Below are 57,671 nucleotides of genomic sequence, written 5' to 3' on the forward strand. Positions count from 1 at the left end.
CCACCGTCATGGACCTCATCCAGGCCAAACTCCCCACCCCGCCCACCGAGGACTGAGCCCGCAGGCGCACGCAAAAGGGGCACCCGGCACCCACCGTGCCGAGTGCCCCTTTTGCGTATAACGTGACGATCACCGGCCCCGGGCCCACACGTTAGGTAAAGTAAGCAAAGAGACAGCGAGTCAAGGTGCGCCGGGAAGTCTGGTCGGCATGAGTTCTGTGCTGCCCACTCACCGGAGGTCCCACCGTGACCGCGCCCCGCACGAGCAACACCGGCAACCGCAAGGTGTTCGGACGCCTCTCCCTGCCGGAGCGCACCTTCGTCGCCGACGCGCTGCGCACCGAGACCGTCGGCGGCGTGCTGCTCCTCGCCGCCGCGATCGCCGCGCTGGTCTGGGCGAACGTCCCCGCGCTGCGGGACAGCTACAAGACCGTCACCGACTTCCACATCGGCCCCGAGGCCCTCGGCCTGAACCTCTCCCTGGCCCACTGGGCCGCCGACGGACTCCTGGCGATCTTCTTCTTCGTCGCCGGCATCGAGCTCAAGCGCGAGCTGACCGCGGGAGACCTGCGCGACCCCAAGGCCGCCGTACTGCCCGTCGTGGCCGCGCTCTGCGGCATGGCGGTCCCCGCGCTGGTCTACGCCCTCACCAACGTGGTCGGGGGCGGCTCGATGGACGGCTGGGCGGTACCCACCGCGACCGACATCGCCTTCGCGCTCGCGGTCCTCGCCGTGATCGGCACGTCCCTGCCGAGCGCACTGCGCGCCTTCCTGCTCACCCTCGCCGTGGTCGACGACCTCTTCGCGATCCTCATCATCGCGGTCTTCTTCACCTCCAGCATCGACCTCCTCGCCCTCGGCGGCGCCGTGGTCGGCCTCGCCGTCTTCTGGCTGCTGCTGCGCAAGGAGGTACGCGGCTGGTACATCTACGTGCCGCTCGCCCTGGTGATCTGGGCACTGATGTACAACAGCGGCGTCCACGCCACCATCGCCGGCGTCGCGATGGGCCTGATGCTGCGCTGCACCCCCCGCGAGGGCGAGGAACACTCCCCCGGCGAGCACATCGAGCACCTGGTCCGCCCCGTGTCGGCGGGCCTCGCAGTGCCGCTGTTCGCGCTGTTCAGCGCCGGGGTCGCCGTCGACCACCACGCGCTGCTGGACGTGTTCACCAAACCGGAGACGCTCGGCGTGGTCCTCGGTCTCGTGGTCGGCAAGACGGTCGGCATCTTCGGCGGAACCTGGCTGACGGCACGCTTCACCCGGGCGTCCCTCAGCGAGGAGCTGGCCTGGGCGGACGTCTTCGCGGTGGCCGCGCTCGCCGGGATCGGGTTCACCGTGTCCCTGCTCATCGGCGAACTCGCCTTCGAGGGGAACGCGGTCCTGACGGACGAGGTGAAGGCCGCCGTCCTCGCCGGCTCAATGATCGCCGCCGTGCTCGCCTCGATCCTGCTGAAGATACGCAACGCCCAGTACCGCAGGCTCTGCGAGGCCGAGGACCGGGACGAGGACCACGACGGCATCCCGGACATCTACGAGGAGGGCCGTCCGGAGTACCACCTGAGGATGGCCGACATCCTGGAGCGCAAGGCGGCCGACCACCGCCGGATCGCCGCGGAGATGGCCGCCACGCGCCACGCACCCGCCGAAGTGGTGGGCGGGACGGGCGAGGACGACGACCGTCCGGCATGATCTGACGGGACGGTACAAAAGGACGGCATCCCGTGCGGCCACGCCGCGCGGACCCGAACGCAGGAGAGGGAGACCGCGATGAGCGCACCCGACGGCAGCCCGGTCGGCGCCGAACGCAGCATCGGCCAGCTGTTCGCCTCGGCGACGACCGAATTGTCCGCGCTGGTGCACGACGAGATCGCACTGGCCAAGGCCCAGCTCAAGCAGGACGTCAAGCGCGGCGCGTTCAGCGGCGGAGCGTTCACCGTGGCCGGCGCGGTGCTGGTGTTCTCACTGCCGATGCTGAACTTCGCGCTGGCGTACGGCATCCGCACCTGGAGCCACTGGAACCTCGCGGTCTGCTTCCTGCTGTCCTTCGCGGCCAACGTCCTCGTCGCCGCCCTTCTCATCGTGATCGGCGTGGCCTTCGCCAAGAAGGCGCAGAAGAGCAAGGGCCCGCAGAAGGTCGCCGCCTCGGTGAAGGAGACCGCGGGCGTCCTGCAGAAGGCCAAGCCACACCCCCGGCCGGAGCAGCCGGCGCTGGAGGAAGTCGCGCCCGCGGCCGTCGAGGCTGTGGCACGCTCGTCGTCATGACAGACCCGGCCCCCTCCCCGGCGCACCCGGGCACGCCCGTGCGCATCGACGGCCCGTGGACCCACCGCGACGTCGCCGCCAACGGCGCCCGCTTCCACATCGCGGAGCTCGGCGACGGGCCGCTGGTGATGCTGGTGCACGGCTTCCCGCAGTTCTGGTGGACCTGGCGGCACCAGCTGACCGCCCTGGCCGACGCCGGCTACCGGGCCGTCGCGATGGATCTGCGGGGCGTGGGCGGATCCGACCGCACCCCGCGCGGCTACGACCCCGCCAACCTCGCCCTCGACATCACCGGCGTGATCCGCTCGCTCGGCGAGCCGGACGCCGCGCTCGTCGGGCACGACCTGGGCGGCTATCTGGCCTGGACCGCGGCGGTGATGCGGCCCAAGCTGGTGCGCCGCCTCGCCGTCGCCTCCATGCCGCATCCCCGGCGCTGGCGCTCGGCGATGCTCGCCGACGTCAAGCAGACCCGCGCCGGGTCCCACATCTGGGGCTTCCAGCGGCCGTGGATCCCGGAACGGCAGCTGACCGCCGACGACGGAGCACTCGTCGGCCGCCTGATCCGGGACTGGTCGGGCCCGCGCCTGCCGGACGAGGCCGCGGTGGAGACGTACCGCAGGGCGATGTGCATCCCGTCAACCGCGCACTGCGCCGTCGAGCCGTACCGCTGGCTCGTGCGCTCGCTCGCGCGCCCCGACGGCCTCCAGTTCTACCGGCGGATGAAACGGCCCGTGCGCGTGCCCACCCTGCACCTGCACGGCTCCCTCGACCCGGTGCTGCGGACCCGCAGCGCCGCCGGGTCCGGTGAGTACGTCGAAGCGCCGTACCGCTGGCGGCTGTTCGACGGGCTCGGCCACTTCCCGCATGAGGAGGACCCGGTGGCGTTCTCCGCCGAGCTCGTCAACTGGCTGAAGGACCCCGAGCCGGACCGGTGATCGTGGGGGCCGCGATCCGGACCGGCGACCGCCGGCCCGCGATCCGGCCCCGCTCGGTGACCGTGCCTGCGCGCCCGGTATCCGAACGTGAACAACAGTTCAGTGAACGGCCACTTGCCCGGCGCATAGGCCGATTGGGGACCTTGGGAACGGTTATCGACCTTGGGGCAGGGGCACACGTCGGGGTATGGGCTGGACGCACGACTACAGTGACGCAGCACGCGACCGCCGCTCGGGGAACACCCTGAGCTCCCACCAGCGTGGCACACCTCAGCTGCCGGGCAGCGATCCGCGGGTGGGGATCCCGCGCATCCTGCGCCGCCGGGCCCGCTGGGTCTCGGTGCGCCTGCGCCATCCGCGCGGCTGACGCCTCAGGGGCGGCTCACAGCGCGCAACTGTCGCTGTCCACCTGCTCGTTCGCCGTCCGCCCCCGGTCGATGTCGTCCTGGATCTCGTCCTTGCTGAGGGCGTACCCGGTGTCGGCGTCGTCGCGGGACTTCGCGAACACCACGCCGTAGACCTTGCCGTCGGGCGTGAGCAGCGGGCCGCCGGAGTTGCCCTGGCGGACGGTCGCGTACAGCGAGTAGACGTCGCGGCGGATGGTGCCGCGGTGGTAGATGTCCGGGCCGTTGGCCGTGATCCGGCCCCGCACCCGGGCGGCGAGCACGTCGTACGCGCCGTTCTGCGGGAAGCCGGCCACGATCGCGTCGTCACCGCTCGCCGCGTCCTTCTCCGCGAAGTGCAGGGCGGGCGCCCTGAGGTCGGGCACGTCGAGTACGGCGATGTCGCGCCGCCAGTCGTACAGGACGACGGTCGCGTCGTACCGGCGGCCCACGCCGCCTATCTGGACGGTGGGTTCGTCGACGCCGCCGACGACGTGCGCGTTGGTCATCACACGCCGGTCGGCGAAGACGAAGCCGGTACCCTCCAGGACCTTGCCGCAGCCCGGCGCGGTCCCCATGACCTTGACGATGGAGCGCTGGGCGCGGGCGGCGACGGGACTGCCGGCGAGCGCCGGGTCGGGCCTGCGCACGTCGGTGATCGGCTCGTTCGCGAACGGGCTGAAGACCTGCGGGTAGCCGTTCTGCGCGAGGACGGAGGAGAAGTCGGCGAACCAGGTGTCGGCCTGCGCCGGCAGCGCCCGCGACACACCGAGCAGCACCTTGGAGCCGCGGACCTGCTTGCCGAGCGTCGGCAGTGTCGTGCCGGCGAGGGCCGAGCCGATCAGCCAGGCCACCAGCAGCATCGCCACGACGTTGACCAGGGCGCCTCCCGTCGCGTCCAGGGCGCGGGCGGGGGACCAGGTGATGTACCGGCGCAGCTTGTTGCCCAGATGGGTGGTCAGGGCCTGGCCGACGGAGGCGCAGACGATGACGATGATCACCGCGACGACCGCGGCGGTCGTGCTGACCTCGGACTTGTCCGTGAGGACGTCCCAGAGCACGGGCAGCAGGTACACGGCGACCAGGCCACCGCCCAGGAAGCCGATCACCGACAGGATCCCGACGACGAAACCCTGGCGGTAGCCGACGACCGCGAACCACACGGCCGCGATCAGCAACAGGATGTCCAGCACGTTCACCGCTTCACGCCTCGCCTCGTCACGTCGCGATCCCACCAGGTCGGCCGGTGGTCCGGCCCGCCGCTCAGCGGCACACGGACACGGCCCCCGGAGAACCACGATCCGGGGGCCACCCTGTCATGACCGCCAGTCCAGGGTGACCTTCCGGTCACGGTCCCAGGGGCGCTCCCAACCCGCGTAGTGCAGCAGGCGGTCGATGACCCCGGCCGTGAACCCCCACACGAGGGCCGATTCGACCAGAAATGCCGGACCCTGGAAGCCGCTGGGGTGGACGGTCGTCGCACGGTTGACCGGGTCCGTGAGATCCGCCACGGGGACGGTGAAGACGCGCGCGGTCTCGTTCGGGTCGACGACGCCGACCGGGCTGGGCTCGCGCCACCAGCCGAGCACGGGTGTGACGACGAAGCTGCTGACCGGGATGTACAGCTTGGGCAGCACGCCGAAGAGCTGCACCCCGGCCGGGTCGAGGCCGGTCTCCTCCTCCGCCTCGCGCAGCGCGGCCCGCAGGGGCCCCTCGGCCAGCGGATCGCCGTCCTCCGCGTCGAGCGCGCCGCCCGGGAACGAGGGCTGCCCGGCATGTGATCTCAGGGAGCCGGACCGCTCCATCAGCAGCAGCTCCGGCCCGAACCCACCGTCGCCGAAGAGGATGAGGACGGCGGACTGGCGGCCCGCGCCGTCAGCGGGCGGCAGGAAGCGGCTCAGCTGGAGCGGCTCGACCGTCTCGGCGGCGTGCACCACCGGGCCGAGCCAGTCGGGCAGGCCTTCCTTGGACAACGCCACCGAACCGCCCTGTGTGTCGCTCGCGCGCGTCATCTGCACCCCCGTTCCGCTGTGTCCAACGCCCGAGCCCCCGCAGATCGTTCCGTCATCCGGCCCCCAGCGGCGGCGCCGCTCTGCCGCCCGCGTCGAGGTAGGCCTGCGGCGGCTTCAGGCGCTGGCCGGGGAAGCCGCCCTTCTCGTACTTCAGGAGCTTCGCTGCCTTGTCCGGGTCGGTCTCGCCCTCGCCGTACGCCGGGCAGAGCGCGGCGATGGGGCAGGCGCCGCAGGCCGGTTTGCGGGCGTGGCAGATACGGCGGCCGTGCCAGATCACGTGGTGCGACAGGTCGGTCCAGTCGCTCCTGGGGAAGAGGGCGCCGATGGCGGCCTCGATCTTGTCCGGGTCGGTCTCCTCGGTCCACTGCCAGCGCCGCACGAGCCGCTGGAAGTGCGTGTCCACGGTGATGCCGGGACGGCCGAAGGCGTTGCCGAGGACGACGAAGGCGGTCTTGCGGCCGACGCCGGGCAGCTTGACGAGGTCCTCGAGCCGACCGGGCACCTCTCCGCCGAAGTCCTCCACCAGAGCCTTCGACAGCCCTATCACCGACCTGGTCTTGTTCCGGAAGAAGCCGCAGGGGCGGAGGATCTCCTCGACCTCTTCCGGGTTGGCGGCGGCCAGGTCCTCGGGGGTGGGGTACTGCGCGAACAGGGCCGGGGTCGTCTGGTTGACGCGCAGGTCGGTGGTCTGCGCGGACAGGACCGTGGCGACGATCAGCTGGAAGGGGTTCTCGAAGTCGAGTTCGGGGTGGGCGTACGGATAGACCTCGGCGAGCTCCCGGTTGATCCGGCGGGCTCGGCGGACGAGGGCGGTGCGGGACTCCTGCCTGCGGGCCCCCGAGGCGGTGGCGGTGGCGGTGGCCTTCCCGGAGGCGGCGGCCTTCTTCGCGGGGGAGGACCTGGCGGTGGACGGCGCCCTCTTCGCCGGGGTGGCCGACTCGGCCCGGGCAGCCCTCCCGGCCGGGGCGGCCCTCTTCGCGGGCGTGCTCCTCCCGGCCGTCCCGCCGGGGGGCGCTCCCTCCCCGGACGCGGCCTTCCTCCCCGATGCGTTCTCCGTTGCCTTCTTCGCGGCTTTCGCCCCCTTCTTACCCCCGTCGGAGCCCTGTTCGCCCACAGCGGAATCGCGACGTACCACCACCAGCCCAGTCCCCTTGTCCTGCGCTCTCACCGGCCTTTTGGACACCCGGCCAGCCTAGAGCCCGGCACCGACATCCGCCCCGGACCCCGAAGATCGGCGTCCAATTGGCCCCCTGCCTCGTACGTCGCCACGCGTGTACGGCATCCTTGTGACAGATCACACTGTTTGGACCGTCCGCCAGAATGGGCACCACGGTCCCCTGATAGACGGGGGAGCAAGATCCCCTGAGCAGGTCGACAAGGAGAGAACTCGTGGACGACGTTCTGCGGCGCAACCCGCTCTTCGCGGCACTCGACGACGAGCAGGCCGCGGAGCTTCGCGCCTCCATGAGCGAGGTGACCCTGGCACGCGGCGACTCGCTGTTCCACGAGGGTGACCCGGGAGACCGGCTGTACGTGGTGACGGAGGGCAAGGTCAAGCTCCACCGCACCTCCCCCGACGGCCGGGAGAACATGCTGGCCGTCGTCGGCCCCGGCGAGCTGATCGGCGAGCTGTCGCTGTTCGACCCGGGCCCCCGGACGGCGACCGCGACCGCGCTGACCGAGGTCAAGCTGCTGGGCCTGGGCCACGGCGACCTCCAGCCCTGGCTGAACGCCCGGCCCGAGGTGGCCACCGCGCTGCTGCGTGCCGTCGCCCGCCGTCTGCGCAAGACCAACGACGCCATGTCGGACCTGGTCTTCTCCGACGTGCCCGGTCGTGTGGCACGGGCCCTGCTGGACCTCTCCCGCCGCTTCGGCGTGCAGTCCGAGGAGGGCATCCACGTCGTGCACGACCTCACCCAGGAGGAGCTGGCCCAGCTGGTCGGCGCCTCCCGCGAGACGGTCAACAAGGCGCTCGCCGACTTCGCCCAGCGCGGATGGCTCCGCCTGGAGGCGCGGGCCGTGATCCTGCTGGACGTCGAACGCCTCGCGAAGCGCTCGCGCTGACCCGCTGGAAGCTCCGCCCCGGACCGCCCACCACGCCGGAGACGATCAGCCCCAAGGGGCTCGACGCCCGCGGATTCCTCGTGCGCGAGGGCTCCCTCGCCCACGTGGCGCCCCTCTTCGCCCCCGTGGTCGCCGGGATCCGGCGCCGGCTTCCCGGCGAGCCCGTCGGCGACGCGTCCGTCCCGCGGCCGTACGCCGACGGCCCCGGGCCCCGGCTCGCCGAGGAGTACGCGCGCGTGGCGGCGTCGAAGCACCGCGGCCCGACGGCGGCTGAACCGGCAGGTCCGTTGGCCCGCCCCGCACGCCCTCGGGACGGCGGGAGTGCGTGCCGGGCGTCACGACGGGGCGAACGTCGCCTGTGGCGGCACTAGATCAGCCCGTGCTCCTCCAGGTAGTCCAGCTGGGCCCGTACCGACAGCTCCGCCGCCGGCCAGAGCGAGCGGTCCACGTCCGCGTAGACATGGGCGACGACCTCGGGGGCGGCGCGGAAACCGTTCTCGACGGCCGTCTCGATCTGGGCGAGCCGGTGCGCGCGGTGGGCGAGGTAGTACTCGACGGCCCCCTGGGCGTCCTCCAGAACCGGTCCGTGGCCCGGCAGGACCGTGTGGACGCCGTCGTCGACGGTCAGGCACCTCAGTCGGCGCAGCGAGTCCAGGTAGTCGCCGAGACGGCCGTCGGGGTGCGCCACCATGGTGGTGCCGCGGCCGAGGACGGTGTCGCCGGTCAGAACCGCCCGGTCGGCCGGGAGGTGGAAGCACAGCGAGTCCGCGGTGTGTCCCGGTGTGGGCACGACCCGCAACTCCAGGCCGCCCACCCCGATCACGTCCCCGGCGGCCAGACCCTCGTCACCGAGCCGCAGCCCCGGGTCGAGGGCACGTACGCGCGTGCCGGTCAGCTCGGCGAACCTCGCGGCGCCCTCGGCGTGGTCGGCATGGCCGTGGGTGAGCAGGGTGAGGGCCACGCGCCGGCCGGCCTTCTCGGCCGTGTCGACGACGGTGCGCAGATGCCCCTCGTCCAGCGGGCCCGGATCGATCACCACGGCCAGGTCGGAGTCGGGCTCGGCGACGATCCAGGTGTTCGTGCCGTCCAGGGTCATGGGGGAGGCGTTCGGCGCGAGGACGTTCACGGCGCGCTCGGTGGCCGGACCGGCCAGGACCCCGCCCCGGGGCTGGCCGGGAAGGGCGGAGGCGTCGGTCATGCGGAGGCTCCCCCCGTCGGAACGTGTTTGGTGAACTCGTCGTGTCCCGGCCAGGAGAGCACGACCACGCCGTCCTCCAGCCGGGCCCGCGCCAGTACGGGTGTCAGGTCCCGGTCCGGTGCCGCGGCCAGCGTCTCGGCCACGGTGGAGTACGGCACCAGCTGCCGCAGGGTGGCGATGGTGGGCGGCATCATCAGCAGCTCGCCCCGGTCGTAGGCGTCCCCTGCGTCCTGCGGACGGACCCACACCGTCCGGTCTGCCTCGCCGGAGACGTCGCGGGTGCGCTGCCCGGCGGGGAGTGCGGCCACGAAGAACCAGGTGTCGTAGCGGCGGGGCTCGAACTCGGGCGTGATCCAGCGAGTCCAGGCGCCCAGCAGGTCCGATCGCAGTACCAGGCCGCGGCGGTCCAGGAACTCCGCGAACGACGTCTCACGGGCCACCAGCGCCACGCGGTCGGCTTCCCAGTCCGCGCCGGTGGTGTCGCCGACCACCGAGTCCGGCGTCGGACCCGCCAGCAGGACGCCCGCCTCCTCGTACGTCTCGCGGACGGCCGCGCAGACGATCGCCTGGGCCGCCGTCTCGCCGTCGACGCCCAGCCGCGCGGCCCACCACGCGCGCGTGGGGCCCGCCCAGCGCACCAGGTGGTCGTCGTCGCGGGGGTCGACACCGCCGCCGGGGTAGGCGTACGCGCCCGCGGCGAAAGCCATCGAGGCGCGTCGGCGCAGCATGTGGACTGCGGGGCCGGTACCGGCACCGGAGTCTCTCAGGAGCATCACCGTCGCCGCGCGCTTCGCCGCGACCGGCGCGAGGGTGCCGGCCGCCAGCGCGCGGATCCGGTCCGGCCACTCGGGTGGATACCACTGCCCATTCGCCATGGGCGGAGGCTATCCCGTGGCGACCGAATGTTCGAGAGGTGCCCCGAGGCGACCACAGAAGTAACGAAGGGGACATATGCCCCGAACACCCCTGCCCGTTCGCGCCACGCACCGTGACGGGGCGGTGACAGGTACGGCGCGGGCGGGTCCGCACACCGGCGCCGCGGGCGGCAGCGAGTGCGCCAGGGTACGGCGACGGGTACGGCCCGGGAGGCGGCGGCACCGCGCCGGTCGGCTCCACCCATCCGCGGCGGGCACGGGCGCGTGCCGGGGGCGACGGCCACCCGAACCGGAGCCGGCGCCCCCGGGGAAGCGGCACCGGCCGCGGCGGCAGCGGTAGCCGCCGGGCGCCGGGTCGGCCGGGGTGAGCCCGCCGGGGACGGCGGAGGAACCGCCCTCGGCACCCGTTCGGACCGGCGGGCGCCCTGCCGGGCGGCGCGCACCGGTGGTCCCTTCCGGTCACGGCACCCCTAGGCCAGCTCCACCTGGATCTCGACCTCCACCGGCGCGTCCAGGGGCAGCACCGCCACGCCGACCGCGCTGCGCGCGTGCACGCCCTTGTCGCCGAGGACCTCGCCGAGCAGTTCGCTCGCGCCGTTGAGCACGCCGGGCTGACCGGTGAAGTCGGAAGCGGAGGCGACGTAGCCGACGACCTTCACCACGCGCGCGACGCGGTCCAGGTCGCCCGCGACGGACTTCACGGCGGCCAGCGCGTTCAGCGCGCAGGTGCGGGCCAGGCCCTTGGCCTCCTCCGGGGTGACCTCGGCGCCCACCTTGCCGGTGACGGGCAGCTTGCCCTCGACCATCGGAAGCTGGCCGGCCGTGTACACGTAGGGGCCCGACCGGACCGCCGGCTGGTAGGTCGCCAGCGGCGGCACGACCTCCGGCAGGGTCAGACCGAGTTCGGCGAGCCGCGCCTCGACCGTGCTCACGCCGCCTTCTCCCGCTTCAGGTAGGCCACCAGCTGCTCGGGGTTGTTCGGCCCGGGCACGACCTGGACGAGCTCCCAGCCGTCCTCGCCCCAGGTGTCCAGAATCTGCTTCGTCGCGTGCACGAGCAGCGGCACGGTCGCGTATTCCCACTTCTTGGTCATGGGCCGACTGTAGCCGCTGTGACAGGTGGGACAGCCGGCCGGCCGCGGCGTCCGCGGGCCGCCGCGAGCACCGTTATCCACAGCCTCCCGCTTGAGCGACGCCGGGACTGGTTACGCTCGAAGACGTGAGCAGGCTCCAGGTCGTCAGCGGCAAGGGCGGGACCGGAAAGACGACGGTCGCCGCAGCCCTCGCGCTGGCCCTCGCGACGGAGGGGAAGCGGACGCTTCTCGTCGAGGTCGAGGGCCGGCAGGGCATCGCACAGCTCTTCGAGACGGAGGCGCTGCCCTACGAGGAGCGCAAGATCGCCGTCGCGCCGGGAGGAGGTGAGGTCTTCGCCCTCGCCATCGATCCCGAACTGGCCCTTCTGGACTACCTCCAGATGTTCTACAAACTGGGCGGGGCGGGCCGGGCACTGAAGAAGATCGGCGCCATCGACTTCGCCACCACCATCGCCCCCGGCCTGAGGGACGTCCTCCTCACCGGCAAGGCGTGCGAGGCGGTGCGCAGGAAGGAGAAGTCGGGGCGGTTCGTCTACGACTACGTCGTCATGGACGCGCCGCCCACAGGCCGGGTCACCCGCTTCCTCAACGTGAACGACGAGGTGGCGGGACTGGCGAAGATCGGCCCGATACACAATCAGGCCCAGGCTGTGATGCGGGTGCTGAAGTCGCCGGAGACGGCCGTGCACCTGGTGACGCTGCTGGAGGAGATGCCGGTCCAGGAGACCGCCGACGGCATCGCCGAGCTGCGCTCCGCGCGGCTGCCGGTGGGCCGGGTCATCGTGAACATGGTGCGGCCCGAGGTGCTGGACGCGGCCATGCTGGAGCAGGTCCGCGGCACCCCCCGTGCGGCCCTCGCCCGCTCGCTGTCATCGGCCGGGCTGGGCGGGGCGCGGCGCGGCGGGCACGCGGAGCGGCTGGTGGATCCGCTGCTGCGGCAGGCCGAGGAGTACGCCGAGCGGTACGCCCTGGAACACGAGCAGCGCGCCGCCCTGGGCGACCTGGGCCTGCCGCTGCACGAACTGCCGCTGCTCGCCGAGGGCATGGACCTGGCGGGCCTGTACGAACTCGCCACCGAGCTGCGGAAGCAGGGGATGTCATGAGTCCGGATGCCGCGCAGGATTCCCCGCGCCGCCTCTCCCCCGTGCCCGTGCTCGACCCGGACCCGCTGCTGGACGACCCGGAGACCCGGATCGTGGTGTGCTGCGGCTCGGGCGGCGTCGGCAAGACGACCACCGCGGCGGCCCTCGGTCTCAGGGCCGCCGAGCGCGGCAGGAAGGTCGTCGTCCTCACCATCGACCCGGCCCGGCGGCTCGCCCAGTCGATGGGCATCGACTCGCTCGACAACATCCCGCGCCGGGTGAAGGGCATCGAGGACTCCGCAGGCGGCGAGCTGCACGCGATGATGCTCGACATGAAGCGCACCTTCGACGAGATCGTCGAGGCGCACGCGGATCCCGAGCGGGCGGCGGCGATCCTGAGCAACCCCTTCTACCAGTCGCTCTCGGCGGGCTTCGCGGGCACGCAGGAGTACATGGCGATGGAGAAGCTCGGGCAGTTGCGGGCCCGGGACGAGTGGGACCTCATCGTCGTCGACACCCCGCCCTCCCGCTCCGCGCTGGACTTCCTGGACGCGCCCAAGCGGCTCGGCTCCTTCCTGGACGGGCGGCTGATCCGACTGCTGACGGCACCGGCGAAGCTGGGCGGCCGGGCCGGGATGAAGTTCCTGAACGTCGGGATGTCGATGATGACCGGCACGCTCGGCAAGCTCCTCGGCGGACAGCTGCTGAAGGACGTTCAGACGTTCGTGACCGCGATGGACACCACCTTCGGGGGCTTCCGCACCCGCGCGGACGCCACGTACAAGCTGCTCCAGGCTCCCGGTACGGCCTTCCTCGTGGTGGCGGCCCCGGAGCGGGACGCACTGCGGGAGGCCGCCTACTTCGTGGAACGCCTGGCGGCGGAGGACATGCCGCTGGCCGGCCTGGTCCTCAACCGGGTCCACGGCAGCGGTGCCGCCCAGCTGTCGGCCGAGCGGGCACTCGCCGCCGCGGAAAATCTTGAAGAGACCCGCATTGTCGATCAGGAGGGCGGGAAAGCTGGACTTCGTAACTCTCCCGACACGTACGGCAGTTCAGGCTCCGCGGACTCTCCCGCATCCGAGTCGGCCTCCGGCCCAGGCTCCCCCGCCCCGGAGGCGGCCACGGACAGCGCGGACCACCCCGCGGCGGACATCCCTGCGGGCGCGGCCGACGGCGACCGCGCTGCGGGAGACCGCCTCCCGGGCGAACGTCCCGCGGACGACCGCGCCGCGGACGAGGTCGCCGCGGGGCTGCTGAGGCTGCACGCCGAGCGCATGCAGCTGCTCTCCCGCGAGCAGCGCACGCGCGACCGGTTCACCGCGCTGCACCCCGAGGTGGCGGTGGCCGAAGTGGCCGCGCTCCCCGGCGATGTACACGACCTCGTGGGGTTGCGGGACATCGGTGACCGCCTCGCGGCCAACCGCCCGGAACTCCCCGACAGCGCCGGGAAGACGGTCGACACGGAGCTGTGAGCCGTCGCGTCCGGCCACGGCGTGCCGACCCGGGGCCGGCGTCCGTCGTACGGGCGTGCGCGACCGAGAGGTTCGTCACATGCCGACCGCCGCGGCGAAAGCCGTGCCGGCACCCGTGGGAGGTGCCGCATCGACGCCCGTCGCCCGGTGCCGTGTCGCCGGGTGCCGTACGGTGCCGACGCCCGCGGCAGGAGGCGTACGCATCGCCGCGCCCGTGCCCCGCCCTCACGGCTGCACCCGCGGGGCCACCTTCGTGACCGCGCCCGTGGGGCCGTACTCACGGCCGTATCCGTGGTGACGGCCGGAATCGTGCCGGTGCCCGTCGCGGTCGCCCGAATATCTCCTCAGCTCACCGCCGCATAGTTCTCGTACACCTCGTCGTCGAGCGGCACGATGCCCGCGCCGCGCTCGTACTCCGTGCGCGCGGTCTCCAGGAGCCGGCGCCACGAGGTGACCGTCGGCCGCCGGCGCAACAGCGCGCGGCGCTCCCGCTCCGTCATGCCTCCCCACACGCCGAACTCGACGCGGTTGTCCAGCGCGTCCGCCAGGCATTCCGTGCGCACCGGGCATCCTGTGCACACCGCCTTGGCCCTGTTCTGCGCTGCTCCCTGCACGAACAGTTCATCCGGATCGGTAGTGCGACAGGCAGCCTGCGCACTCCAGTCGGTAACCCAGCCCATACCGGCGCCGTCCTCTCCCGAATCGAGGCTCCCCCACGGCGGCAGCGGCATATTCACCGCCGCCAGTTGAGGACGTTACGGAAGGTGGGGACAGTGCAACACCCCCAGCGGGCCCAATCTTGAATGGCCCGAACGGACTATGAGGAAGCGGCAGATCACCCGGGGGAGTGAGCTGGCGACATACGTGATCATCCCGGCGAAACGGGACAGTATTGTCGCGCCACAAAGGACGCCGAATGACACACGAGGCGGATTCGGACACGCCCCATCAGAAAATCGGGGTACCTCCGGAACGATTCGGGGTCGCCGGACGTATTGATACGTGACCGCACTGCTGTGACAGTTGAGAGCAGCTTAGGCCAAGGCCTGTACGCATGTCCGGCGAATGGGAACGCCGGTCCTCTCGTGTCGCCGTGCCGTCGCGCGCGAGCGGGACGGCCGGGCCGGCAGAAGCACGCAGGCGCCGCCCCGCAAGGACGCGGAGCCGCCGGGGGGCGACCGCTCCTTCGGAACGCTCAGGAGTACGGATTAGGCTGCCCCCATGCCAAAGAAGCGCTCGGGCGGTGGTCTGTCGCCAACGCAGCAGGCCGCCAAGTTCCTCGGTGTCAGTGTGCTCGCGGGAGCCGTGCTGGCCGGCATCGCCCTGCCCGCGGTCGGCGCGCTCGGCCTGGCCGCCAAGGGTTCGGTGGAGAGCTTCGACGAGCTCCCCGCCAACCTGAAGACGCCACCGCTGAGCCAGCGCACCACGATCCTCGACGCCGAGGGCGGCCAGATCGCCACGGTCTACTCCCGCGACCGCACGGTGGTGCAGCTGAAGAGCATCTCGCCGTACATGCAGAAGGCGATCGTCGCGATCGAGGACTCGCGCTTCTACGAGCACGGCGCGGTCGACCTCAAGGGCGTCCTGCGCGCGCTCAACAAGAACGCGCAGAGCGGCGGCGTCGCCCAGGGCGCGTCCACGCTGACCCAGCAGTACGTGAAGAACGTGTTCATCGAGGAGGCCGGGGACGACCCGACGAAGGTCGCCCAGGCCACCCAGCAGACCATCGGCCGCAAGATCCGCGAGCTGAAGTTCGCGATTCAGGTCGAGGAGGAGCTGGGCAAGAAGAAGATCCTCGAGAACTACCTGAACATCACCTTCTTCGGCGAGCAGGCCTACGGCGTCGAGGCCGCCGCCCAGCGCTACTTCTCCAAGCACGCCAAGGACCTCACCCTGCCCGAGTCGGCCCTGCTGGCCGGAATCGTCCAGTCCCCGAGCCGCTACGACCCGGTCAACGACGAGGCTGAGGCCACCAAGCGGCGCAACGTCGTGCTGCAGCGCATGGCCGAGGTCGGCGACATCTCCCAGGCGGAGGCCGACCAGGCCAAGGAGAAGCCGCTCGGCCTGAAGGTCAGCAAGCCCAAGAACGGCTGCATCACGGCCGTCAAGGGTGCGGGCTTCTTCTGCGACTACGTCCGCCAGGTCTTCCTCACCGACCCGGTCTTCGGCAAGACCCGGGAGGACCGGGCGAAGGTCTGGAACCAGGGCGGTCTGACCATCCGCACCACCCTCGACCCGCAGGCCCAGAACTCGCTGCAGGAGTCGGTCAAGGACCACGTCAACAAGGACGACGACGTGGCCACCGCCGCCAGCATCGTCGAGCCCGGCACCGGCAAGATCCTCGCCATGGGCCAGTCCCGGCCCTACGGCTTCCGCAAGAACGAGACGACGATCAACCTCTCGGTCGACCGGAACATGGGCGGCGGCGCCGGCTACCAGCCCGGTTCGACGTTCAAGCCGATCGTGGCCGCCGCCGCGCTCGAGGGGGGTACCCCCGCGACGCAGATGTTCTCCTCCCCGTACCGCATGGAGTACCCGCACCCGATCTCCGCCTGCGACGGCAGGATCTGGAACGAGAAGGGTGTCTGGCTCACCAACGAGACCTCGGCCGAGGTCGGCCCGTACTCCATGAAGGAAGCGACCGCCAAGTCGGTCAACACCTACTACGTGCAGCTCATCGCCGACGTCGGCATCTGCCCGGTGACCGAGATGGCCCAGCGGATGGGCGTCGAGCGCGCGGACGGCGGCAAGCTCCAGCAGGCCCCGTCCATCGCCCTCGGCACCCAGGAGATGTCCCCGCTGACCATGGCGAACGCGTACGCGACCTTCGCCTCGCGCGGCATGTACTGCACGCCGATCGCCATCGAGTCGATCAGCCAGCGCATCGGCGAGCAGACGAAGTCGATCGAGGTGCCGAAGTCGACCTGCTCGCGGGCGATGTCCGAGAACACCGCCGACACGATCAACACGCTGCTGCGGGGAGTCGTCGAGGACGGCACGGGCCGGCAGGCGGGCCTCGCCAACCGCCCCAGCGCGGGCAAGACCGGTACCACGGACGAGCGGTACGCCGCGTGGTTCGTCGGCTACACGCCCAACATGGCCGGCGCCGTGTGGGTCGGTGACCCGGCGCACAAGCGGAAGATGCAGCAGATCTCGATCGGCGGCGTCTGGTACGGCAAGGTGTACGGCGGTCAGGTGCCCGCCCCGATCTGGAAGGACATGATGGCCGGGGCGCTGGACGGCAGGGACGCCCCCGACTTCCACCTCGTCGACATCCCCGACCCCGTCAAGCAGAAGCCGGACGACGGCAACGACGACGGCAACGGCAACGGCGGCGACAACCGCAACAAACCAGGCAACGGCGGCAAACGCGGCGGAGCCTCCCCGGAGCCCACCTTCTCCTTCCCCGGCGGCCTGTTCCAGGGCAACGACATCGGAGGCGGGACGGGCAACGGCCGCGGCGGCGGCAACTGGCCGTAAGGTCCCCGGGTCCGCCTCACCCGCCCCACACGACGACGCCGGGGGCGTCCTCCCCGAGCCGGGAGGACGCCCCCGGCGTCGTCGTTGTCCGCCGTCCGCCGTCCGCCGCCTGCGGTGCGATGCGGTGCGATGCGATGCGGTGCGGACGGTCGCCGTCAGCCGGCCAGCAGCTTCTTCACCGCGGCGGCGACCCGGCCACCCTCGGCCTGCCCGGCCACCTTCGGGTTCACGATCTTCATGACGGCACCCATGGCCCTCGGCCCCTCGGCGCCGGCCGCCCGCGCCTCCTCCACGGCCTGGGCGACGATCGCGTCCAACTGCTCGTCGGACAGCTGCTTCGGCAGGTAGTCGGCGAGCACCTCGCCCTCCGCCCTCTCCCGCTCGGCCTGCTCGGGGCGGCCGCCCTGCGCGAAGGCGTCGGCGGCCTCACGGCGCTTCTTGGCCTCACGGGTGATCACCTTGAGGACCTCGTCGTCGGAGAGCTCACGCTTCTCCTTGCCCGCGACCTCCTCCTTGGTGATCGCGGCGAGCGTCAGCCGGAGCGTCGAGGAGCGGAGCTCGTCGCGCTCCTTGATCGCGGCGTTGAGGTCTTCCTGCAGCTTCGACTTGAGCGTGGTCATGGCTCCGATTGTCGCAGGTCCACGGCACCGGCCGCCCCCGAATTCACGGCGCGCCACACCTGCCGGCCGGGAGGAGCGGACCGGCGGGCGCCGGGGACGGGGCACACGGGTGCGGAACGCACCGGCGCGGGGCGCGGGGCGCGGGAGTCCGTGGGCACATGGGCGAGGCTCGGCGGGGCGGGGCGCCGCGGGGACCGCGATGGACGGGCTGCCGTGAGCCCCGACGCCCGGTCCGGCACCACCAGCGGGTCTGACACCATGGGTGCATGCGCGCGCGATACGGAGTTCCCCTGGGAATCGCGGCGGTTGGTGCCGCCGGACTGCTCTACTCCGCGGGTTTCGAGACCCGCTCCTTCCGCCTCCGACGGATCACCGTTCCCATCCTGCCCTCCGGCATGCGCCCCCTGCGCGTTCTCCAGGTCTCCGACATCCACATGGTCAGCGGCCAGCGCAAGAAGCAGCGCTGGCTGCGCTCGCTGGCCGGCCTGCGCCCCGACTTCGTGATCAACACAGGCGACAACCTCTCCGACCCCGAGGGCGTACCGGAGGTACTGGACTCGCTGGGCCCGCTGATGGAGTTCCCGGGGGCGTACGTCTTCGGCTCGAACGACTACTACGGCCCGACGCTGCGCAACCCCGGCCGCTACCTGCTGGAGAAGGCGTCCGGCCGCCACGGCCTGAACGGCAACCCGCCGGTGGTCGGCGCGGTCCACAACCCGTGGGAGGGCCTGCGCGACGGCTTCGACGCCGCGGGATGGCTGAACCTGACCAACACGCGGGGCGTGCTGAAGATCGACAGCGGCGTGTCGGTCGAGCTGACCGGCCTGGACGACCCGCACATCCGGCGCGACCGGTACGCCCGGGTGGCCGGCGGGCCGTCGGGCTCGGCCGATGTGTCGATGGGCGTGGTACACGCCCCGTACCTGCGCACGCTGGACGCGTTCGCCGCGGACGACTACCCCCTGATCCTGGCCGGCCACACCCACGGCGGCCAGGTGTGCATCCCCTTCTACGGCGCCCTGGTCACCAACTGCGACCTGGACACGGGCCGCGTGAAGGGCCTGTCCACCCACACGGCGGAAGGCCGCACGGCGTACCTCCACGTCTCCGCGGGCTGCGGCACCAGCCGCTACACGCCCGTGCGCTTCGCCTGCCCGCCGGAGGCGACGCTGCTGACCCTGGTCGAACGGGACTGACACCGGCACGGGACGGGACGGACGGCCGGGAGGGCATGGCACCGGCACGGACGTGAGATGGGGTCCGAACGGCACGGACGGGACGAGCACGGGCGACACGAGCAGGACCGGGCAAGGACGGTACCGGCGGCGGGCGGGCACGGACCGAGCAGGCACCGTACCGGCGGCGGACGGGGCCGGGCGGACAGCGGCCGGAGCCGTGGGGCGACGGCCGGAGATCACCCGAACAGCCCGCCCGCATCGCCCCCGATGTCCGGTTTTCCTAGCGTGAGGGCATGACCGCCCCGATACCGAGGGACATCCCGGACCTGCCCGCGGTCCCGGGAACGCCCGCTCCCCTGCGCTCCCCCGTCCCCGCCGCCGCGGTGGTGGCCCCCGTACGTCATCCCCTGACCGCCGCCTACCGCCTGCTCGTCGCCGCCCTCGCGACCGGCGGCGTGGTCCTGGCCGTGATGCTCGGCAGCCCGGCCCGGGTCCTGAGCTACTTCACCGTCCAGAGCAGCATCCTGCTGGCCCTGGTGTGCCTCTTCTCGGCCCGCCGCGCCTGGACGGCCCGCCGCCCGCTCCCGTCGGCCGTGACCGGTGCCGCGCTCCTCTACGTCGTCATCGCGGCCCTGGTCTACCACCTGATCCTGACCGACGCGGCACCCGCGTTCACCATGACGGACACGACCCCCTCGACGGGATGGCACACCCTCGCCCACCATCTCCTGCACACCGTCGTCCCCACGGCAGCCGTCCTCGACTGGCTGCTCATGACCGCCCCCGCCGCCCTCCACCTGCGCCAGGCCGCGACGTGGATGCTCTACCCCGCCGCCTACCTGGTCTTCTCCCTGGCCCGCGGCGAGCTTCTCCTCCCCGGAACGCCGGGCCGCTACCTGTACCCCTTCCTCGACGTCGACCAGCACGGCTACAAGAGCATCCTCGCCAACGCCCTGCTCCTCGGCCTCTCCTTCTACGCCCTGGCCGTCCTGCTCGTGGCCCTGGACCACGTCCGCCCCAACCTCGTCCGCCACCGCGCCCACCACCACGCGAAAACCGGATTTCGTCTCCGGCCGCCGGTGGGCTAAAGTAAACGACGTCGCCGCGACAAGCAGCGACGCCGGGGTGTAGCGCAGCTTGGCAGCGCGCTTCGTTCGGGACGAAGAGGTCGTGGGTTCAAATCCCGCCACCCCGACAGCCGTAAGACCAGGTCAGGGGCCTGATCCGCGAGAGCGGGTCGGGCCCCTGATTCGTTTCCGGGGTCTCTTGGGAGCCGTTTGGGAGCCAAGGAATGGAATCCGGCTCCCAGGCTGCTCACGTTCCGCTCTCGCGGAGACGGCACGCGACACATCGCGGAAGCCGTCGAGCCGTACAGCCTCAGGTCGACGTCGGAGGGCTTGACGGTGATTTGCCGGGTCTAGGCATCAAGTGCATCTCGCGAGCCACCGTATAAGTCGTCAGAGCTGAACCCGCAGGCAGGAGCCGATGTGGCTGAATCCCATGGAAAGTTGGGGGGTCGCTGTGGCGCCGACCAGATGGTCAACTTCTCGCGTCCGCCAGTCTCGTCCCTTTGGCTCGGGCGGGCTGTGTCCTGCGGCCGGCCGATACGGGGACACTTACCCAGGAGGAATCGTGAACGCTGCTGACCAGCTGCTCGAGGGTTACACGGCCTACACGACGGCCGAGGAGTTCGGAGTGGCGGCCGAGAGCGATGCTCCGGCCATCACCACCACCGTCACTTCGTCGGAGATCTGCGTCTCTCTGGTTTCCGCGTCGGTGACGGCGACGTGGGACCACGGCTGCTGAGAACCGTCTGCTTCGGCGCCGATCTCAGCGCCGAGTCCGCGACAGCCGCGCGAATGCCTCGGTGAGGGCATCCGTGCGGCTGTCGTTCAGCGTTCCGGGGGCCGGGTATCCAGATGCTGCTCCAGTGACCGAAGCATCTCCACGGCGGATTGGGCCTCTTGCAGTAGCCGTTGCAGCTCCGCTGCCTGCTTCTCCAGATGTGCCAGGCTCTTCGCGCCTCGCCGGGACCGCCTTTGGAGCCGGCGGTAGCCGCCTGTGGTGAAGACACCGCGTGCGTTCTGCAGGGCGTCCACGGTCAGTCCTGCCCGTGTTGCGCATTCGGCGGCAGTCGCCTTTCCTGCCAGCAGGTCCAGCAGTAGCGTCACGAGCTGGTCGCGGTCCGTGCCCGCGAAAGGTGATACGGAATGGGTGGGTTCTCCTCGGTCCGGCACCGGTCACGCCAACCCGAAGCCGGGCAGGGTGGGCGAAGAGAGGTTGCGAGCGGGAAACAGCGGGTCGACGCCCGCGTCGATGAGACTTTCGGCGACGCATACTTCACGAGTCCGAGAGGTAACGGACAGCGTTTGCGCCACCAGGGCCTCGGCCAGGACCTGGGAACGATGCTCGCCGAAGCTGAGTCCCCTCTTCCCTGGGCGATGATCCCTCGGCTCCCATGCAGCGCCGATCCCCGGGGCGAGCCGGTGGACGAACGGCGACGTGATGTCTCCCAGCCCTTTCACGCCGCGCACCGCGTCGGCGACGTGAGCGATGTGGTCCCACGCATCGGGCCCGAGGTAGATGACGAGACCATCGCGACGGGGCAGAAGATTCCCGTTCGACGTCACCTTGCTTCGGTATCGCAGGCCCAGTGCTTCGAGCCTTTCCAGTACGACTCCCCAGACCTGAGGAGCTGTCTCCCGGTCGGTGAGGTGAATGTACATCCGCAGTGTGGCGGCACCCGTCCGAAGGCCGCGCGAGCTGTCGGTAAGGAAGAAGCCGGGGGAGCGTCCCGGGCGCTGAGCGGGCAGGCGGAGGAGGGCCGGACCGGACGCGCGCTGAGGCCACTTCACCACGCAGCTGCCCGGGACCCGGGTGCGCACGCCCTCCACCACTGCGGTGATCACGCGTTGGTCGTTCCGGCCGTCCAGGACAGTGGCGGGAACGAGCGTCGTGGAGTGGGGCATGGCCGCCGTGTACCGCGCGTCCAGGTCGTTGTCGCGCAGGCTGCGCGCCCGCGGACTGTCCTGCTTGTCCATTCCTGCGTGCAACCTTCGGTAGAGGCTGGTCCGCAGCTGGCTCACCAGCCCACTCGGGCTCTCAGCGGTCAGTTCCTCATCGAGGGCGGTGGCTTCCGTGGCCCCTTCGGCGACCTGGACCGAGTCGAGGGCTCTGAGCAGGTCGCCCGATACCCGTGGCGCCGTAGTGGTCATCGCGTCTTCTCCAGACCCAGCGTCGGTACGTGTGCGTGTGGGTCAAGCAGTAGGACGCGGCCGATGCCAGCGGCTGCGCGGTCGGCTGCGCCGATTCTGGGAACATACTGGGAGTTCGCGAGGAGCCGGTCGATCATGTGCCAACCCGCGAACGCCGCAGTCCGAACGGGCAGGTCGGCATCGACTGCTTGCCCTGCCAACTTGCCGGCCGTCGTCCATTCCCGTGAATAGCCTTCCCAGAAGGCGTGCATGCGGGGGTGAAGCCGTTCAATCTCCCGGGCCCCGTAGGTCAGGATCTCCCGGTGGGTCGCCTCCTGGTCGAAGGGCCGGTCCACGTCGTGTCTGAGAGTCTTGGGGATGTCACGCACTGCCCGATAGAGCCACTCGCCGACGAACCCGCCGGTGTCCCGCGCGGGGTCCCCGAGCCGGAGTTCCTCCCAGTCTGTCAGGTGCAGTGTGTCACCGTGCAGCAGGTATTGGTCGAGGCGCAGGTCTCCGTGCGTGGGCACTTTCAGGGTCGAGGCTTCGTGCTCACGCAGGGTGCGCAGCGCTGAGACCAGTTGCCGGTCGGCCTGGAGAAAGCTCCAGGCTTCCATCTCGGCGAAACCGGCGTCGACGAACCTCGGCAGTGAGAGGGCTTCGAAGTTCTCCATCGGCGGAAGGGGATGCGGTGTCTCGTCCAGTTCCCCCGCTTCCACGGCCGAGGAATGAAGGGCGCCCAGCATCCTGCCCGCTTCATGGCACAGGTCTTCGTCGAAGTCGCCGTCGGCGGCGAGTTCTGACCCTGACCTGGCGTCCTCCAAGCCTTCGAACAGCAAAAGCAGGTGCTGCTCATCTGCTCCAAGGAGTCGCGGGCTTGCCAATGGCATCTCGGCGAGTTCCGCCGCCAGCTTTTCGAAGGTGATGATCCGGCGATATCGGCGTGCGGCCTCGGATCTGTCACCCCCGAGCCGTTTCACGAACACCGGCTGTCCAACGGTTGTCTTTCCTGCCCAGTTGTCGTTACGGCCTACGTGCGCCACGACGGTATCGGTGTGGAAGCTACCGAGGCCGCTTCGAGTCAGTAATGCGTTCACTTCGGGAGCCGTGCTCAGATCAACCGGTGCGAAGCGTGCCTGTGCCGATTCTCGCAGCACCTTCTGGCTAGCAATCATGTCTGGCGACCGTAGGGGTGCCACGCTTCGAGGACAAGGGATGGCTCACCCTTAAACCGGCTTACATTGGGTGGGGTTGGCGGCTCCTGCTGGGCAGCAGCAGCCACGCACGCCGCCGACCAAACATACGACTCGCTTGTGGCGTTTTGAAACTTACCCGACTCGTCTAGGGTGCGTCACATGCCCGTTCCACGCCTCCAGCGGCATATGCTGCCAAATGGCCTGCGTGTAGTCATACAGCCGCTCACGAGTGGACCGACCGTGGGAGTCAGTGTCCACTACGGCGTCGGTTTCCGTTCCGAAAGCCCGAGCCGATCCGGCTTCGCTCATCTCTTCGAGCACCTCATGTTTCAGGGCAGTGCCCGCATACCACGCGGAGACCATTTCCGGCTGATCCAGTCCGCAGGTGGCGCGATCGACGGTTCCACGCACCAGGATTACACGGTGTTCCACCAGGTGTTCCCATCGAATGCACTCGAACGCGTTCTATTCATGGAAGCCGACCGCATGCGAGAGCCCGTCTTCACGGTGGAAAGCCTCCGCACACAGGTGGATGTCGTGAAGGAGGAGATCCGGCTCAACTTGATGAACAAGCCGTACGGGGGATTCCCGTGGACCGTCCTCCCGTCAGTGTTGTTCAGCGAGTTCCACAATACGCACAACGGATACGGCGACTTCAGCGCTCTCGAGAAGGTGTCCGTTGCAGACTGCGAGGAATTCTTTGAGACCTACTACGCACCCGGCAACGCAGTGTTGACCGTGGCCGGTGACGTGCAGCCGTGCCAGGTGATGGAACTTGTGTGGCGGCATTTCGCGGACATTCCCGCACGGACCGTTCCAGCGGTTTCCGAGTCCGACGAGCCGGCACCGAGGGGCATGCGGACAGGCGTGCATCACGACCGACGCGCCCCGCTGCCCGCTACAGCGATCGGATACCGGCTACCCGACCCGCGGACTGCGCCGCTCCGATATCTGGCGCATATGGTCCTGTGCTCCCTTCTCTCCACCGGCGACTCCTCCCGCCTGCGGCGAAGACTAATAGGACGCACAGGTGTGGCGACCGACGTGAGCATGGGATGCGGACTGTTCGGAGCTCTTGACGCGCGCCACCCGGACCTTCTGCTGGGTGTGGTCGTGCACTCCCCTGGCACATCAACCGATGCGGTGATCGCGGCCTTGGACGAGGAGTTGCACAGCCTGGCGGCCGAGGGGCCCACGCCGCGCGAGGTCGACCGAGCGGTGGCGATGACAGCGGCTGCGAGGCACCGCAAGTTCGACTCCCTCGCTCTCCGCACCCCGGCGCTGGGCACGCTTGAGCTGCTGTTCGGCCGCGCCGAGCTGCTCGACAAGCTACCCGGCGCGCTGTCCTCGGTCGACGCCGTGGACTTGGCCACAGCCGCACAGGGGCTGATTCCCGATGCGCGTGCCGTGGTCCAGTTGGTACCGGGGACGCCGGGGGGTAATGAATGAACGAGTGGAACCCGGCGCGCTTCGGGTCAGGTCCGATCCCTGCCGTGGCGTCCGGGCTGCCGCACGTGGGCTTCACCCCTGTCCTGAGCATGCCCCCGGTCGTGGACTCCGTCCTGGCCAACGGAGTGCGAGTGGTGGCAGCGCATCGACCGTCGAGCCCCATGGTCGAGGTGCGTGGCGCTGTTCCGATACCGTCTCTGGCCACCGACGAGGCTGCCGCCTTGATGGTGCTGTGCGAGACGCTCCTGCGCGGGTCAGCCATCCTGGCACACGACGAGATGGAGGCACGGCTGTCCGACCACGGGGCGACCTTGGTCGTGCAGCGCTCTGCACGTTGGCTCACCTTCTCGGGCTCGACCCCGGCAAGCGCTCTTGGCGACCTCATGTCCGTTGTCACCGAGATGTTGGTGCGCGCCGAGCACGCAGAGACGGAAGTGGCCCAGGCTCGGCTGCGTCTCGCGCGGCAGTTGTCTCTCGCCCGCGCACAGCCTCATGTGGTGGCGGAGCAGAGTCTGATCACCCACTGTTTCGGCCCTGCTGCGGCGATGCGCGACATGCCCTCAGGCGCCGACTTGACTTCCGTGACGGCCGATCAGGTACGAGCACTGCATGCACGCTGCCTGCGACCTGAAGGTGCTGTTCTCGTACTGGTCGGCGATCATGATCCGGAACGAACGGTTCGCTTCCTGGACAGCGCTCTCGGTGAGTGGCGCGGTGCTTCCGTACCCGCCACATTGCCGGCGCTGCCTTCGACGGTTCCCGGAGTGCGGTTGCAGCACCGCCCCGATTCCGTGCAGTCGCAGATCAGGCTTCTGCGCTGCACAGTGCCGCGCTCCGATGCCGCGTTCCCCGCCCTATGCCTGGCCGAAGCGGTTTTCGGCGGCTATTTCTCCTCACGTCTGGTCACCGTGCTGCGTGAGCGCGAGGGGCTGGCCTATCGAGTCAGTTCTCGGCTGCGTGACACCGCAGACCGGTTGTCTCTGCTCGTTGAAGCCGACAGCGCAACGGAGGCGACAGCTCGATCGTACGGGATTATCCTGTCGGAATTGCACCGTCTATCCGATGATCCGCCATCCATGGAGGAAATCGGCGCCGCATGCCAATATACCGCCGGCGTGATGACGATGTCGCTTTCGTCCCAGTCTGGGATGGCATCCGCCCTTCTTACCGCCTTACTCCTAAACTTGCCCATCGACCATGCATGCACTTTCCCGCGCAGACTCTCGGATGTTTCGCAGGCGGAGGTCCGCGAGGCGGTTAACACGTTCTTCTCCCCCGATAGCTTCAGCGGGATCGTCATCGGCGATGCGCAGGTGCTGTCCGCCCCTCTAGCAGACTTGGGCGTGCAATTCGACAGTAATGCGGCGATGTAGCGGCGCTGCCATCAACCCCGAGCCGACTACAGAAATATTTCGGCCATTGCTTGACGGACATTCCGGCCAAACTATCAAGTGACGAGTCAAAAAAGGTTGCCCCCTCCAAGCTTGCGACGTACTGTCGAGGCGCGGGTGACGGAAGTGCGAGGAAGCGACAAAGTTCGCATGACCATTTCGAGCACGCCGCACCTGGCTCGGAAACGATGCAGCCGTAACAACTGTACGGGGGATTCAAAGTATGCCGCGCCCTCCTGCAATATCTGCCGACGAAAAGCTCAAGCTGGTGCTGAGAGTCCTGTCGGGTGAGATATCACTGGCGCAAGCTTCACGCCAGGCCAAGGTTTCCCAGCAGTCGGTCGCCAACTGGCGGAACAAGTTCATCGACGGTGGGAGAGAGGCCCTCGAGGGCGTCCTCTCTAAGAGCACAAGGCGAGAACGTGAGCTGCAGGCGGAAATCACCGAGCTCAAAACCGCGCTCGGTGAAGCGTACATTCAGTTGCGTGTCAGGAGGCGCGCCGGGGAGTACCGATCGGTCCCTTTCTCGAACTCGAAAAGATCCGACGGGAGTCCGGAATCAGCATCTCGCTCTTCTGTGACATCCTCGACATCCCACGACGCACGTATACACGGTGGAAGGCCGTTCACGCGCCTTCGGCAGTCCGTCTGAAATAGCACGACCACCGGTGGGGCCACGCCGTTCTCCGTATTGACGGTCCCGGGGTCGGCCACCGGACATCACGGGTTCTGCAGCAGGCCCGAAGAGGCGAGCAGCGTCCCCGCGCACGTCTCATCGACCAAGCGGGACAGTGATCTGGCGTACTGCGCCAACTCTGGATGCCAACCACGGTAGGCGGCGAAGTCGTGTGCGTGCGTGAGGACGCGCAGCACGGCCGCCCGGCTGACCGCCGTTGTGTCGGGCAGCGTGCCGTAACCGCCCAGCAGCGCCCGGCCCACGTGCCGGGCTGCTGCCCGTTTGGCGGTGTTCTCGGGCGCACTCGCCGTCATATCCCATTCGAGGATCTCGCCCACCAGCCAGCCCACGTCGTATCCGGCAGGGCCACGAGACACCTCTTCGCCGGTCAGCAGGCAGTCCGCTGCCCCCTCGGAGCCCAGGATCACTGATCCCAGGCTGGGCGCCCCGTGGAGAAGAACGGTGTCGGCATGTCCAGGTTCGGCGAACTCCTGACACCAGCGCAGTACCCGACGCCACCGTGCGGGACCGAGGTGTGTGTGCAGGACTCCATGGAATGCTGCAGCCCCTCGAGGCCCCTGCTCCGTGGACATCCAGCGGATCACGCGTGAGGGGGCCGGCGGACTCGATTCGGCCGCAGTGGCCAGCACGTCGGCGTGCAACCCTGCGAGGCTGCGGCCCACCGCGTGTGCCGCAGACACCAACCGCTCAAGTCCGTCTGCGCCGCCCTGCCAGCCGAAGGCCACCCGCGCGGCCGTCTCACAGCCCTGAACCCGGTAGACGAGAGACTCGTCGACCTTCTCCGCCAGCCGCAGAGCCATGCCGCGGGGAGTGTGGGCTGTGAGCGCCGCACGCTGCTCGGGGCCGGGTTCCACCATGCCGCCCAGCCGGTCCGGGCCGGGGCTGCGCACCCACAGGTAGCCGCTGTCCGTCCGGTAGACCGCAGTCCGCTGGTAGCCGGTCTCGAACTCTTCCACGAGCCGTCGCATCCTGGAATCAGCGCTCCTCACGTCCGGACTGCGCGAGCATCCTCAGGCGTAGTTGCTCAGTGCGCGCCAGTACCTCCGATAGCGGAGCCGCCACGGATGCCTCCATTCGGCCCGTCGTCACACTGCGCCCGGTCGTCGGAGGTATGACGATGACATTGGGGCGCTCCGCGAGGGCTTCGATGTGCCGCCGGTAGGCAGGTGAGTCGAGCCCGCCCGGCGGCACGGCAGGAGCGACGGCGACGGCGGCCTGTGTGCACTGCAGAGCGAGAAGGACGGGAGTGTCCGCCATCCCCAAGGCCAGCCTGCTCACGAAATGAAAGCTCGCAGGGTGTATCACCACGGTGTCAGGCCACTGCGCGAGTTCGACGTGCAGGGCCTTCGGACGCGGCTCGTCAGGCCATACATCCACCAGGATCTCGCTGCCGCTGAAAACGGTGAGGGCCGTGCGGGTGACGAACTGCTCCGCCGAACGTGTGACGACCGTGCGCACCTCCAGCTGCGGATAGCTTGTGCGCAGCCACTGCGACCACATCGGCATGAACATCACGCCCAGTGATCCGGTCCCGACGTAGAGCAGTTGGCGGGCGCCGAAGGCGGGCGCGGGCGCAGCACTGCCGGGTGACTCAGCCATGAAGCCGATCCAACGCGGCGAAGATCTCTTCGAGATCCGTCATGGCGGCGCCGAGCCCCTCACTCTGGATCACTCCGGCCGGGTTGAGCGCGATCTCGTCCACTCCGGAACGACGGTAAGCGTCCAGGTCCCGCGCGATGTCGTCCGCCGAGCCGGAGACGAAGACCCCCGACTTCACCAGTGCGTCCGCTCCGGCAGCCGGATCGTCCGGCCATGCCTCGACTCCGGCTCTGCGGAGCATGTCGGTGTAGTGGGCGGCCCCCAGGTGAGCACCGGCGCCGGCAAGGGCTGTGCGCCGGATGTCGCGACCCGGTCTGGCGACGGCGACGTGCACCATCGTGGCCACTCGCGGCCTGGGCCTGTCTGCGTCGGTGGCGCCCTCGGTCAGGGCGGGCACCAATGTGTCGGCCAGGTAGTGAGCCGGCGTCATCCATGTGACGGCGACGTCAGCGACGGCTCCTGCCAGTCGCGCCATCCGGGGCCGCAGTACGCCGAGCCCCAGCTCCACACCTGGGTGCGACTGAGACACCAGCCGACCCCGCACCTGATAGTGATCACCTGCGAAGTCGACGGACTCGCCGGAGAGCAGCCGCCGCATGATCGAGACGTACTCCCGCATGGCGGCGAGAGGCGCGGCGTACGAGTCCTTGCGAAGCGACCTCTGGAATTCCGGCGCGGCAGGGCCTATGCCCGCCACATAGGGCATGCCGCTCAACGCGGCCACGGACCGGGCCTGCATCGCGGCGTCGTAGGGGTGGCGCAGCGGCGCCAGGGCGACTCCGCTGCCCATGGAGATGCGTACGCCCATACCCGTCAGGGCGGCGAACACCTGATGTGTCTCCACCCGCAGGGACTGGCCGAGCCAGAGCCTGCCCGCACCGCGCTGTTGCAGCAGGCGGGCCATCGGCAGCACCTGGCCGATGTCGGCCACCATCAGCGGGCAGACGATGCCGGTGCTGTGTTCCATTGACGTCATCGTGTCCTCTGTCGGTCAGGAGCGATGGGCGGCGAACTCGCGGCGGGCGCTGAGCCTGCTGCCCGATTGCTGGCGAGCAGCCCTCCTCAGCAGGCTCGGGGCGATCAGCAGTGCGGCCAGAAGCCAGGCCGTCAGCGCACCAGCCGTCTGAACGTGCTGCCAGCTGTGGCCGGTTTCCGCGGCGAGTGCGCTGTCGGGGAGGAGCGCGGAACGTACTCCTCTTGCCATCCATGCGAGGGGGAAGACTTCCCCAGCCGTCTGAAGCCATCGAGGCATCTGGTTCATCGGATAGAAGACACCCGAGATGAAAATGAGCCCGAAGACCGGAAGGGACAGCAGCGCGACTGCTTCGCGTGAGCTGGGAAGCACTGCTCCGAGGGCGGCCCCGAGCGGGGCAAGCGCGGCGAGTCCGAGGAGCAGCACCCACAGCAGAGTCATCCAGTGGCTGACGTCGGTGGGTAACGTGGCGTCAGTCACCAGAGTGCCGCTGATGAGCAGGACCGCGACGGTGATGAGCGCCGTACCAGTGAGTGCCACGACCTTGGACAGCAGGTACGCGGGTATCCCTCCCGGCGTGCCGCGGAGCCGCAGCAGGGTTCCATCCTCCCTGTCGTTGGCCAGTTGCTGAGGCAGCCAGGTCAGTGCCGCAAGGAAGATAACGGAGGCGATGCCGCCGCTGATGACCTGGTTGGCGGCGGGTACGTGGCTACCGGGGATGTCGCCGTCACGCCCGGACGCCACGAGAAGGAACATGAGCGGGTTCACGAGGAGCCCGGCCTGAGCACGGCGATCGCGTCGGATGTGGCGCAGTTCCATCACCCCACGGTGCAGTCCTGCCGCGATGTGACCTCGGTTCATGACACTTGCTCCTGACGCAGCAGCCGCAGGTAGGTGTCTTCCAGAGTGGGCCGGCGGATCTCCAGCCCTTCGACAGGGCCGCCGATCCGGCAGTGCAGCTCCCAGACCAGCCTCGAGGGGGCGGACGTGAACTGGCGCTGGACGGCGCCTTCTTCTACCCAGCGCACTTCGGCCTCGGCTCCGACCTCGCTGACCAGCCGCTCCGTCGGCCCGCGCGTGATGAGGCGTCCGTTGATCAGCACGGCGATGGAGTCGGACAGGCGCTCGGCCTCCGCCAGGTCGTGTGTGGTCAGCAGGATGGTCGTGTTGTCTGTGGCGCGAAGGCGCTCGATGAGCTCGTGGAAGGCGAATCGTGACTCGGGATCGAACCCGGTGGTCGGTTCGTCCAGGAAGAGAAGCTCAGGCCGGCCGATGATGCCCAGGGCGACGTCGAGGCGTCGCCGTTGCCCGCCGGACAGTCGGTGACACTCCTGCGTGGCCTGGTCGGTCAGGCCGACGGCCGTCAGCAGTTCGTCGGCGGTCCGCGCGTTGCGGTAGTAGCGGGCGAAGTGGTCGAGTAACTCCCGTACCCGCCATCGTGCATGGTCCCGCCATGACTGCATGACGATTCCGACCCGTGCCCGCCAGTCTTCTCCGACATGCTGGGGGTCGTGCCCGAGCACGCGGACGTCGCCGTCGGAGCGACGCCGGAACCCTTCCAGGATCTCGATGGTCGTGCTCTTGCCCGCGCCGTTCGGGCCGAGCAGCGCAAGTACCTCGCCGCGCCGGATCTCGAGGTCGACCCCGCGCAGAACGTCTCTGTCGCCGTACCGCATACGCAACCCGCGCACGCTGACGGCAAGCGGGTCGTGCGCAGGGAACGGCCTGACCTCCGAGGCTTCGGCTGGTGTACGAGCAACCATGCGGTCGAGCCTAGGCGCGGGACTTGCCGGGGTCCTACTTCCAGCGGAATGTGGCTCATCAGGTGCACACGCGCGGTTTGGTGGCATCCCGCTGCTGCCAACGTGTGTGCTTGTGATTCTCAACTTACCGCGTTGCTCCGTAGCTTGGCGGCCCGGCTGCCGCGACAGGCGTCACCGCGGCAGCTCGAGGAGTCAACCGTGCAGCCGCCGAGCGGTCCGGTGGGCCCAGAGCAAGCCCGCGACGCCGGCCAGGAGCAGCCACGCCGCGCCCTGCGGCCCGCAGGACCCGTCCGCCGCAGCGGCGACCACTGCGGGGCCGGCGAGCGCCATCAGCGCCAGTAGCCCACGCAAGTACCAGACGGCCGTCTGGATCGGCGCGGTGTTACCCATCGGCGTCTCGGCACCCACCAGCAGGTGAAAGGGGACCTGACCCCGGTAGGCGCCGACGAGAGCCGCTCCGACGCTCGCCGGCACCGCCGCCGGCACCGCCGCCAGCGCAGGTGTCCACCAACCACCGACAACGCACACCGCGAGGCCGAGCCCCGTAGCAGCCGCCAGCAGCAGTCCGGGCACGACCGCGTGCCACAGCGCCAGGGTCCCCGCGCGGTAGGGCAGCAGGGCGCTGCGGCGCATGTCGTCGCTCTCCAGTCGTGCCGGCTCGACGAACTGCGCGGCCGCGAGGTAGAGGAACCACACGGCGGCGCAGGAGGACAGCGTGGCGGTGACTCCGGTCCGGGTGGACGAGAAGGCGAGGGCGGCGGTGGACAGAGCGGACCATGCGAAGCCCCAGCCGAGCCGGCCGGGCGCTCTCACGAGGCTGAGCGCGTCCCGCCAGGGAAGTACCAGCCACGACAGGCGCGGCGACCGGACCAACGACGCGGGACGTGCCCCTCGCCGCTGTCGCACTCGCATCGCGGAACGCGCCCGCCGTAGGTCCAAGGAGAAGAGCGAGGCACCCATGCGGTCGGCGACCGTGGCGCGCAGTCGCAGGGCCTCTCCGGGAATGTCCGGGACGACCCGCACCGCCAAGCGCGCCAACACGGCGATGCTGCACGCCCAGATCAGCATGGCCAGTGGCCAGCCTGGCGCCGTGCCCAGCGCGGCCGCCGTGAGGGGCTGAGCCGCCCAGCCCCAGGGCAGCAGCCACAAGACGGTGGTGGCTGCCCACGTGGGCAGCCCACGGGTCAGGGCGATGACGGATAGCAGGCCCAGCAGGGCGACTCCGCACCAGCCGGCCTGGAAGATCACGCGCTGCTGCCGTTCCCATCGCCCTTCGTGGCGCACAATCACAACGCTGAGCCCGGTGCCAACCAGCGCGGTACTCAGCCCGGCCCAAGCGCCCGCAGCAGTGACCGAAAGCCAGGCGGCCCCCGACACATTGGCGATGAGGAAGCCGAGCACACCACCGGTCATCATGCCGAGAAACGCGCTGACGGTGGCCGATGACGCCAACCGCGGCAGCAGGAGCGGTCCGCGCGCCATCGGCTGCGGCAGCAGCCAGGACACCGTCGCACTGTCCACGACGACGGGGCCGCGCCACACAGCGCTGCGCACGATGAGCAGCGACGCCAGGGCAAGGACGGCGGGCAGCCACAGGGGCAGAGCCTGCAGGAGCGGTTCCGAGCGGTCGAGTCGACTCGACTGTCCCAGCCGCGCCACAGTCAGCAGGGCGGGCACACCCCACACCCCGCCGAACAGCACGAGCAGATACGCCACGAAGGCAGCGCTCTTGCGCCGCTCCGTCCGGTACTCGCTGCGCGCGGCCCGCAGAAATCGCAGGACCTCGGCAGTGCTGTCGGGCCGCTGGACAGGCAATCGCACGTCAGAAGACGTTTCCGTGCTCACGCCCGTCTCCCGCCGATTCGGTCTGCTGCTCGTCTGCCAGCCTCATCACACGGTCCGCGACCGCCTCGACGAGCTGGTCGTTGTGGGTGGCCATGAGGATGGCCACCCCCTGTGCCTTATGCCGGGCCAGCCGGTCCGCGAGTTCCCGCCGCGCAGCGGCGTCCAGCCGCTGTTCGGGCTCGTCGACGATGAGCAGGTCGTGCGGGCGAACGAACGCCGCGGCCAGCAGCATCTGCTGCCTCAGCCCGGAAGACAGCGCGGACGGCAGCAGATCGGCGTGGTCCGCCAGGTGGTGACTGGCCAGAACCTCAGCCACAGCGTCGCGCGCCGTCGCGCCCAGGCCATGCGCGAGCGCCACGAGCATGAGGTGCTCACGGACCGTCAGATCGGGATAGAAGGCGTCGACATCCATCACGGTGGCGACCGCCGCCCGCACGGCCGGTTCGTCGCCGTGCATCGAAGCGCCGTCGAAGAGGACGGTGCCGGAGGTGGGCCGCTCGCGCCCCGCCGCCAGACGGAGAAGTGTCGATTTGCCGGATCCGTTGCTGCCTGTGAGAGCGACGCACTGCCCCGGTGCCACAGTCAGATTCACCCCCTGCAACACCTGGGATCCATCGTAGGAACGCGTCACCTCCTGCAATTCCAGCAGGGCTCTCATGTCCTCGTGATCAACTGCCGCTTCCGTCATGGTCCTTGACATCATCGACAGCATAGACAGAGATGTGACGGACACTCGTCTCGCCATAGGGCTCTTCACGCCATCCTGCAGTCCGTCCCACGAGGCGCAATCCAGCAATCCGGGCCATGAGATCGATTTCGGAGGGCCAGGCGTAGCGGAGGATCTCCTGTGTGGGCCGGGGCACGGTGCCGTCCAGAACGGTGTGGATGACCAAAACCAACTGCCGAGTCCGCACGACGTGGCTGCTGTCCAGCATGACCGAGCTGGGGGACAGGTAGCGGGTGCTGGTGTGCTCCCCCTGCTGCTGGTGGTACGGCATCGGGTCGAACGCTTCGATGACCACTCGGCCGCCAGGTGCCAGGTGCTCCCGCATTCGGGTCACGCACTCCACTTGCTGCTCCGCCGTATGCAGTGCGAACAATGTGTTGAGGGCGATGAAGACCACATCGTAGGTCTCCCCGGTGCTCACTTTGGTGAAGTCGGCCGCGAAGGCGCGCACGCGTGCGTCCGTGTCCCGCTCGGCGAGTTTGTCGAGCATCCGCTGGGACCCGTCGACCCCGTGCACTTCGAAGCCCCGCTGAGCGAGCGGCACTGCGAGCCGTCCGCTGCCTACACCGAACTCCAGAATCTTCCCCTCTTCTGGGCACATCCGGGCGAGGAAGTCGACAGCGTCCTTGATGTCCGGTGAGGACGCCGGGTACATCAGATCGTAGACATCGGCCAGGCTGTCATAGGTTTGCGTCGAGTCCATAGCGTCCACTCCCGCAGGGCAAGCAGCGATCATTTTCATCTGTCTCCCGTCTGAGCCGCCTGCGTGCAATGACTCAGGGGAGCCTCAGTTGACCACAAAGTCACCCTGGGCCCGACACCCAAGTTATGTGTAAGTGCAGACGAGCAGACCACTCACCTGCACTTACCGATCCTTCATCAAAGTTTGCGCATAAGACTCAGCGCCCGTCCCGCAGGCTGTTCGCCCTCACGGTTTCCACTACTCTTTCGCACTGACTGCTCAGTCACACTGATCGGTGTCGGCGGCGGCTGAAATCTGCCCCAGGCATTCGCCACAGCTGCCGGAGCGCAGGGCCCCGGCTGACTGCACCCATGCGGCCAGGGCCGCGGGCGGTACGGTGGCGGCGTCCGCGCTGGTGACCAGGTAGACGATCTCGACGGTCCGTCGGTCTTTCCTGGTGACGGTGCGCCGCAGCTGGGCGACCTGCACGGCTCCGCTGAACTCGATCCATGCCGGTACGTCGACGGCCTTGATCGTGCGGGTGACACGACGTCCGTGTCCCCGAACCGTCTTGGTGACGGCGGGTATCGAAGCCCAGGGAAGCGCCTTGAGCTGCGCATACAACGACTTCTGATTGGCCTTCACGGTCAGCACGTAGTCACCGCCGGCCCCGGTCACCAGGGTCGCGGTGTCGTGCTGTGTATGCAGCGCGTCCATCGTGACCACCACGCCGTCCAGGTCGAGGAGTTGAAGCAGATCTCGGGCGGCGGGGATCTCGTTGCTCTTCTCACCCACCGCGACCTGGCCGAGCACCGCCCCGGACCCGTGAGCGAGGGCAGACACAAGGTGCGGGGCCGAAGAACCGCCGCCGCGTGCGCCGCGGAGCGTCTTGCCGTCGATCGCGATTACCCTGCGGCCCTCGACGAGTGCTGTCCTGGCCAGTGCCCAGGCACCCAGCGCCGCGTCGAGACGGTCCGCGTCGAGGCGGGCGAACAGGCGCCGCAGCGTCGACTCATCCACCCGGCCCCGCTCCAGGCCCAGCCGTTCCAGCGCGGCACTTCCTGCGTCCCGGGCCCACTCCCCGATCGCGGTGAACCCCCGTGCCCCGGCCAGTACCGCGCACACCGCCACCGCGATCAGAGCGCCCACCGGATGCCGCACACCGCGCCGACCGCGCGGATCAGGTATCCCGGCGAGCAGCTCGGCCAGGAGCTCGTGATCCGGGACGGGCATGCGAACAGGCGCGGGAATGATAGACGATGACATGGCGCGGGCGTGATCCCCCTGGTCGGACGGCAAGGCGTAGGAACCTCCATCCAACCGGACCGGAACACGCCCGCGCACCTCTCCTATCCGCAAAACCCCACGTCACAGGGCTACAGAACAACTTTGCCGGGGCCCTGTGCCGGAGCGGGTGGCCGCTACCAGGTTAACCCGGCCCCGGCCGAGTGCGCGCGACCGCGCGTCCCGGCATGTATGCATCCCTGTGTCCCGGCTTCCGGGCTTCCGCCAGCTCTGGGAGGCCGAGGGGCGGAGAGGCCGGGCGTCCGCGAGGTCGTAGGGTCGGGGGCCAGGTCGCCCGGTGGTGTCCGCAGGCGGCGGCGGACACGGCCACGTGCGGCTGTGTGCATCGCCGTCGAGGACTGCGGTTTCCGTGTCGCGGCTCTCGGCGGACCCGCTGTTCGACCGGAGGCCCTGACATGACCAGCAGGTTCACCGAGCTCGCGATCGACTGCGCCGACCCCCGCGCTCTGGCCCGGTTCTGGTGCGCGGTCCTCGACTACGAGGTGCAGGACGAGGAGGACGGGCTCGTCACCATCGGCCCCCCTGAGGTGCCCGGCGGTGGGAACGGGCGCGGGCCCGTGCCGCCGGCGTTGACGTTCGCGCGGGTGCCCGAGGGCAAGACCGTCAAGAACCGGATCCACCTCGACGTCAGTCCGGCCGACCGGGAGCAGGACGAGGAGGTCCGCCGCCTGCTCGGCCTGGGAGCCCGACGTGCCGACGTCGGCCGGGGTGAGGAGAGCTGGGTCGTGCTCGCCGACCCGGAGGGGAACGAGTTCTGCGTACTGGCGGGCCGCCGCCCCTGATCGCGGGCCGCGCACCGGGCACGGCCGATCCGCCGGTGCCACCGCAGGGACGGCCACCGGTGCACGCCGTGCGCGGCGCCCGCGGCAGCCCGCGGCCCGGCCGCTCGCGGCACCCGCGGGCGGCCAGGCGGGTGATGCAGGCCGAGCAGGTCCGGGGGGCGGACCATAGGTTGGGGGGAGGAACCGGCGAAACGGACCAGAAGGGGCCGCTCACATGGCAGCAGAGGTTGATCATGCGGCCCTGTTCGCCGCCACGCCCAGCCCCTATCTCGTCCTGGGCCCGGACCTGGTGATCGTGGACGTCAACCGCGCCTACCTGCTGGCGACCGGGCGGACGCGGGACGATCTGGTGGGGCAGTACATCTTCAAGGCCTTCCCCGACAACCCCGACGACCCCGATGCCGACGGCGTGCGGAACCTGGACGCCTCCCTGCACCGGGTGCTCGCCACCCGCAAGCCGGACACCATGGCGCTGCAGAAGTACGACATCCCCGTCGTCAGCCGGCCCGGGGCGTTCGAGGAGCGGTGGTGGTCCCCGGTGAACACCCCGGTCCTGGGCCCGGACGGGGAGGTGGAATGGATCATCCACCGGGTGGAGGACGTCACCGCGTTCATCCGGGACCGGCGGGCCGCCGGGACCACCGGCGGCGGTGACGGCGGGACCGGGGGTGTGGAACGGTCGCTGGAGGCGGAGCTGTACGCGCGGGCGCGGGAGCTGCAACGCCTCAACGACGAGCTCCGCAGCGCCCACACCCGGGACCGCAAGGTGGCCGTCACCCTTCAGCAGGCGATGCTCCATGCCCCGGACCTGGCGCACCACGCCCACGACATCGCGGTGCGGTACCTGCCCGCCACCGGGTCGCTGAACGTGTGCGGTGACTGGTACGACGTCGTCGACCTCCCGCCGGACCGGCTCGCGCTCGCCGTCGGCGACGTCATCGGCCACGGTCTGGAGGCCGCCGCGGTCATGGGCATGCTGCGCAGCGCCCTGTCGGCCGCGATCCGGGCCCTGGAGCGCCCCGCCCAGGCCCTGGAGGTCCTGGGTCTGTACGCCCGCTCGATCGAGGGCGCGCTGGGCACGACCGCGGTCAAGGCGATCGTCGACCGGCGCAGCAAGCTGATCAGCTACAGCAGCGCCGGCCATCTGCCGCCGGTGCTGGTGCACGACGACGGCCGCACCGAGTTGCTGGACCAGGCGACCGACCCACCGCTGGGCGCACGGCCGGAGCACGTGCCGCGTCCGCAGGCCAGCATCCACTACCGGCCCGGAGACACGCTGGTGCTGTACACCGACGGGCTCGTCGAGCGCCGGGACGAGGACGTCGACACCAGTCTGGGCCGCCTGACCGACCTGCTCACCGAGTGGTGCCGGCTGGGGGCGGAGCAGCTCGCGGACACGCTGCTGGCCCGGCTCGGGGTGGCCAGCGGCAGCCAGGACGACGTCGCGCTCATCGTCGTCCGCCTGTGAGCCACCGGACCGATGTCCACCTGCCGGTGAGCCGCCGGGCGAAGGTCCGCCTGCGCCCCGCCGAACGACCGGCCGTCCGCCTCCGCCTGGTGAGCCCGCTGGAGGAACCTTGGCGTGTGGTCGGCGTGGGCCCCTCCGCGGGTTGGCCGCCGGAGCGCCGGATCCGTGGGGCCGCCGGAGCATCGCGGGTGCCGTGCGGCGGGTGGGGGCGGGTGCCGGTGTGCGGGGCGCCGGGCGCCCGCCGGGCCTCGGGCGCCGGCGGGCGGGGACGGGCCGCCGGTGCCCGGGGCCCGGCGGGCCGGACGGATGGGGCAGGGCGGGGCAGGGCAAAGCGGGGCAGCGCGGGGCGGGGCTCAGATCACCGCTTCCTGCCAGGAGGCCAGCGCCCAGATCACGAAGACGTCGATCGCCATCATGATCACCGACCAGACCGGCGCGTACGGCAGGAAGAGGAACTGGGCGACAAGGCTCAGCGAGGCCAGGAAGATGCCCGCGTAGCGCGCCCATGTCTGCTGCTGGAACAAGCCGACGCCGGTGATCACGGCGAGGGCGCCGATGACGATGTGGACGACGCCCCAGCCGGTCAGGTTGAGCTCGTACACGTAGGTGCCGACCCTGGCGTACACGTCGTCCTCGGCGACGGCGGCGATGCCCTGGAGGACCGCCAGGACGCCGCTGCACACCATCAGGACGGCGGCGAACATCACGCCGCCCGACACCCAGTCGCCGCCGGGGGGCGGCTGCGACGGGGTGGACTGGCCGGAACGGCCCTGCGGGCTGCCGGTGGGCTGTGCTGCCTGGCTCATGGGACTCGGTCCTTTCCGCGTCCTGCGCTCCGCCCGCCGCCACCGGGTGGCGGCGGGCGGAGCGGTGGGACGAAGGGGGGGCTGCTCCGCTTCAGAGCGTTGCCGCGCGCCGGCCGGGCCGCCACGCCGGCCGGGCCGAACGGGTGAGGAGGAGGTCATGGGCTCGCCCCGCCGGCCGTCCCCGCCGCGGGGCCGACGTGCGGGCGGTGCGGCTCTGCCGTTAACTGAACGCACCCGCCGCCCCCGCCCGGTCGATGGCCCGCCCGCCGCCGACCATCCATCGACCCGCGGGAGCCGCCGCATGGACGTCACCGCAGCCTCAGCTCCGGAGCAGCCTCCCGGGCCGGACCTGCGGGAGACCCTGCTCAGCCGCGGCTACCGGCGCGGCCTCCTGCTCTGTGTGCTGCTCGGCATTCCCATCTCGCTCGCGGCCTTCGGCTTCGTGAGCCTGGAGCACGCTCTGCAGCACTGGGTGTGGACGACCCTGCCCGAGGAGGCCGGCTTCGACCGCGCCCCCTGGTGGTGGCCCCTGCCCGCGCTGCTGCTGGCCGGAGTGATCCTGGCCCCGATCGTGACCCGAGTGCCGGGCGGCGGCGGGCACGTGCCGGTGGACGGCCTGGGCGGCCCTCCGCTCGGGCCGGAGGCGCTGCCCGGTGTCCTCCTCGCCGCGCTCGGGACCCTGCCGCTGGGTGTGGTGCTGGGCCCGGAGGCGCCGCTGATGGCGGTCGGCAGCGGGCTCGCCCTGCTCGCCGTGCGGGCCGTCGGCGCGGGCGCCGATCCCCGGGCCTCGATCGTCCTGGCCACCGCGGGTTCCACCGCCGCGATCTCCACCATCCTCGGCGGGCCGGTCGTCGCGGCGGTGCTGGTGATCGAGGCGGCCGGGCTGGCCGGACCCCAGATGGTCATCCTGCTGCTGCCCACCCTGCTCGCCAGCGCCACCGGTGCCCTGGTCTTCACCGGTTTCGGCCAGTGGACCGGTTTCAGTATCGGCGCCCTGACACTGCCGCAGGTCCCGCCGAGCGCCAATCCGGACGCCGGTGACTTCCTGTGGGGTGTGCCGGCCGCGGCGCTGATCGCGGTGGTCGTCTCGCTCGCCCACGGCCTCGGCCGCGTCACGGCCGGATGGACCCGGCGCCACACCGGGTGGCGCACGGTCGCCTGCGCCTCGGCGGTCGGCGTGAGCATCACGGCGTACGCGCTGCTCACCGGCCGCTCCCCCGAGGAGGCGGCGCTCTCCGGTCAGGCCGGGCTCGCCGACCTGGCCGGGGACCCGCACGCCTGGTCCGTGGCCGCCCTGCTCGCCCTCGTCCTGTGCAAGGGACTGGCCTGGGGGGTCAGCCTGGGTTCCCTGCGCGGCGGCCCGATCTTCCCCGCGCTCCTGATCGGCACGGCGGCCGCCATGGCCTGCTCCGGGCTCCCCGGTCTCGGTGTCACACCGGCACTCGGTGTGGGTCTGGCGGCGGCAGCCGCCACCATCACCGGGCTGCCGCTGACCAGTGCCCTACTGGCCATCCTGCTGCTGGGCAAGGACGCCCCCGACCAGACGCCGCTGATCGTCGTGTCGTCGGTGGTGGCGTTCGTCGTCGCGCAGACCGTGCAGCGTCCGAAGCGGACCGGGTCGTGACCGCTCCGGGGCACGGCCCTTCCACGTGGCACCGGGCCCGGCCGTGGCTGCTGCAGGCGACCGCGGCGGCGGCCATGATCGCCGCCTACTTCCTGCTGCCCATCGACCGCCTCGGCCCGCGCCACCCGCTGCTGAGCTGGATCGTGTTCGCCGTGGCCCTGGGGCTGGTCGCCGTACTGCTGCTGCGGCAGATCCGCGACGTGCTCCTCGACCGGCCGGGCACCCGGCCGGGCCTGGTCATCCCGCTGCTGATCTGCCTGTCGGTGCTGGTGTTCGCCACCACCTACCTGGCGCTGGCCAAGAGCCCAGGCGAGTTCTCCGGCCTCACCACCCGCGTCGACTCCCTGTACTTCACCGTCGTCACCCTCGCGACCGTCGGGTACGGCGACATCTTTCCGCGGGGGCAGCTGGCCCGCCTGGTGACCATCGTGCAGCTCCTGTACGGCGGCGTCTTCCTGACCGCCGCGGCCACGGCTCTCAGCCGCCGGGTGCACAACCTGCTGGCCCAGCGCATCGGGCGCGGCAGCGACGGATGAACCCGGCGCTCCGGTACGCCCCCGTGCCGCCCGCACGTCCGCCGGCCGGCATGCCGGGCGGCCCGCCGGATCGCCGGCCCGCCCGGCCGTCGGTCCCCGGCGCGCCCCGCCCGCACGGGCACTGCGCACTCCGGCGCACCCACCCCGGCGCCGTCACGCCGAGGTGGTCGGGCCGGCGCCGTGACGCCGGCGCACCCACCCCGACGCGGTCACGCCAGCGCGAAGTACCGCAGCCACACGTAGACGAGTGAGATCGCGACCGTCACGGCCGTGACCACCAGGCCGTACTTGGTGAACTGCCAGAAGGAGATGGGCTGGCGGTTGCGCTCGGCGATGCCGAGGACGACGACGTTGGCGGAGGCGCCGATCGCCGTGGCGTTGCCGCCGAGGTCGGCGCCCAGGGCCAGGGCCCACCACAGGACGTGGTCGCTCGCACCGCCCATCTCGTGGACGAGGTCGGCGGTGATGGGGGCCATGGTGGCGACGTACGGGATGTTGTCGACGATGCCGGACAGGATCGCGGAGCCGCCGAGCAGGGTGAGCGAGCCGCCCAGTTCGTTGCCGCCGATCGCGTCGGCCAGGGCGCGGGAGATCTCGTCGACCACGCCCGTGTCGATCAGGCCGCCGATCATGACGAACAGGCCGGCGAAGAAGGCCAGGGTGGGCCACTCCACCTCGGCGAGCACGTCGTGCGTCTCCACGGCGGTGGCGCCGACCAGCAGGCCGGCACCCAGCAGGGCGACGACGCTCGGCTCGAAGTGCAGGACCGGGTGCAGGACGAAGCCGGCCACCACCAGCGCCAGCACGATCAGGCCCTGGAGCAGCAGCCGCGGGTCCTTGATCGCTTCCCGCTCCTCCAGTGCCATGATCTCGGCGGCGCGGTCGTCGTCGTAGACGAAGGACTTGCGGAACATGATCCGGCACAGCACCAGCAGGACGCCGATCAGCACGATGACCAGCGGGGCCAGGTGGATCAGGAAGTCGTTGAAGGTCAGGCCCGCCCGGCTGGCGATGATGATGTTGGGCGGGTCACCGACGAGCGTGGCCGTGCCACCGATGTTCGACGCCAGGACCTCGGCGATGAGGAACGGGGCGGCGGGCAGGGCCATACGCTCGCACACCAGCAGCGTGACCGGGGCGATCAGCAGCACGGTGGTGACGTTGTCCAGCAGGGCGGAGGCCACCGCCGTGATGATCACCAGCATGGCCATGACCCGGAAGGGTCTCGCCCTGGCCCGTTTCACCGCCCAGATCGCCAGATACTCGAACATGCCGGTCTTCTTCAGCACGCCGACGATCATCATCATGCCCATGAGCAGGAAGATGACGTTCCAGTCGATGCCGGATTCCTCGGAGTAGAACGCCGAGACGTCGTCCGTGGCTCCGATCGCCAACATCAGACCCGCGCCGCCGAGGGCCACGGCGACGCGGTGGATCTTCTCGCTGATGATGAGGGCGTAGGCACCTACGAAGACGACGATCGCCGCCCAGCTCTGCCAGTCCTTCACGTTCCTCCGTTCGCTGAAGCGGGCGTCCGGGTCTCCGACGGCGGTCCGTCCGGGATTCCGGCCAGGTCTTCCACGTCGAACGCCCGGGCGATCGGCACGTCCGTCGAGCTGTGGGCGATGATCGAGAAGGCGATGCACACCGCGATCAGGGTGAAGGCCTCCTCCGCCTGCGGGATGCCGGACTGCAGCACGAGCAGGCCGTAGACCACGGAGGCGAAGCCCTTGGGGCCGAACCAGGCGGCCACCAGCTTCTCCTTGCGGGAGATGCCGGCACCCAGCAGCGACAGCAGCAGGGAAGCCGGGCGGATCAGGAAGATCGCCAGGACCACCGCAGCGTAGCCGCCGAGCGACAGGTCACCGAAGAGGCTCGGGGTCAGCAGCGCGCCGAACACCAGCAGCGCCGCGAACTTCGCCAGTTCCGCCAGCGCCTCGCCCAGCGGCTCGAACGACGCCTTCGCCTCCGGGGAGACGTGTGCGAGCGTCGCGCCGGCCGAGAAGGCGGCCAGGTAGGGGTTGGCATGGGTCAGGTGGCAGGACGCGTACAGGATGATCCCGACGGCCAGCGGCAGCAGCGGCTGGAGCTTGGGCTCGGCGCCCAGCAGCGGAACCCGCACGAGCACGTTGACGACCAGCGGGAGGACGATACCGAAGGCCAGGCCGAGCAGCAGCTCCAGCCCGATCGTCCCCGGTGAGGCCTCCATGCCCGGTGCCGTCGATCCGGCCGCGGCGATCAGCAGCAGGACCACCGGCAGGGCCAGGCCGTCGTTGATGCCGCTCTCCACGTTCAGCAGCTGCCGCAGCTTGGCCGGGACCTCGGCGCGCCCGACGATGGCCGAGGCGAACACCGGGTCGGTCGGCGCCAGCACCGCGCCCACCAGGAAGGACGTCGTCCAGTCCAGGCCGACCAGGTAGTGCGTGGCCAGGCCCATGAAGACGAACGCCAGCGGCATGCCCAGGCCCAGCGCCCGGGCCGGGTGCTTCCAGCCGGCGCGCAGCTTCGGCAGCGACACGTGCATGCCGTCGGTGAACAGCACCGCGAAGAGTGCCAGGTCAGCGGTAACAGAAACGATCCCGCTGTCCGGAGTGATGTGGATCAGTCCGAGGAACCCGTCGCTGACGAGGGCCCCGCCGACCAGGAAGAGGAACGACGTCGACAGCACCGTGCGCGCCGCAAGGCCCGACAGCAGCACCGTGACCAGCAGCGCAACGCCGAACACCACCACCAGCACCATGACGGACACTCCCGATCAAACGAGACAACTGTTCCCTGCTCGCCGACCAGGCTTCCCGGCACACCGCTGGGAACCTTACCTGTCCTTGATAGGACTTTGTCATTTCGTTGATCTGCACCCGTGCGGGCCGCAGATTGCCGGGTCCCGGCAACAAGGACCGTTCAGGCGGAGCCGACGGCGAGCAGACGCTCCAGAAGATGCGACGCGGTGATCACACCGAGCAGTCTCGCACCCGCCTTGTCCCGGTCCACGACCGCCACCAGAGGACTGCGCAACTGTGCCATCTGCGCGGCGATCTCCAGCGCGGTGTCGTCCGGTGCGGCGACCACCGGCGGCGGCGTCGTCCTCGACAGGCAGTCGCGCACCTTGCGGCCGGCCAGGTTCTCGCAGATCCGGTCGGCATGACGCTCGTCGATCACCGCGGCCAGCGTCGGGTCCTCGACGACGTAGCCCGGCACCAGGATCTTGATCATCTGGGAGGCGGGCAGGATCGCCCGGGGGGCACCCAGCCCGTCCACGACCAGCAGCGCGGGCAGCCGGTGCTCGGCCATCAGCCGGGCCGCCTCCAGCGCATCGCTGTCCAGGCCGATCGTCTCGTACTGCACCGCCAAATCACGCGCCCGCACAGCCGGCTCCCGTCCCCGTCGTCCTCGGCCGCGCCCGCCACCTGGGGCGGGGCCGCCGTTCGTCCTACCGGCACCATACCGCCGCAGCCGCGCCCCGAATCCTGCGGAGCCGCCGCCTCCGGCGCGGAGGGCCCTCACCGCCGGGCACGCCACGGGCGGTACCGGCGCGAGCGCCCCCGGCGGCGCGGCACGGGGACGCCCCGGGCGGCCGCGGCCTCGGCGCGCAGGGTCTTGGGGCTCGCCGCCATGTACCGCCGGTCCCGGCGGACGAGGACGGCCGTGCCGGCCGCGACGATCAGCGCGGCGGCGGCGAGCGGGACGAGGAAGGACGTCACTGTTCCCGATGCTCCTTCACTGCTGCTCCTCCCGTCCGGCCGCGCGCCGGGCACGGGGGTCGGCCACGAGGTGTCGCGGGTCGGCTGCCCGGGTGATGGCGGACTCAATCGCGGCGATCCGGTCGGCGAGCAGACCGAGCGCGCCGACCGCGCGGGCCATCGGGTCCTCCTCCGGGCCGCCCAGGGCGCGGGAGCGGACGTGACCGGCCTTCAACTCCGCCCAGCGGACGGCCTGGTCGGGGTTCTGCGTGCCGCGCAGCTCGGCCAGCTTCAGCAGGTTGGACTCGGCTCCGTCGGTGAGGGTCTGGGCCTCGGCGGTGAAGTGGTCGTCGATCACCGCGTCGACCTCGGCGTCGTTCATGACCGGCCGGATCCGCTGGGCGATCCGGTTCATGGTCCGGTAGGAGCCCTGGAGCCGGAACGGCGGTTCGGTGCGGGTGGCGTCGGACTGCGCCGCGGAGGCGATGTAGGCGGCGTTGACCGCGAGGACCGTCTCCCGCACCCGCAGCAGGTGCCGCAGAACGGCGGTGATCCGCTCCGCCTCGGCGGGGGCGTAGGGGTGGTTCAGCCGGTCCGTGCGGGCCGTGGGATCGTCCGCGGCGAGGCGGACGAACAGGTCGAGGTCCGCCCGGTCGCGGCCGGCGAGCGGCGCGGTCACCGGGTTGGAGGTGAGCGCGTTCTCCAGGAAGCTCAGCGCGAACAGGTCCTGCTTGCCGCTGAGGACGTCGCCGAGGTTCCACACGTCGGCCCGGTTGGCGAGCATGTCGGGCACCTGGAAGCGGGCGCCGGACTCGGTGTAGGGGTTGCCGGCCATGCAGACGGCGAACCGCTTGCCGCGCAGGTCGTAGGTGTGCGGCGCGCCGTCGCGCACGCCGTCGACGCGGCGGGTGGTGTCGCACAGCGGGATGAACTTCTGCAGCAGCTCGGGCGAGGTGTGCTGGATGTCGTCGAGGTACAGCAGGGTGTTGTTGCCGGCGGCCAGCGCAAAGTTGATCTTCTCGATCTCCTGGCGGGAGGTGGCGTCGGGCGCCTCGGCCGGGTCGAGCGAGGTGACGGAGCGGCCCAGGGCCGGGCCGCTGATCTTCACCAGCATCAGGCCCAGGCGGTCGGCGACGTACTCCAGGAGTGTCGTCTTGCCGTAGCCGGGCGGGGAGACGAGCAGGAGCAGCCCGCCGGTGTCGGTGCGCCGGTCCTCGCCGACGGTGCCGAGCTGTTTGGCGAGGCTGTCGCCGATGAGCGGCAGATAGACCTCGTCGATGAGCCGGCCCCGCACGAACGCCGCCATGGATCGCGGGCGGTGGTCGTCGAGGCGCAGCCGGGTCCGTTCGGCCGTCACCAGGGTGGTGCGCCGGCGCTGGTAGGCGCGGAAGGCGGGGACGTCCCGATCGGCGAAGCGGCCGGTGCGGGCGAGGAACTCGTCGACGCGCAACTCCAGCCGGCCCTCGGTGATGCGGGGGTGGGTGCCGAGCAGGCCGGCGGCGACGGTCCCCGGCTCGGCGTCGGACGCGTAGCGCGCCAGGTCGGGGCAGAGCTCGGCGGCCACCGCCTCGGCCAGGTCGCCGGGGCCGTGGGTCAGGCCCGCGGCGTGGGCGTACGCGGTGAGCCAGGCCTCGGCGAGCTGGCGGCGCGCGGGCAGGTCGCCGACGGCCGCGAGGTCCTCGGTGTAGGCCGCGCTGCCCGCCGTCCGGCGGAACTTGTCCAGCAGGGTGCGGGTGGCGGCGCTGATCACGAAGCCGTCGGGGCCGGTCGTCAGCTCCTCGACGAGGTACGCGGCGGCGGCCCCGGCCTCCTCTCCCCCGATCGCGCGGGCGAGTTCGCCGCGCAGGTCGGCGAGCGCGGGCGCCAGGCCGAAGGTGTCCCGGGCGCGGGCCAGGGACACCGCGCGGCGGGTGAGGGACGCGCGCTCCTCCGCCGTCGCGGTGTGCGTCCAGAACAGCTGGGCGGCGGCCCGCGCGGCGGGTTCGTGCCGCAGTGCTCCGGCCTGCTCGTACACGGGCAGCAGGGCGGTGAGGACCGCGGTCGTGTCGTGGTCGTGGATGCCGCGCTCGTAGCCCTCGTCGTAGGACTCCTCCGCGGCCCTGCGCACCAGGGCGGGCAGGTCGTCGGTCGCGGCGAGGGCCGCCGGGCCGTGGCTGCGCAGCAGCCGTGCGGCAAGGTGCTCGGCCCGGTACACGGCCGGCGACTCGGAGACCAGGTGCCGGTCCCGGTAGGGGCGGGTGTCGGCGAAGCCGGGGTCGGTGACGGGGGCACGGTAGTCGGTGCCGGTGACGGCGAAGGCGAGGCCGTCGCCGTGCGGGACCAGGGTGAGGTCGAGGGGCTCGGTGGTGACGGCGAAGCGGTGTCCGCCCAGGCGCAGGGTGCGGCCGCCGTCGGCGAACAGGTCGGTGCGGTCGCGCAGGGTGCGCACGGCCTCCTGCTGCGCGGCCTTCAGCAGTCCGTCGAGTTCCTCCGCCCGCACCACGTCGCCGAGTTCGCGCAGTTCGCCGGCGGTGCGGCGGACCTTTGCGACCATCGGGTCGGAGGCGAAGTAGGTGCTGACGGCGTCGGCGTCGGCGAGCGCGGCGGCACGCCGGGTCACCGTGTCCAGGACGCGTCCGGCCAGGGCCGCCAGTTGCTCGGCGCGACGGGCGCGGGCGTCCACGAGGGACTGCTTGCGGGCGGAGAACGCCTCGTGGACCTCGGTGCGCCGGTCGGCGAGTTCGGTGAGGAAGCCGTCGAACTCCGCGAAGCGGGACTCCAGCGTCTCCACCCGGGCCAGGACGAGGGCCAGTTGGTCGTCGCACGCCTCGGGGGTGCCGGCGTCGGCGAGCGCCCCGGTGACCGTCTGCGCGAGCAGGGTCAGCTCGGCGGCGAACTCGGCCCGCCCCTCGCTGTCGCGCAGGACACGGCGGCGGGCGCCGAGGACGGCGCGGACCCGGTTGAGGCCGCCGAGCACCTCGGCGATGCGCTCCAGCACGGCCGTGCGGACGGTGGCGTCGGCGATGTCGAGACCGGACACGACCTCGGTGACCGTGCGCAGCGCGCCGGCGAGGTCGTCGAGCCGGGCCTCGACGGGCGCCGCCTGGGCCAGCGCCGTGAGCGACTCGGCGTCCGCGGCGAGTCGCTCGACGTCCCGCAGGTGCGCGGTGAAGGCGTCCTCGCGCGCGAGGTGGTCCACCGCCCGCTGTCCGAAGGAGGCCAGGTCGCTCTCCGCCTGCGCGGCGAGTTCGTCGATCCGGGCGGTGTCGGCGTACCTGAGGTCCTTCAGGGTCAGCAGGTGGCCCTGGGCGTGCCGCAGTTCGGTCAGCCCTCCCACCCAGGCGGAGGCGTCGCGCGGCGCCTCGCCGCGCAGCCGCCGCACCACCGCGGCGAGTCGTTCGGCGGCGTCCTCCAGGGTGCCGGCGGCCTGCCGGGTCAGTTCCTGCACGGTCTCGAACTCGGCCTGCACCTGCTCGGCGGTGCCCCGGATCGCGTCCAGGGGGGCGCGCAGGTCGCCGAGTTCGGGCTGGCCCAGCCAGTGGTGGGTGTCCGCGGCCCGTACGCAGGCGGCGGCGAGCGCCGCGTACACCGCCGCCGTGGGGGTGGTCTCGGCGGCGGCGCGGGTGACGGACAGGCAGTCGGCGATGCCGCGGACGAGGTCGGCGTTGCCGACGCGGGCGAGCGGGCCCTCGCCGACCGGCTCGGCGGCGGCATGCGTGTCGGAGACGTAGGGAGTGGTCCACAGCTGCACCGGGTGGACGCGGGCCGGCTCGTCGCCGTCCGCGCGCAGCACCACCAGGCCGCCGTCGTCGAACAGCGCCCAGCCCTGGCACAGCAGCGGTGGGGCGGCCTCCTTGCGGATGGTGTTGTACGACAGCAGCAGGGTGCGTCCCCCGGTGCGGTCGTGGAAGGCGTACAGCACGTCCTCGCCGTAGGGCGAGCGGACCTCGGCGGCGAACCGCAGGCCCGTCGCGTCGAGGTCGAACGTCCTGTGCGCGCCGCCGGCCAGGCAGTAGCCGCCGGGGAAGACGACGCCCTGACCGTCGGGGAGGCGGCGGCAGGCCTGGCCGATGCCGTCCAGGCGTACGACGGTCCGGGTGAGGGTGTCGAACACCAGGTACCGGTGCCCGTCCTCCTTGTAGGGGCGGATCCGCAGCAGGAGCAGCGCGCCGACGCGCGCATGCGCGATGCCGGCGTCGGCGAGCGACTGCAGCGGCTCGTCGACCGGCTCGGTCAGGAGCTCGTCGCCGGCCCCGGTGCGCACGGTGAGGGCGCCGCCGACGGTCGACACGAGCAGCTCGCCCTGCACCCGCACGTGCGGGCGGGAGCCGAGGGCGCCGAGGACGTGGTCGTCGCGGCCGGCCTCGGTCCAGTCGACGTCGTGGGAGGGCGGGAACACGTCGTCACGCTCACCACGGGCGTCCAGGAACGACACGGCCCCGTCGGCGGCCACGGCCCAGCGCAGCACCCGGATGTCGCCGGTCTTCTCACCGGTCTGGAAGACGGCGAGCAGCCGGTCCTCCAGTCGGCGCAGGCCGAGCAGCCGGGCCTGCCGGTAGTAGCGGAACAGCGCCGCGAACTCCCGCACGAAGGCGGGGTCGTCGAGCAGGCCCGGCACCGCGTCCTCCGGCAGCCGGTTCAGGTCCCGGTCGTACACGGCGAGGACGTCCGCGACGGACGGCTCCTCGCGCAGTCCCGTGAGGTCGGTGCAGCCGAACAGCAGGTGCTCGCCGACGGCGACGAGGTCACGGGGGACCGCGGCACGCTCGGTGCGCAGCCGTCCGGTGCCGGTCAGGTCGAGGTGGGTGGCGCCGAACTCCGCGGTGCGGCGGGTGTTCAGCGCCTCGGCGCGGCGGGCGAGGTCGGCGGCCTGTGCGGCGAGCCGGTCGCGCAGCACCTCGTAGGTGCCGGCGTCGACGGCGTCGTACTGCTGCGGGTCCAGGCCGGTTGCCATGGAACTCGGTTCCTTCCGAGGAGGTGGGCCGGGAGCTGCCGTCCCCTGCGCGGCAGCTCCCGGTCCACTGGCCGTCAGGCCCGTGGGTGCGGGCCGGTGTGCGGTGTGTCCGGGCGGTGCGGGCCGCGGTGCAAGGCTCCGCGGTGCGGCCGGCGCGGGTGCGGGCCCCTGGGCCCGGGACTCCGCCCCGCCCGGCGGCGGGCGGGGGAGCTGCCGTCCCCTGCGCGGCAGCTCCCCCGCCCCCCGATGTCCGGACCGGCGGTACCGGCCCGGTGGTGCCGGGCCGGCGGTCAGGCGCGGACCGGTGTGCCGTTCAGCGCGCCGAGCGGCGTGTCGGCGAGGCCCAGCTCGCCCGCCTTGTCCAGCAGCTGCCTCAGCTGACCGGCGCTCGTGCCGCCGCTCTTCATCATCTTCATCAGCAGCGCGGACACGGTGAGGTTCTGCACGTCCGCCGTGGAGGCCGAGCCGAGGATGCGGCTGAGGTCGTCGGTGAAGCTCGACGTGCCGTCCAGCCACGGCTTGGCCAGCGTCCGGGCGGTCTCGGAGTGCTCGACGAACCCGTCGACGCCCTTGCCGAGTGCGATCGAGCCGACCAGCCGGTCGAAGAAGACCGACTCGCCGCCGACGATGTCGATGTCGGCGTTCTCCAGCCCGGTGGCGAGCACCGTGGCCTGTGCCTCGGCGACCTGCCGCTGCACGTCCAGCCCGGCCAGCCGGATCTCCTTCTCCGCCGCCAGCCGCAGCCGGTACTCCTCGTGCGTACGGGACGCCTCGTCCAGCGCGGCCATCGCCGCCGCCTTCTCGGTGAGCCCCTCGGCCTCCGCCTTCAGCTTCTCCCCGATGGCCTCCGCCTCGGCGAGCGCCTTCGCCCGGACGCCCTCGGCCTCGGCACGCAGTCGTGCCTGGGTGGCCTCCGCCTCCGCGCGGCCGGCCTTCTCGATGACCTCGGCCTCCTTGTCGCGGACCGCCACCGCGGCCAGTCCCTCGGCGGCGGCCTCCGCCCGGACGCCGTCGGCGATCCGCAGCTTGGCCTGCGCGTCGAGATCGGCGCTCTTCAAGCGGGCCTCGGCGAGGGTGAGTTCCTCCGCGGCACGGTGGACGGCGGCCTGCTCGGCTGCCTCCGCGGCCTTGATGTCCTTGACCAGCTTCTCCTGCGCCTCGGCCTCCGCCGCGATGATCACGGCCTGGCGTCCGCGCTCCGCCTCCTCCACGGCCCGCAGCTTCTTGATCGACTCCTCCTGCTCGGCGACCGTGCGGTCCACCGCGACGCGCTCTCGGATGACCTCGGCGATCTCCCGCTTCTCCGCCTCGACCTCCTTCTCGGCGGCGATCCGGGTCAGCTGGGTCTCCCGCTCACGTGCGATGGCCTCCAGGAGCCGGTCCTTCTCGATGCGCTCGTTCTCGACGGCGAGGACCCGTTCGCGGTTCTTCGAGGCGACGGCGACCTCGCGGGCCTGGTTCTCGCGCTGGACACCGAGCTGCTCCTCGGTGCGCAGGAAGGCGGACTGGGCGCGCAGCCGCTCCTCCTCCACGACCCGTGCGGTCTCGGCCTCCTCGCGGGCCCGGGACGTCTCGATCTCCCGCTTCTGCTTGATCTCGGCATCGACCTGCCGGCGCTCCAGCTCCAGCACGGCCTCGCGGGCGTCGACGTTCTGCCGGGTGATCTCCTTCTCCTCGTTGCGCTGGGCCTCGTTGGTGTGCACGTGCTCCACGGCCGTCAGTTCGGTGATCTTGCGGATGCCCTGGGCGTCGAGGACGTTGGACGGGTCGAGCTGCCCGAGCGGCGTCTGCTCCAGGTAGTCGATCGCGGCGTCCTCGAGGTGGTAGCCGCTGAGGTCGACACCGATGACCTCGATGATCCGGTACCTGAGTTCCTCGCGCTTGGTGTAGAGGTCGGTGAAGTCCATCTGCTTGCCGACGGTCTTCAGTGCCTCGGAGAACTTCGCGTGGAACAGCTCCTGGAGCGTGCGCTGGTCGCTGGCCCGGGCCGTGCCGACGGACTGGGCGACCTTGACGACGTCGTCGACGGTCTTGTTGACCTTGACGAAGAACGAGATCCGGATGTCGGCGCGGATGTTGTCCCGGCAGATCAGGCCCTCCTTGCCGGCCCGGGTGATCTCGATGGTCTTCACCGAGATGTCCATCACCTCGGCCTTGTGCAGCACCGGCAGCACGACCTGCCCGGTGAAGGTCACGTCGACCTTGCGCATCTTGGAGACGATCAGCGCCTTGCCCTGTTCCACCTTGCGGAACAATCGGGAGACGACGAACAGCACGGCGGCGGCGAGGACGAGCAAGGCGGCGGCGAACACGCCGATGGCAGACATGGCACACGTCCTTCGGGCACGGGCGTCAGGAACGCCGGAATCGCGGAGACGACAGGAACGACAGGAACGACAGGAACGACAGAAAAAAGCGGAAGAACAGCGGAGCGACGGGGCGCCGCCTCCTCGGCGGTCGGACCGGACACCTGCCGGTGTCCGGCACCGATCTCTCCGCAGTGCTCCCCGCGGCTCATGGTGCACGCCTGTGGTCCGTCAGCGCATTGCCGGTTCCCGGCAGAGTTCATTAGGGTCTGTATGCCGGTCGGTGTCAGCGGTTCTCCGACTGGGCGTCAGGAACCGGGGCGAGGAACACGTACGGGGGACACGGCATGAGCGAGCGGGGCGTACCGGCGCCGCGAACGGCGCGGGAGGTACCCGAGCGGTATCTGGACGGCTGCGCACGCATCCTGGCCGAGGTGTCGGCCACGGGCCGGCGGCTGACCCGCGAGGAGGTCGAGTCCCGCCGCGCACTGGGCGAACAGGCGGCGGAGGCCGGTCACGGGCTGCGCGCCCTCGTCGGCGCCCACCTGTCCGCGGCCGGCGCGGCCTGGCCGTCCGCGACGGGCACGGCAGCCGAGGCGCTGGGCGCCGTCCAGCAGATCGTGGACGCCTTCGCCGAGGGCTACGAGCGCGCCCAGCGACTGGCGGTCCGCCAGGAGGAGGCGGCGCGGCGGGAGTTCATCGACGACCTGCTCTACGGCCGCAGCGACCTGGGCCGGCTGGCCGAGCGCGCGGAGCGGTTCGGGCTGCGGCTGTCCCACGCGCACGCGGTCGCCGTCGCACAGGGCCCGGCCGCCTACGACGAGGGCGCCCCGGTGGCCCGCCGGGTCGAGCAGGCCCTCATCGCCCGCTTCGGCGACCGCAACGTCCTGCTGACCACCAAGGACGGCCGGCTGTTGTGCATCGCGCCCGGCCACCAGCAGGAGGTGCTGACGTACTTCGCGAAGCAGGCCCACGCCGCCACCGACGGCGGCCAGGTCGCCCTCGGCCGCGCGCAGCCGGGCCCCGGCGGCGTCGTCCAGTCCTACGAAGAGGCCCTCAACGCCCTGGAACTGGCCACGCGCCTCGACCTCGACGACCCCGTCCTGCACGCCGCCGACCTGCTCGTCTACCCCGTCCTCACACGTGACCGGCAGGCCATGGCGGACCTCGTGGTGGGCACCCTCGGCCCCCTCACCGCCGCCCGCGGGGGCGCCGAACCGCTGCTGGACACGCTCACCGCCTACTTCGACTCCGGCTGCGTCGCCGCGGAGGCCGCCCGCCGCCTCTCGCTGAGCGTGCGGGCCATGACCTACCGCCTGGAACGCATCCACAAGCTCACCGGCGCCGACCCCTCCGATCCGGCCCACCGCTACATGCTCCAGACCGCGGTCATCGGTGCCCGCCTGCTGGACTGGCCGTCCCGGCAGCTCTGAACCCGGCCGCCGTCCCGCGCGGGCGCCGCGCCGACGCACGGACCCGCCCGTGCGGGCCCACCGCGGGCACGGCGCACCGCGGCGCGGGGGGACCGCCGGAGCGCTCCCGGCCGTCACACACGGCGCAGGCCTGCCCGCCACGGGCGCCATGGTTCTCGGCACCGGTCCCTCCCCTCGTGGGGACCGGTGCCGAGAACAGTGGGGGCGGCGTTTCTCCCGGCCGGCGGGACCGGGGGTGGGGGGACGGAACCGGGCGACGGCAGGCGGCCGGACGGTGCCACGGGGGGCACGGAAACGCGGAAACGGTGCCACGGCATCACGGAGCGTGGTGCGGGCGGCCCGCGCGGGCCCCGCACGGCCCCCGGCTCCCGTGCGGAGATCCTGCCAGGCGAGCCGCTCCCGAAGGAGGTTGCGGTCGCTCCGGAGACGCCTTCGCCGCAGGTCAGACGTATAAAATGAGTTTTCCGGTCCGGAAGTCCAGGCATGTGTGGAGGTGACGGGTGGAGACCGTGGGGTCCGGGTCAGGGGCACGCACGGCCTTCGCCGAGCGGCTGGCGCTGCTGTACAAGGAGGCCGGCAACCCTCCGCTGAAACGGGTGTCCGAAGCGGTCGGCCGGTTGCAGCGCGTGGACGAGCGGGGACGGCCCGTGCGCGTCTCCGCGCAGCGGATCAGCGACTGGCGCCGGGCCAAAAACGTGCCGGCCCAGTTCGCCGCGCTCGCCGCGGTGCTCCAGGTCCTGATCCCCGAGGCCCGGCGCGAGCAGCCGGTGCCGGTGTCCCCCGGGCTGTACGACCTGGCCCAGTGGCAGTGGCTGTGGGAATGTGCCGTGGCCGGCCCCGCCGCCGACCGGCCGGATGCGGGCGCCGACGGCACCCGGCGCCCGGCCACGGGGGCTCCCGCGGTACCCGGCGGGGTGTGCCCGTACCGGGGGCTCGCCTCCTACCGGCGCGAGGACGCCCGGTGGTTCTTCGGCCGTGAGCGCAGCACGCGGGCACTCGTCGCCCAGCTCGCCGCGACGGAGGCGGCCGGCGGGCTGGTCATGCTGGTCGGGGCCTCGGGGGCCGGCAAGTCGTCCCTGCTCAACGCCGGACTGGTGCCGGCGCTCCAGGCGGCGGACGAGGCGCGCGAGGTCCTCCAGCTGGTGCCGGGCGCGGATCCGCTGGCCGAGCTGGCCCGCCACGTGCCGGAACTCGCCCCCGTCCTCGCGGCACAGGCCGGACCGGGCGGACCTGGCGGATCAGATGGATCAGGTGGATCAGAAGGAACAGAAGGAACAGAAGGATCAGGCACAGCGGACGGGCCGCGCGGGCCCGCCGGGCCCGACGGAGCGGACGAGGGCGCCGCACCCGCGTCCCACGCCTCGGACGGCGGCGCCTGGGCCCCCGCGGCGGCCCCCGCGCCCGCCGTCCGCCGTGCCCTGACCGCCTGGGCCGCACGGGTGGGCGCCTCCCCCGGCGCCCGGCCGGTCGTGATCGTCGACCAGTTCGAGGAGACCTTCACGCTGTGCCCGCGCGAGGCGGACCGGCGCGCCTTCGTCCAGGTGCTGCACGCCGCGTGCACGCCCGCCGCGCCCGGAGAGCAGGCGCCCGTGCGCGTCGTGCTCGGCGTCCGGGCCGACTTCTACGAGCGGTGCCTGAGCCACCCCGAGCTGGCCGACGCCCTCCAGCACCGGCACATGGTGCTCGGCCCGCTCACCACCGCCGAACTGCGCGAGGCGGTCGCGGGCCCGGCCAGGGCCGTCGGTCTGGAGCTGGAGCCGGGCCTGGCCGAACTGATCGTGCGGGAGGTCGGCGCCGACGGCCCGCGCGGGGCGCACGACGCGGGGGTGCTGCCGCTGCTGTCGCACGCGCTGCTCGCCACCTGGCAGCGGCGCAAGGCGGCCCGGCTGACGCTGGCCGGGTACCGGGCGGCGGGCGGCATCCAGGGGGCCGTGGCGGCGACGGCGGAGCGGGCCTGGGCCGAGCTGGACCCGGCGGCCCGCACGGCGGCACGGCTGCTGCTGCTGCGGCTGGTCCGGGTCGGTGAGGACACGCAGGCGACCCGCCGTCGGGGCGCCCGGCGCCAGCTGGCGGGGGAGTCCGCGGACCCCGGCAAGACGGTGGAGTCGCTGGAGGCGCTGGTGCGCGCCCGGCTGGTGACGCTGGACGCGGACACCGTGGAGATCACCCACGAGGCACTGCTCACCGCGTGGCCGCGGCTGCGGGACTGGATCGACGAGGACCGCGGCGGCAACCTGCTGCGGCAGCGGCTGGAGGAGGACGGCCGGTCCTGGGAGGACTCCGAGCGCGACCCGTCGCTGCTCTACCGCGGCTCCCGGCTGGAGCAGGCGCACACGTGGGCGCGGTCGGCCGGGGACACCTTCCTGACCCGCAGCGCGGTGGAGTTCCTCGCCGCTTCGGTCCGGCTGCGGCGGCGCACCGTGTGGATCGGCCGGGCCGCCGTGGCGGCGCTGGTCGCGCTGGCGACCGTGGCGGCGGGCGCGGCGGTGGTGGCCTGGCAGCAGCGGGACGACGCGGTGTTCGAGCAGGTGCTCGCCGAGTCCGACCGGGTCCAGGACACCGATCCGTCGCTCTCCGCCCAGCTGGACCTGGTGGCGCACCGGCTGCGCCCGCACGACCGGGACACCGACAACCGGCTGGTGTCGATCGTGAACGCGCCGCTGGCAACACCGCTGACCGGCCACACGGGCGCCGTGTACCTCACCTCCTTCAGCCCGGACGGGCGGCTGCTGGCGACCGCCAGCTACGACCGCACCGTCCGGCTGTGGAACGTCGCCGACCCCACCCGCCCCACGCCCGTGGGCGGGCCCCTGACGGGCCACACCAGCTGGGTGAGCAGTGCCGTGTTCCGTCCCGACGGGCGGGTTCTCGCCAGCGCCGGGGACGACGGCACGATCCGCCGCTGGGACGTCACCGACCCGGCCCACCCGCGCCCGCTCGGGGCGCCCCTGCCCGGCCGTCACGGCACCGTCTACCTGATCGCCTTCAGCCCGGACGGCCGCGTCCTGGCCTCCGCCGGCGAGGACCGCACGGTCCGCCTGTGGGACCTGGCCGACCCGGCCCACCCGAGAGAACTGGCCACCCTGACCGGCCACACGGCGGCCGTGCGCTCGGTCGCCTTCACCCCGGACGGCCACACGGTGGCCACCGGCGGCGACGACGGCACCGTGCGGCTGTGGGACACCACCGCCCCGGCCCGGCCGAGGAGGCTGGCCACGCTGACCGGGCACACCGGCACGGTGCACTCCGTCGCGTTCAGCCCGGACGGCCGCACCCTCGCCAGCGGCAGCAGCGACGACACCGTCCGCCTGTGGAACACGGCCGACCCCCGGCACGCCGGCCGGCTCGGCGGGCCGCTCACCGGGCACACCGGCCCCGTCTGGTCGGTGGCGTTCAGCCCGGACGGGAAGGTGCTGGCCGCCGCCAGCGCCGACAGCACGGCGAGTCTGTGGAGCGTCACCGACCCGGCCCGCGCGGCGCAGATCGGCGAGCCGCTGGCGGGCGCGAGCGGCGAGATGTACGCCCTGGGGTTCAGTCCGGACGGGCACACGCTCGCCACCGGCAGCGGCGACAGCAAGGTGCGGTTGTGGTCGGTGCCGACGGCGGACATGGTCGGCCGCGACGGCGCGTTCCGCCCGGACGGGAAGGTGCTGGCGACGGCCGCACGCGACGGCCGGCTGCGGCTGTGGGACGTGGACCCGCCCGGGGCGCCCGTACCGCTGGGCGAGCCGTTCATGCCCGCGGACGACGTCGAGCGCAAGCCGCTGTTCTCTCCCGACGGCCGCACGCTCGCCGTGCTGACGGCGGACCACGAGGTGCACCTGTGGAACGTCACCGACCCCACCCGGCCGGTCGCCGCCGGGCCACCCGTCGTGCTGCGGACCCGTTTCGCGGACGCGCTGGCCTTCAGCCCCGACGGCCGCACGCTCGCCACGGCCTACGAGGACCGCACCCTCCGCCTGTGGGACGTCACCGGCCCGGCCCACCCGCGTCCGCTCGGGGCGCCGCTGACCGGCCACCGGGGCTACGTCAACGCCCTCGTGTTCAGCCCCGACGGCCGCACCCTGGCCAGCGGCAGCGCGGACGGCACCGTACGGCTGTGGGACACCGCCGACCCGGCCCGCACCACGCCGGTCGGCCCGCCCCTGACCGGCCACACCGGACCGGTGAACGCGCTCGTCTACGGCCTCGGCGGCCGCACCCTGGCCAGCGGCAGCGACGACGACACCGTCCGGCTGTGGAACGTCACCGACCCGGCCCGTGCACGGCAGTTGGGGCCACCCCTCACCGGGCACACCGAGGCGGTGGTGTCCCTGACCCTCAGCCGCGACGGCAGCACACTGGCCAGCGGCGGGAACGACAACACGGTCCGGTTGTGGAACATCGCCGACCCCGCGCACGCCACGCCGATCGGCCGGTCGATGAGCCCCAACGCCAAGGCGGGCAACTTCCTGTCGTTCAGTCCCCGCGGCGACATGCTCGGGGTGTCCAGCGGTATCGGCACCGTGCGGCTGTGGGACCTGGACGTCGACCGGGCCGTGCGGCGCATCTGCACGACCACCCGGGGCGTCCTGACGGAGCGGAAGTGGCGCGAGTACCTGCCGCGGCTGTCCTACGACCCTCCCTGCA

The 57,671-nt window shown here is 71.4% G+C and carries 48 protein-coding genes and 1 tRNA gene (1 of these 49 running past the window's edge); 21 read left to right on the plus strand and 28 right to left on the minus strand.

Translation table 11 applies throughout. The annotated features are described in order from the left end of the window. Window positions 1–245: 245 nt before the first annotated feature. The 4 genes from nhaA (at window position 246) to I3F54_RS06405 (ending at window position 3,563) form a co-directional block, all read left to right on the plus strand. Window positions 246–1,688, plus strand: coding sequence for a Na+/H+ antiporter NhaA (nhaA, locus tag I3F54_RS06390; protein WP_240117626.1), 1,443 nt, complete (start codon window positions 246–248; stop codon window positions 1,686–1,688). A 78-nt stretch (window positions 1,689–1,766) separates the two neighbouring features. Beyond that, window positions 1,767–2,261 carry a phage holin family protein gene (locus I3F54_RS06395; RefSeq protein ID WP_240117627.1) on the plus strand — a complete coding sequence of 165 codons (495 nt, stop codon included), beginning with the start codon at window positions 1,767–1,769 and terminating at the stop codon, window positions 2,259–2,261. After that, window positions 2,258–3,196, plus strand: a complete 939-nt coding sequence (locus tag I3F54_RS06400; RefSeq protein WP_240117628.1) for an alpha/beta fold hydrolase — start codon at window positions 2,258–2,260, stop codon at window positions 3,194–3,196. The genes I3F54_RS06395 and I3F54_RS06400 overlap by 4 nt, the downstream gene beginning before the upstream one ends. A gap of 187 nt (window positions 3,197–3,383) precedes the next feature. After that, complete coding sequence (locus tag I3F54_RS06405; RefSeq protein ID WP_240117629.1) at window positions 3,384–3,563, plus strand: hypothetical protein; 180 nt, start codon at window positions 3,384–3,386, stop codon at window positions 3,561–3,563. 15 nt (window positions 3,564–3,578) lie between these two features. On the opposite strand, the gene I3F54_RS06410 is transcribed toward I3F54_RS06405, so the two are convergent. From I3F54_RS06410 to nth, 3 genes are all read right to left on the minus strand, one after another. Continuing rightward, complete coding sequence (locus I3F54_RS06410) at window positions 3,579–4,778, minus strand: MarP family serine protease (RefSeq protein ID WP_240117630.1); 1,200 nt, start codon at window positions 4,776–4,778, stop codon at window positions 3,579–3,581. A gap of 117 nt (window positions 4,779–4,895) precedes the next feature. Further along, window positions 4,896–5,591, minus strand: coding sequence for a CoA pyrophosphatase (locus tag I3F54_RS06415; RefSeq protein ID WP_240117631.1), 696 nt, complete (start codon window positions 5,589–5,591; stop codon window positions 4,896–4,898). 52 nt (window positions 5,592–5,643) lie between these two features. Further along, complete coding sequence (nth, locus tag I3F54_RS06420) at window positions 5,644–6,726, minus strand: endonuclease III (RefSeq protein WP_374205871.1); 1,083 nt, start codon at window positions 6,724–6,726, stop codon at window positions 5,644–5,646. A 254-nt stretch (window positions 6,727–6,980) separates the two neighbouring features. Here nth and I3F54_RS06425 point away from each other — a divergent pair, with 254 nt between their 5' ends. Further along, on the plus strand, window positions 6,981–7,655 hold the full coding sequence (locus I3F54_RS06425; RefSeq protein ID WP_010031945.1) for a Crp/Fnr family transcriptional regulator: 675 nt from the start codon (window positions 6,981–6,983) through the stop codon (window positions 7,653–7,655). 367 nt (window positions 7,656–8,022) lie between these two features. Here the strand turns inward: I3F54_RS06425 and I3F54_RS06430 are convergent, their stop codons facing one another. The 4 genes from I3F54_RS06430 to I3F54_RS06445 form a co-directional block, all read right to left on the minus strand. Continuing rightward, window positions 8,023–8,853, minus strand: a complete 831-nt coding sequence (locus tag I3F54_RS06430) for an MBL fold metallo-hydrolase (RefSeq protein WP_240117633.1) — start codon at window positions 8,851–8,853, stop codon at window positions 8,023–8,025. Beyond that, entirely contained in the window at window positions 8,850–9,728 is an 879-nt protein-coding gene (locus I3F54_RS06435) for an NUDIX hydrolase (protein ID WP_240117634.1), read from the minus strand. The genes I3F54_RS06430 and I3F54_RS06435 overlap by 4 nt, the downstream gene beginning before the upstream one ends. A gap of 470 nt (window positions 9,729–10,198) precedes the next feature. Further along, a complete protein-coding gene (locus I3F54_RS06440) occupies window positions 10,199–10,660 on the minus strand; it encodes a RidA family protein (RefSeq protein ID WP_240117635.1) in 462 nt (153 codons plus the stop codon). Beyond that, window positions 10,657–10,821, minus strand: coding sequence for a DUF4177 domain-containing protein (locus tag I3F54_RS06445; protein WP_007383662.1), 165 nt, complete (start codon window positions 10,819–10,821; stop codon window positions 10,657–10,659). Before I3F54_RS06445 ends, I3F54_RS06440 begins: the two co-directional genes overlap by 4 nt. A 125-nt stretch (window positions 10,822–10,946) precedes the next feature. Here I3F54_RS06445 and I3F54_RS06450 point away from each other — a divergent pair, with 125 nt between their 5' ends. Then, on the plus strand, window positions 10,947–11,924 hold the full coding sequence (locus tag I3F54_RS06450; RefSeq protein ID WP_240117636.1) for an ArsA-related P-loop ATPase: 978 nt from the start codon (window positions 10,947–10,949) through the stop codon (window positions 11,922–11,924). Beyond that, window positions 11,921–13,375, plus strand: a complete 1,455-nt coding sequence (locus I3F54_RS06455) for an ArsA family ATPase (protein ID WP_240117637.1) — start codon at window positions 11,921–11,923, stop codon at window positions 13,373–13,375. The genes I3F54_RS06450 and I3F54_RS06455 overlap by 4 nt, the downstream gene beginning before the upstream one ends. A 344-nt stretch (window positions 13,376–13,719) precedes the next feature. Here I3F54_RS06455 and wblA read toward each other — a convergent pair whose 3' ends face one another. Continuing rightward, entirely contained in the window at window positions 13,720–14,055 is a 336-nt protein-coding gene (wblA, locus tag I3F54_RS06460; RefSeq protein WP_240117888.1) for a transcriptional regulator WblA, read from the minus strand. A 541-nt stretch (window positions 14,056–14,596) separates the two neighbouring features. Between wblA and I3F54_RS06465 the strand changes: the two genes are divergently transcribed. After that, the gene (locus I3F54_RS06465) at window positions 14,597–16,855 is read left to right on the plus strand and encodes a transglycosylase domain-containing protein (RefSeq protein ID WP_240117638.1); all 2,259 of its coding nucleotides are present in this window, start codon (window positions 14,597–14,599) and stop codon (window positions 16,853–16,855) included. Between the two features lie 155 nt (window positions 16,856–17,010). Here I3F54_RS06465 and I3F54_RS06470 read toward each other — a convergent pair whose 3' ends face one another. Beyond that, entirely contained in the window at window positions 17,011–17,475 is a 465-nt protein-coding gene (locus I3F54_RS06470; protein WP_240117639.1) for a GatB/YqeY domain-containing protein, read from the minus strand. Window positions 17,476–17,741: 266 nt separating this feature from the next. Here I3F54_RS06470 and I3F54_RS06475 point away from each other — a divergent pair, with 266 nt between their 5' ends. The 4 genes from I3F54_RS06475 (at window position 17,742) to I3F54_RS06490 (ending at window position 20,459) form a co-directional block, all read left to right on the plus strand. Then, window positions 17,742–18,671: a metallophosphoesterase gene (locus I3F54_RS06475; RefSeq protein WP_240117640.1), complete on the plus strand. Its 930-nt coding sequence runs from the start codon at window positions 17,742–17,744 to the stop codon at window positions 18,669–18,671. 275 nt (window positions 18,672–18,946) lie between these two features. Beyond that, window positions 18,947–19,741, plus strand: a complete 795-nt coding sequence (locus tag I3F54_RS06480) for a Pr6Pr family membrane protein (RefSeq protein WP_240117641.1) — start codon at window positions 18,947–18,949, stop codon at window positions 19,739–19,741. 33 nt (window positions 19,742–19,774) lie between these two features. Beyond that, window positions 19,775–19,848 (plus strand) — tRNA-Pro (locus I3F54_RS06485). Window positions 19,849–20,285: 437 nt separating this feature from the next. Continuing rightward, window positions 20,286–20,459 carry an LxmA leader domain family RiPP gene (locus I3F54_RS06490; protein ID WP_240117642.1) on the plus strand — a complete coding sequence of 58 codons (174 nt, stop codon included), beginning with the start codon at window positions 20,286–20,288 and terminating at the stop codon, window positions 20,457–20,459. A gap of 86 nt (window positions 20,460–20,545) precedes the next feature. Here the strand turns inward: I3F54_RS06490 and I3F54_RS06495 are convergent, their stop codons facing one another. From I3F54_RS06495 to lxmK, 3 genes are all read right to left on the minus strand, one after another. After that, window positions 20,546–20,824, minus strand: coding sequence for a hypothetical protein (locus tag I3F54_RS06495; RefSeq protein WP_240117643.1), 279 nt, complete (start codon window positions 20,822–20,824; stop codon window positions 20,546–20,548). A gap of 69 nt (window positions 20,825–20,893) precedes the next feature. Then, on the minus strand, window positions 20,894–21,868 hold the full coding sequence (locus I3F54_RS06500; RefSeq protein WP_240117644.1) for a T3SS effector HopA1 family protein: 975 nt from the start codon (window positions 21,866–21,868) through the stop codon (window positions 20,894–20,896). Beyond that, window positions 21,865–23,022, minus strand: coding sequence for a class V lanthionine synthetase subunit LxmK (gene lxmK / locus I3F54_RS06505; protein ID WP_240117645.1), 1,158 nt, complete (start codon window positions 23,020–23,022; stop codon window positions 21,865–21,867). The genes I3F54_RS06500 and lxmK overlap by 4 nt, the downstream gene beginning before the upstream one ends. Window positions 23,023–23,283: 261 nt before the next feature. On the opposite strand from lxmK, the gene I3F54_RS06510 reads away from it, so the two are divergent. The 3 genes from I3F54_RS06510 (at window position 23,284) to I3F54_RS32490 (ending at window position 26,535) form a co-directional block, all read left to right on the plus strand. Next, complete coding sequence (locus I3F54_RS06510; protein ID WP_240117646.1) at window positions 23,284–24,492, plus strand: pitrilysin family protein; 1,209 nt, start codon at window positions 23,284–23,286, stop codon at window positions 24,490–24,492. Next, window positions 24,489–25,865, plus strand: a complete 1,377-nt coding sequence (locus I3F54_RS06515; protein ID WP_240117647.1) for a pitrilysin family protein — start codon at window positions 24,489–24,491, stop codon at window positions 25,863–25,865. The genes I3F54_RS06510 and I3F54_RS06515 overlap by 4 nt, the downstream gene beginning before the upstream one ends. A gap of 241 nt (window positions 25,866–26,106) precedes the next feature. Further along, window positions 26,107–26,535, plus strand: coding sequence for a helix-turn-helix domain-containing protein (locus tag I3F54_RS32490; RefSeq protein WP_374205865.1), 429 nt, complete (start codon window positions 26,107–26,109; stop codon window positions 26,533–26,535). A 68-nt stretch (window positions 26,536–26,603) separates the two neighbouring features. Here I3F54_RS32490 and I3F54_RS06520 read toward each other — a convergent pair whose 3' ends face one another. The 9 genes from I3F54_RS06520 to I3F54_RS06560 form a co-directional block, all read right to left on the minus strand. After that, window positions 26,604–27,536 carry a hypothetical protein gene (locus tag I3F54_RS06520; RefSeq protein ID WP_240117648.1) on the minus strand — a complete coding sequence of 311 codons (933 nt, stop codon included), beginning with the start codon at window positions 27,534–27,536 and terminating at the stop codon, window positions 26,604–26,606. A gap of 19 nt (window positions 27,537–27,555) precedes the next feature. Further along, a complete protein-coding gene (locus I3F54_RS06525) occupies window positions 27,556–28,179 on the minus strand; it encodes a flavoprotein (RefSeq protein WP_240117649.1) in 624 nt (207 codons plus the stop codon). Next, window positions 28,172–29,146, minus strand: coding sequence for an LLM class flavin-dependent oxidoreductase (locus I3F54_RS06530; RefSeq protein WP_240117650.1), 975 nt, complete (start codon window positions 29,144–29,146; stop codon window positions 28,172–28,174). Before I3F54_RS06530 ends, I3F54_RS06525 begins: the two co-directional genes overlap by 8 nt. Window positions 29,147–29,170: 24 nt before the next feature. Further along, window positions 29,171–29,971, minus strand: coding sequence for an ABC transporter permease (locus I3F54_RS06535; protein ID WP_240117651.1), 801 nt, complete (start codon window positions 29,969–29,971; stop codon window positions 29,171–29,173). Window positions 29,972–30,009: 38 nt separating this feature from the next. Further along, window positions 30,010–30,915 (minus strand): ABC transporter ATP-binding protein, encoded by a 906-nt coding sequence (locus I3F54_RS06540; protein ID WP_240117652.1) that lies wholly within the window; start codon window positions 30,913–30,915, stop codon window positions 30,010–30,012. A gap of 192 nt (window positions 30,916–31,107) precedes the next feature. Further along, a complete protein-coding gene (locus I3F54_RS06545) occupies window positions 31,108–32,736 on the minus strand; it encodes a DUF6297 family protein (RefSeq protein WP_240117653.1) in 1,629 nt (542 codons plus the stop codon). A gap of 1 nt (window position 32,737) precedes the next feature. Continuing rightward, window positions 32,738–33,448, minus strand: a complete 711-nt coding sequence (locus I3F54_RS06550) for an ABC transporter ATP-binding protein (protein ID WP_240117654.1) — start codon at window positions 33,446–33,448, stop codon at window positions 32,738–32,740. Then, the gene (locus tag I3F54_RS06555; protein WP_240117655.1) at window positions 33,429–34,190 is read right to left on the minus strand and encodes a bifunctional 2-polyprenyl-6-hydroxyphenol methylase/3-demethylubiquinol 3-O-methyltransferase UbiG; all 762 of its coding nucleotides are present in this window, start codon (window positions 34,188–34,190) and stop codon (window positions 33,429–33,431) included. The genes I3F54_RS06550 and I3F54_RS06555 overlap by 20 nt, the downstream gene beginning before the upstream one ends. A gap of 258 nt (window positions 34,191–34,448) precedes the next feature. Continuing rightward, window positions 34,449–35,402 carry an ISAs1 family transposase gene (locus I3F54_RS06560; RefSeq protein WP_240117656.1) on the minus strand — a complete coding sequence of 318 codons (954 nt, stop codon included), beginning with the start codon at window positions 35,400–35,402 and terminating at the stop codon, window positions 34,449–34,451. Window positions 35,403–35,869: 467 nt separating this feature from the next. Between I3F54_RS06560 and I3F54_RS06565 the strand changes: the two genes are divergently transcribed. Next, window positions 35,870–36,256 carry a VOC family protein gene (locus tag I3F54_RS06565; protein ID WP_240117657.1) on the plus strand — a complete coding sequence of 129 codons (387 nt, stop codon included), beginning with the start codon at window positions 35,870–35,872 and terminating at the stop codon, window positions 36,254–36,256. A 214-nt stretch (window positions 36,257–36,470) separates the two neighbouring features. Beyond that, the gene (locus tag I3F54_RS06570; protein ID WP_240117658.1) at window positions 36,471–37,724 is read left to right on the plus strand and encodes a PP2C family protein-serine/threonine phosphatase; all 1,254 of its coding nucleotides are present in this window, start codon (window positions 36,471–36,473) and stop codon (window positions 37,722–37,724) included. 353 nt (window positions 37,725–38,077) lie between these two features. Here I3F54_RS06570 and I3F54_RS06575 read toward each other — a convergent pair whose 3' ends face one another. Further along, window positions 38,078–38,530 (minus strand): hypothetical protein, encoded by a 453-nt coding sequence (locus tag I3F54_RS06575; protein ID WP_240117659.1) that lies wholly within the window; start codon window positions 38,528–38,530, stop codon window positions 38,078–38,080. 301 nt (window positions 38,531–38,831) lie between these two features. On the opposite strand from I3F54_RS06575, the gene I3F54_RS06580 reads away from it, so the two are divergent. Beyond that, complete coding sequence (locus I3F54_RS06580; RefSeq protein ID WP_240117660.1) at window positions 38,832–40,154, plus strand: chloride channel protein; 1,323 nt, start codon at window positions 38,832–38,834, stop codon at window positions 40,152–40,154. 74 nt (window positions 40,155–40,228) lie between these two features. After that, window positions 40,229–40,690 (plus strand): potassium channel family protein, encoded by a 462-nt coding sequence (locus I3F54_RS06585; RefSeq protein WP_240117889.1) that lies wholly within the window; start codon window positions 40,229–40,231, stop codon window positions 40,688–40,690. A 209-nt stretch (window positions 40,691–40,899) separates the two neighbouring features. Here the strand turns inward: I3F54_RS06585 and I3F54_RS06590 are convergent, their stop codons facing one another. The 6 genes from I3F54_RS06590 to I3F54_RS06615 form a co-directional block, all read right to left on the minus strand. Further along, window positions 40,900–42,198 (minus strand): ArsB/NhaD family transporter, encoded by a 1,299-nt coding sequence (locus I3F54_RS06590; protein ID WP_240117661.1) that lies wholly within the window; start codon window positions 42,196–42,198, stop codon window positions 40,900–40,902. Continuing rightward, a complete protein-coding gene (locus I3F54_RS06595) occupies window positions 42,195–43,430 on the minus strand; it encodes a sodium:proton antiporter (RefSeq protein ID WP_240117662.1) in 1,236 nt (411 codons plus the stop codon). The genes I3F54_RS06590 and I3F54_RS06595 overlap by 4 nt, the downstream gene beginning before the upstream one ends. 161 nt (window positions 43,431–43,591) lie before the next feature. After that, entirely contained in the window at window positions 43,592–44,056 is a 465-nt protein-coding gene (locus tag I3F54_RS06600; RefSeq protein ID WP_240117663.1) for a CBS domain-containing protein, read from the minus strand. 134 nt (window positions 44,057–44,190) lie between these two features. After that, on the minus strand, window positions 44,191–44,391 hold the full coding sequence (locus I3F54_RS06605) for a hypothetical protein (RefSeq protein WP_240117664.1): 201 nt from the start codon (window positions 44,389–44,391) through the stop codon (window positions 44,191–44,193). Between the two features lie 16 nt (window positions 44,392–44,407). After that, entirely contained in the window at window positions 44,408–49,303 is a 4,896-nt protein-coding gene (locus I3F54_RS06610) for a DNA repair ATPase (protein WP_240117665.1), read from the minus strand. A gap of 290 nt (window positions 49,304–49,593) precedes the next feature. Continuing rightward, window positions 49,594–51,630: a flotillin family protein gene (locus I3F54_RS06615; protein WP_240117666.1), complete on the minus strand. Its 2,037-nt coding sequence runs from the start codon at window positions 51,628–51,630 to the stop codon at window positions 49,594–49,596. 326 nt (window positions 51,631–51,956) lie between these two features. Here I3F54_RS06615 and I3F54_RS06620 point away from each other — a divergent pair, with 326 nt between their 5' ends. Further along, window positions 51,957–53,042, plus strand: a complete 1,086-nt coding sequence (locus I3F54_RS06620) for a CdaR family transcriptional regulator (protein WP_240117667.1) — start codon at window positions 51,957–51,959, stop codon at window positions 53,040–53,042. 500 nt (window positions 53,043–53,542) lie between these two features. Beyond that, a protein-coding gene (locus I3F54_RS06625) for a WD40 repeat domain-containing protein (RefSeq protein ID WP_240117668.1) crosses the window boundary here: on the plus strand, window positions 53,543–57,671 show its 5' portion. The gene runs 8 nt beyond the window's last position; the window shows 4,129 of its 4,137 coding nt (coding positions 1–4,129); the start codon lies at window positions 53,543–53,545; its stop codon lies beyond the right edge, outside the window.

The sequence above is a fragment of the Streptomyces sp. MUM 2J genome, assembly GCF_022414535.1.
In the GTDB taxonomy this organism is placed as follows: Bacteria; Actinomycetota; Actinomycetes; order Streptomycetales; family Streptomycetaceae; genus Streptomyces.

Bases quoted from the DNA above. Each gene is read 5' to 3' on its own strand.
- I3F54_RS06395 (WP_240117627.1), top strand. From the start codon at position 1,767: ATGAGCGCACCCGACGGCAGCCCGGTCGGCGCCGAACGCAGCATCGGC.
- I3F54_RS06400 (WP_240117628.1), top strand. From the start codon at position 2,258: ATGACAGACCCGGCCCCCTCCCCGGCGCACCCGGGCACGCCCGTGCGC.
- I3F54_RS06405 (WP_240117629.1), top strand. From the start codon at position 3,384: ATGGGCTGGACGCACGACTACAGTGACGCAGCACGCGACCGCCGCTCG.
- I3F54_RS06415 (WP_240117631.1), bottom strand. From the start codon at position 5,591: ATGACGCGCGCGAGCGACACACAGGGCGGTTCGGTGGCGTTGTCCAAG.
- I3F54_RS06430 (WP_240117633.1), bottom strand. From the start codon at position 8,853: ATGACCGACGCCTCCGCCCTTCCCGGCCAGCCCCGGGGCGGGGTCCTG.
- I3F54_RS06435 (WP_240117634.1), bottom strand. From the start codon at position 9,728: ATGGCGAATGGGCAGTGGTATCCACCCGAGTGGCCGGACCGGATCCGC.
- I3F54_RS06445 (WP_007383662.1), bottom strand. From the start codon at position 10,821: ATGACCAAGAAGTGGGAATACGCGACCGTGCCGCTGCTCGTGCACGCG.
- I3F54_RS06455 (WP_240117637.1), top strand. From the start codon at position 11,921: ATGAGTCCGGATGCCGCGCAGGATTCCCCGCGCCGCCTCTCCCCCGTG.
- wblA (WP_240117888.1), bottom strand. From the start codon at position 14,055: ATGGGCTGGGTTACCGACTGGAGTGCGCAGGCTGCCTGTCGCACTACC.
- I3F54_RS06465 (WP_240117638.1), top strand. From the start codon at position 14,597: ATGCCAAAGAAGCGCTCGGGCGGTGGTCTGTCGCCAACGCAGCAGGCC.
- I3F54_RS06470 (WP_240117639.1), bottom strand. From the start codon at position 17,475: ATGACCACGCTCAAGTCGAAGCTGCAGGAAGACCTCAACGCCGCGATC.
- I3F54_RS06475 (WP_240117640.1), top strand. From the start codon at position 17,742: ATGCGCGCGCGATACGGAGTTCCCCTGGGAATCGCGGCGGTTGGTGCC.
- I3F54_RS06480 (WP_240117641.1), top strand. From the start codon at position 18,947: ATGACCGCCCCGATACCGAGGGACATCCCGGACCTGCCCGCGGTCCCG.
- I3F54_RS06500 (WP_240117644.1), bottom strand. From the start codon at position 21,868: ATGACCACTACGGCGCCACGGGTATCGGGCGACCTGCTCAGAGCCCTC.
- lxmK (WP_240117645.1), bottom strand. From the start codon at position 23,022: ATGATTGCTAGCCAGAAGGTGCTGCGAGAATCGGCACAGGCACGCTTC.
- I3F54_RS06515 (WP_240117647.1), top strand. From the start codon at position 24,489: ATGAACGAGTGGAACCCGGCGCGCTTCGGGTCAGGTCCGATCCCTGCC.
- I3F54_RS32490 (WP_374205865.1), top strand. From the start codon at position 26,107: ATGCCGCGCCCTCCTGCAATATCTGCCGACGAAAAGCTCAAGCTGGTG.
- I3F54_RS06525 (WP_240117649.1), bottom strand. From the start codon at position 28,179: ATGGCTGAGTCACCCGGCAGTGCTGCGCCCGCGCCCGCCTTCGGCGCC.
- I3F54_RS06530 (WP_240117650.1), bottom strand. From the start codon at position 29,146: ATGGAACACAGCACCGGCATCGTCTGCCCGCTGATGGTGGCCGACATC.
- I3F54_RS06535 (WP_240117651.1), bottom strand. From the start codon at position 29,971: ATGGAACTGCGCCACATCCGACGCGATCGCCGTGCTCAGGCCGGGCTC.
- I3F54_RS06540 (WP_240117652.1), bottom strand. From the start codon at position 30,915: ATGGTTGCTCGTACACCAGCCGAAGCCTCGGAGGTCAGGCCGTTCCCT.
- I3F54_RS06550 (WP_240117654.1), bottom strand. From the start codon at position 33,448: ATGACGGAAGCGGCAGTTGATCACGAGGACATGAGAGCCCTGCTGGAA.
- I3F54_RS06555 (WP_240117655.1), bottom strand. From the start codon at position 34,190: ATGGACTCGACGCAAACCTATGACAGCCTGGCCGATGTCTACGATCTG.
- I3F54_RS06560 (WP_240117656.1), bottom strand. From the start codon at position 35,402: ATGCCCGTCCCGGATCACGAGCTCCTGGCCGAGCTGCTCGCCGGGATA.
- I3F54_RS06565 (WP_240117657.1), top strand. From the start codon at position 35,870: ATGACCAGCAGGTTCACCGAGCTCGCGATCGACTGCGCCGACCCCCGC.
- I3F54_RS06570 (WP_240117658.1), top strand. From the start codon at position 36,471: ATGGCAGCAGAGGTTGATCATGCGGCCCTGTTCGCCGCCACGCCCAGC.
- I3F54_RS06575 (WP_240117659.1), bottom strand. From the start codon at position 38,530: ATGAGCCAGGCAGCACAGCCCACCGGCAGCCCGCAGGGCCGTTCCGGC.
- I3F54_RS06580 (WP_240117660.1), top strand. From the start codon at position 38,832: ATGGACGTCACCGCAGCCTCAGCTCCGGAGCAGCCTCCCGGGCCGGAC.
- I3F54_RS06585 (WP_240117889.1), top strand. From the start codon at position 40,229: ATGATCGCCGCCTACTTCCTGCTGCCCATCGACCGCCTCGGCCCGCGC.
- I3F54_RS06595 (WP_240117662.1), bottom strand. From the start codon at position 43,430: ATGGTGCTGGTGGTGGTGTTCGGCGTTGCGCTGCTGGTCACGGTGCTG.
- I3F54_RS06610 (WP_240117665.1), bottom strand. From the start codon at position 49,303: ATGGCAACCGGCCTGGACCCGCAGCAGTACGACGCCGTCGACGCCGGC.
- I3F54_RS06615 (WP_240117666.1), bottom strand. From the start codon at position 51,630: ATGTCTGCCATCGGCGTGTTCGCCGCCGCCTTGCTCGTCCTCGCCGCC.
- I3F54_RS06620 (WP_240117667.1), top strand. From the start codon at position 51,957: ATGAGCGAGCGGGGCGTACCGGCGCCGCGAACGGCGCGGGAGGTACCC.